The sequence below is a fragment of the Aeromonas sp. 604282 genome (genome assembly GCF_049170575.1).
Classification (GTDB): Bacteria; Pseudomonadota; Gammaproteobacteria; order Enterobacterales; family Aeromonadaceae; genus Aeromonas; species Aeromonas veronii_A.
Map to the genome: position 1 here is coordinate 57,672 of NZ_JAAKMV010000015.1, position 57,671 is coordinate 115,342.

The following is a 57,671-nucleotide window of genomic DNA, read 5'->3' on the forward strand; positions in this document are numbered from 1 at the left end:
GTCGCTGGAGCAGATTTACCAGCGTCTGATTGAGAAGTCAGTGCTGATCATGGTCAGCCAGACCATCAAGACCCTGGTGGTCTCATTTTGTATCCTGATCATCATTTACTATCTGGTGGTCAGACACATCAACCGCATCGCCAACTACGCCCAGAAGTTCAACCTCGATCGGCTCGACATGGAGCTGGTGCTGGAGGGGCGTCCGCAACCACGCAAGAAACCCGACGAACTGGATACCCTGGTCTCCACCCTCAACCAGATGCGCACACGGCTACGTGACGAGCTGGTCGCTCGTCATCAGGCGGTGGAACAACTGCAACAGGAGCGGGATTTCTCCGCCACCCTGATCAACTCGGCCAACATGGTCATCTGCTGTATGGAGCCGGATCTCACCATCGCCAGCATCAATCCGGCAGCCATCCTGCTGACCGGTTATCACCAACAGGAGCTGCTCCAGCACAACTGGCTGGATCTCTTCGTCAGCCCGACCCAGCGGGAAGAGCTGAACGATATTCTGGCGGCGGAAGGTTCACTGGCGGACAAAGAGGTCATCATGCATGACCAGCAGGCCCACGAGCTGGTGCTGCAGTGGACCTTCGTACCCTTCTATGAAGGGCCGAACCTCAAGTATCAGATCGGCTTCGGCTACGACATCACCCAGCTGAAAAAGGTCGAGCGGGAGATAATCCAGCTCAACGAGCAGCTGGAAGGCAAGGTGGTGGAGCGTACCCGCAGCCTGAGCGAAGCCAACAACCAGCTGGGCAAGGCGTACGACGACCTGAAACAGGCCCAGCAAACCCTGGTGGAGTCGGAGAAGATGGCCTCCCTCGGCTCGCTGGTGGCCGGGGTGGCACACGAGATCAATACCCCAATCGGCATCAGTGTGACCGCCTCCTCCTACCTGCAGGAACGGGTTGCCGATTTCAAATCTCATATAGAGTCAAAACAGCTGTCGCGTTCCTATCTCAACGAGTTCACCGTCAACCTCGACGAGTCGATGCAGCTGCTGCAGAGCAACCTGCGGCGCGCCTCCGAGCTGATTGCCAGCTTCAAGCAGGTGGCGGTCGACCAGTCATCGGAAGCACGCTACAACTTCAGCCTCGCCGACAACCTCCATCAGGTGGTGGTCTCGCTTGGCCACAAACTGAAGAAGAGCCAGTGCGAAGTGGATATCCAGTGCGATCCCAAGCTGTCTATATTCTCCTTCCCGGGCAGTTTTACCCAGATCTACTCGAACCTGATCCTCAACTCCATCAACCACGGGTTCGACAACTGGGACAAACCGAAGAAGATCACCATCAAGGTGGAACAGCAGGGAGAGGAGCTGTTTATCGACTATTCGGACAATGGCCGCGGCATCCCGCCCGAAATCTTGCCGCGCATCTTCGATCCCTTCGTCACCTCCAAGCGGGGTCAGGGTGGCAGCGGTCTGGGCACCCACATCATCTACAACCTGGTGGTGCAACTGCTGAAAGGCCGTATCAGCTGTGCCAGCGAACCGGGCCAGGGCGCCCAGTTCCATATTCGCCTGCCGATCCAACATAACTGAGTGCTGGCTCTTGTGAGCCAGCCGCTTTATCCCCATCATGCTGTGATTGCATTCTTAATGAGCGGAGAACCTCGCAATGGCACAGCATTTTGACTATATCGCCATCGGCGGCGGCAGCGGCGGTATTGCTTCTGCCAACCGGGCTGCCATGTACGGTAAGAAAGTTGCCCTGATTGAAGCCAAAGAGTTGGGTGGAACCTGCGTCAACGTAGGCTGCGTACCGAAGAAGGCTATGTGGTATGCAGGCCAGATCGCCGATGCCCTGAAATATGGCGCCGACTACGGCTTTGACACCACCCTCAACCACTTCAACTGGGCCAAGCTGGTCGAGTCCCGCCAGGCCTACATAGGCCGCATTCACCAGTCCTATCAGAACGTGCTGGGCAAGAACCAGATCACCGTCATCAAGGGCTTCGCCCGCTTCGTCAATAGCAACACGATCGAGGTCAATGGCGAGCAGTACAGCGCCGATCACATCCTGATCGCTACCGGTGGCCGCCCGGAAATTCCGGCCATCCCAGGTGCCGAACTGGGTATCGACTCCGACGGCTTCTTCGAGCTGCAGAGCCAACCCAAGCGGGTTGCCGTAGTGGGTGCCGGCTATATCGCCGTCGAGATCGCCGGGGTGATGCAGGCACTGGGCTCCGAGACCCATCTGGTGGTGCGCAAGCACGCCCCGCTGCGCAATTTCGATCCCATGATCCACGAGACACTGGTGGAGATCATGGCGCAGGAAGGACCCAAGCTGCATACCCACGCCATTCCCAAAGCCGTGCTCAAGAACGCTGACAACAGCCTGACCCTGCAACTGGAAGATGGTCGCCACCTCACCGTTGACTGCCTGATCTGGGCCATCGGCCGGGTACCGGCTACCGACAACCTCAACCTGGCTGCCGCTGGCATCACGCTGGACGAGAAGGGCTTTATCCCGACCGACAAGTTCCAGAACACCGCCGTCGCCAACATCTATGCAGTGGGTGACAACACGGGGCGCATCCAACTCACCCCGGTGGCTGTCGCCGCGGGCCGTCGCCTCTCCGAACGGCTGTTCAACAACAAGCCGAACGAGCACCTCAACTACGATCTGGTGCCGACCGTGGTGTTCAGCCACCCGCCCATAGGTACCATTGGCATGACCGAACCGGAAGCCATCGCCGAATACGGCGAAGATCAGGTGAAGGTCTACCGCAGCCAGTTCACCGCCATGTACTCGGCACTGACCCAGCATCGCCAGCCCACCCGGATGAAGCTGGTCTGTGTCGGCCCGGAAGAGAAGGTAGTCGGTCTGCACGGCATCGGCTTTGCGATGGACGAGATCCTGCAAGGCTTCGGCGTCGCCATGAAGATGGGTGCCACCAAGGCAGACTTCGACAACTGTGTCGCCATCCACCCGACTAGCGCGGAAGAGTTTGTAACAATGCGATAAGCACGTTGCAGACTGACCTGCCACTATCAGGTCATCTTCTCCACCAGCGTTCAAACCCGGCTCAGGCCGGGTCTTTTGATCCCGCCTCGCCACCAGAACCCTCGCAAAAACCTCGTTCTTTACGCCGATTTTACGTCAGCCAAATCGGGCTTTATGGCGCCTTTACGCCCGTTTTACATACCCTTTCAGCGTCAATGAGACCTATGGGATCGACACGGATATGCATCGATCCCTGACGCTAATTACCTCAACGGAGTCGTTATGAATTGGCTATATCTGCTGCTGGTCCTCGCCCTCGCGGGCTATCTGCTGCGCGCCCTCGCGCGCACTCATGAGTGAGGAACCGGATATGTGGCAAGAGATCATCTATCCCGTCGCGTTCGTGCTGCTGGTGCTGCTGCCGGCGCCTCTGCTTGGCAACTACCTGTATCGGGTGTTTGAAGGCAAGAGTCGCTGGCTGGCCCCGCTTGAGCGCGCCACCCTGGCCTGCTGCGGCACGGACGGGCGCGAGCAGGACTGGAAGTCCTACGCCCTCAGCCTGCTGGCCTTCAACGGCGCAGGCTTCGGCCTGCTGTTCCTGATCCTGATGGCGCAGGGGCTGCTGCCCCTCAACCCGCAGCAGCTGCCCGGGCTGAACTGGCAACTCGCCTTCAACACCGCGGTCAGCTTCATGACCAACACCAACTGGCAGGCCTACTCCGGCGAAGCCAGCCTCTCCTACTTCAGCCAGATGGTGGGGCTCACCACCCAGAACTTCGTCTCCGCCGCCACCGGCGCTGCCGTCGCCATCGCCCTGTTTCGCGGCATCGCCCGCCAGCAGACCACCCACCTCGGCAACTTCTGGCAGGATCTGGTGCGTTTCTGTCTCTACGTGCTGCTGCCGATGGCGCTGATCCTGGCGCTGCTGCTGGTATGGCAGGGGGTGCCCCAGAGCCTGTCGGCCTATATGCCGTTCCACGCGCTGGAAGGCCAGGAGCAGCTGCTGCCGCTCGGCCCGGCCGCCTCCCAGATCGCCATCAAGCAGCTCGGCTCCAACGGCGGTGGCTTCTTCGGCATCAACTCGGCCCATCCGTTCGAGAACCCGACCGCCCTCTCCAACTGGCTGGAGATGGTCGCCCTGCTGACCCTGGCCGCCGCCATGGTCTGCACCCTGGGTCGCTACGTGAAGGATCTGGCTCACAGTCGCGCCATCCTCATCGCCATGACCATCATGCTGGTGCTGGGGCTCTGCCTCGCCATCGGTCAGGAGCTGAAACCGGATCCGGCCCTCGCCCACCTCACCAGCGAAGCCGGCAACTGGGAAGGCAAGGAGAGCCGCTTCGGCCCCGTGCTGTCCAGCATCTGGGAAGTGGCCACCACCGCCGCCTCCAACGGCTCGGTCAACGCCATGCACGACAGCTTCACCCCCCTCGCCGGCATGGTCGCCATGATCAACATGCTGCTGGGTGAAGTGGTGTTCGGCGGCGTCGGTGCCGGCATCTACGGCATGATGCTGTTCGTGCTGCTGACCGTGTTCCTGTGCGGCCTGATGGTGGGTCGCACCCCCACCTATCTGGGCAAACGGCTCGGCATCACCGAGATGAAATGGGTGGTCGCCAGCATGCTGGTGATGCCGGTCGGGGTATTGGTGATCGGCGGCATTACCCTGCTGATGCCGGACTCCGCCACCGTCATCGGACACGACGGCCCCCACGGCCTGTCCCGGCTGATCTATGCCTACGCCTCGGCCGCCGGCAACAACGGCTCCGCCTTCGCCGGCTTTGCCGCCGCCGACAGCTGGCAGTGCATCGCCATCGGGCTGGCCATGCTGCTCGGCCGCTTCGGCTACATCATTCCGGTGCTGGCCATCGCCGGCCAGCTGGCCCGCGCACCACGCCAGGAGACGAGCGAAGGGGACTTCCCCGTTAGCGGCCCGCTCTTCATCACCCTGCTGATCGTCACCGTGCTGCTGATGGGGGGTCTCTCCTTCCTGCCGGTACTGGCGCTGGGCCCGGTGGCGGAACACCTGAGCCTGCTGGGAGGTGCCTTCTGATGCTGCACACCCGACTGATCTGCGTGACCAACTATTCGATGCAGGGAGCTTTCCAATGAGCAAGTCCGCTTCAATGAGCACCGACACCGTTCAGGTGAAGGGCAAGAAACAGAAATCACAGATCCTGCAGGCCATGGTGGAAGCCCTCTATCGCTTCAACCCCAGGGCGCTGTTCGGCAGCCCCATCCTGTTCACCCTCTGGTTGGCGGCCGTGATGGCGACCCTGGAGTCGCTGCTGGGGCAACCGCTCTCCGGCGTCGCCCCTTCGCTGGCCTGGCAGCTGACTGCCTGGCTCTGGCTCACCCTCTGGTTTGCCAACTTCGCCGAAACCCTGGCCGAGGGGCGTGGCAAGGCGCGGGCCGACAGCCTGAAGGCCGGCATGAGCCAGCTCAAGGCACGTCGGGTCACCAGCCCGCAGGATGACAAGGGCGAGTGGGTACCGGCCACCAGCCTGCTCAAGGGCGATCTGGTGCTGGTGCGCAGCGGCGAGATGATCCCGGCCGACGGCGAAGTGGTCGCCGGCATCGCCTCGGTCAACGAGGCGGCCATCACCGGCGAATCCGCCCCCGTCATCCGCGAGTCGGGCACCGACCGCAGCGGCGTGACCGGCAACACCACCGTCGTCTCCGACCAGATCTGGGTACACATCAGCAACAACCCGGGCGAAAGCACGCTGGATCGCATGATTGCGCTGGTGGAAGGAGCCAAGCGGCAGAAGACCCCCAACGAGATGGCGCTGGACGCCCTGCTGGTGGGGCTGACCCTGATCTTCCTGCTGGTGGTGGCCACCCTGCCCTGGTTCCTCGACTACAACGGCACCCAGGTGCCCCGGCTCTATCTGCTGGCGCTGTTCATCACCCTGATCCCGACCACCATCGGCGGTCTGCTCTCCGCCATCGGCATCGCCGGCATGGACCGGCTGGTGAAGCTCAACGTGATCGCCAAGTCGGGCCGGGCGGTGGAAGCCGCCGGCGACGTGCGCACCCTGCTGCTGGACAAGACCGGCACCATCACTTTCGGCAACCGGATGGCGGACGAGCTGATCCCGGCCCCCGGCGTGGACCCCTCCCTGCTGGCCCAGGCCGCCATGCTGGCCTCGCTCGGTGACAACACGCCGGAAGGCAAATCCATCCTGACCCTGGCGGGCAAGAGCCACACCAAGCCGAGCCAGCTGGAGAGCGACATCCTCATCCCCTTCAGCGCCGAGACCCGGCTGAGCGGGCTGGATCGCAACGGCCATCACTATCGCAAGGGGGCGGTGGACGCGGTGCTGCGCTACCTCTCCCTCGATCGCAAGGCGGTGCCCGAGCTCATCCTCAAATCGGTGGACAACATCGCCCGCCAGGGCGGTACCCCGCTGCTGGTCTGCACCCACGAGAAGCTGCTGGGGGTAGTGTTCCTCAAGGACATCATCAAGCCGGGCATCAAGGCACGCTTCCAGATCCTGCGCCACATGGGGATCCGCACCGTGATGATCACCGGTGACAACCCGCTGACCGCCGCCGCCATCGCCGCCGAGGCTGGGGTGGACGACTTCATCGCCGAGGCGACGCCGGAGAAGAAGCTGGCCTACATCCGTCAGGAGCAGGCCGACGGCCGGCTGGTCGCCATGTGCGGGGACGGCGCCAACGACGCACCGGCGCTGGCCCAGGCCGACGTGGGGCTGGCCATGAACGAGGGGACCCAGGCCGCCAAGGAGGCGGGCAACCTGGTGGATCTCGACTCCAACCCCACCAAGCTGCTGGACGTGGTGCTGGTGGGCAAGCAGCTGCTGGTGACCCGTGGCGCCCTGACCACCTTCTCCATCGCCAACGACGTGGCCAAGTACTTCGCCATCCTGCCGGCCCTGTTCATCGCCGCCTATCCGCAGTTGGGGGGGCTGAACCTGATGCAGCTGGGCAGCCCCGAGAGCGCCATCCTGTCGGCCATCATCTTCAACGCCCTGATCATCGTCGCGCTGGTGCCGCTGGCCCTGCGCGGGGTCAGCCTGCAGGGCTCGGCCGCCAGCCTGCTGCGCCGCAACCTGCTGATCTACGGCGTCGGCGGCCTGATAGTGCCTTTCATAGGTATCAAGCTGATCGACCTGGTCATCACCGGCCTGGGGCTGGTGTAACGGCATCACCGGATGCGGGGCAGGCCCGCATCCACCCAACACATTTGGAGCAAACACATCATGATAGCAATCAGAACCCTGCTGACCCTGACCCTGCTGCTGGGGGTAGCGTATCCGCTGGCAGTCACCGGGCTGGCCCAGTTGCTCTTCCCCTGGCAGGCCAACGGCAGCCTGCTCACCAACGCCAAACAGCAGGTGGTCGGCAGCGCCCTGCTGGCACAGAAGTTCGAGCGGGCCGACTACTTCCACTCCCGCCCCTCCGCCAGCGACTTCGCCACCATAGGCGGAGGTGCCAGCAACCTGGGGATGAGCTCGCCGCTGCGGGCCGAGTTTGCCGCCGCGGCGGCCAGGGCGCAGCCGGAATCAAGGGTCCCCGCCCTGCTGACCCGCTCCGCCTCCGGCCTCGATCCCCATCTGCCGCTCGCTGCAGCGCTGGCTCAGGTAAAGCGGGTCGCCGGGCAACGGGGGCTGGATCCCGTTCAGCTGACAGAGCAGGTCAAGTCGGCGGCACAAGCTGGTATCCTTGGCCCGCAGGTGGTCAACATTCTCCAGTTGAACCTGCAACTCGATCATCAAAAGGGCGCCTGAGGGCGCTCCTTGTAGTTCGGGACAGGCTCCCTTTCGACACGGGGACAAGCATGAGCAATGAGGTCACGGCCGCGGTTCGGCCGATGCAACGGGAGCACGGGGATGCGTGATGAGGTGAGGGCGGACGCCCTGCTGGCGAGCCTGGAACAGGAGCACAGGGGCAAGCTGAAGGTGTTTCTCGGTGCCGCCCCCGGCGTCGGCAAGACCTACGCCATGCTGCAGGCGGTACGGGAGCAGGCCAGGGAGGGAGTCGACATCCTGATCGGGGTGGTGGAGACCCACGGCCGCCAGGAGACCCTGGCCCTGCTCGACAAGCTCTCCATCCAGCCGCGCAAGCTGCACCTGCACCGCCAGCAGCGGCTGGAGGAGATGGATCTAGACGGCCTGCTGGCCCACAAGCCCGCCATCGCCGTGGTGGACGAGCTGGCCCACAGCAACGCCCCCGGCAGCCGCCATGAGAAGCGCTGGCAGGATGTGGAGGAGCTGCTGGGTGCCGGCATCGACGTCTACACCACCCTCAACGTGCAGCACCTGGAGAGCCTCAACGATCTGGTGTGGCAACTGACCGGGGTCAGGGTCAAGGAGACACTGCCGGATCAGGTGCTGCTGGAGGCCGACAGCCTGGTGCTGATAGACCTCCCCCCCAAGGAGCTGCTCGGCCGCCTCAAGGAGGGCAAGGTCTATGTGTCCCACCAGGCCAAGGCCGCCCTGCAGTCCTTTTTCTCTCTCAACAACCTGACCGCCCTGCGCGAGTTGGCGATGCAGACCGCCGCCAGCCACGTGGAGGGGGATCTGCAATTGCAGTGGCAGGCCGCCGGCAAGACCACACTGCCGCTGCGGGGCAAGCTGATGGTCTGCCTCGGCGATCAGCACGGCGCCGCCTTGGTGCGCTACGGCCACCGCTTCGCCCAGCGCCGCCAGCTGCCCTGGCTGGTGGTACACATCGACAGCAAGGGGCAGCGCTCGGTCGAGCTAGAGCAGGCGCTGGCGCTCGCTTCCCAGCTGGGGGCCAAGGTGCTGACTCTCTCCAGTCCGGCGGTGGCCGACACCCTGCTGGAGACCGCCGAGCAGCAGCAGGTGTCGCAACTGCTGTTGGGCAAACCTCACAAGGCCCCCTGGCGTCGCTCGCTGGTGCAACACCTGCTCAAGCAGGCGCAGGGGCTCGAGATCACACTGGTGGATACCGAGAAGCGCAAGCCCAACCTGGGCTTGCAGCCGCTCCACCCCAAGGACATTCGCCAGAGCCTGCTGGCAGTGGCCATCATGGGGACCACCTCGGCCGCCGTCTGGGGCCTCTCCCACTGGCTGCCGCCCGCCTCCCTGCCCATGCTGTTCGTGCTGGGGGTGCTGGCCACCGCGCTCACCACCAGCCTGATGCCCGCCATCCTGGCTGCGGTGCTGGGCTTCGTCGGCCACAATCTGCTGTTCACCGCCCCCTACTTCTCTTTGAGCGTGGCCAGCCACAGCGATCTGCTCACCCTGTTCGTGCTGTTGATCGTCGGCATCACGGCCGGGCGGCTCGCCTCCCGTCAGCGGCAACAGCTGATCGGCCTGCGCGAAACCCAGCAGCTGGGCAACGCCCTGCTGTCGCTGAGCCAGGGGCTGGCCACCGCCAGCAGCCCGGAAGAGGTGCTCAGACAGGGTTCCCAGGCCATCTCGCTGGCACTGGGCCAGCCGGTGTTCGCCCTCGATCAGCACTACCAGCACAGGGCCGGTTCGACCCAGCACAAGCCGGGGCAGACCGACAAGGCGGCCATCGACTGGTGTCTGGCCCAGAAGCAGAGCGCCGGCGCCCACACCGCCACCCTCAACGCTGCCGAGGCCCAGTACCACCACCTCAGCGATGAACTGGTGCTGGGGATAGTGCTGGCCAATCCGCTCGCCTCCTCGGCCGAGCATCAGCTGCAGGCCCTGCTCACCGATATCCGCGCCGCGCTGGCCCGGATCGATCTCAACGAACGGCTGGCCGACAGCCAGCTGCAGGCGGAGACCGACCGAATGCGCGCCGCCCTGCTCTCCTCGGTCTCCCACGATCTGAAAACGCCGCTGGCCACCATCATGGGGGCCGGCAGCACCCTGCTGGAATATGGTGACCGGATCAGCAGCGAAGATCGCAGCGAGCTATTGCACTCGGTGCAGGACGAGGCGCGCCGCCTGCACAGCTATGTGCAGAACCTGCTGGACATGACCCGCATCGGCTCGCCGGATTTCCAGCTGAAACGGGACTGGGTCGACCTGGCGGATCTGGTGGAGAACGCCCGCCGCCGGCTCGACTCCTCCTGGCGCCAGCACAAGCTGCTGGTGCACTTCGATCAGCAGATCCCCCGCCTCTATGTGCACGGCGCCCTGATCGAGCAGGTGCTGGTCAACATTCTCGACAACGCCTCCCGCTATTCGCCGGCCGGCACCCCCATCGAGTTCAAGGTGATGCTGGCGGACCCCGATCTCATCCTCGACATCATCGACATCGGGGTCGGCATTGCCGAGTCGGATCGGGACAAGATCTTCAATCTGTTCTACACCCAGCCAGTTGGCGACTGCGGCAGCCGCGGCACCGGGCTTGGCCTCGCCATTTCCCGCGCTATGATAGAGGCCCACGGCGGCCGCATCTGGGCATTTTCTGGCCCCAACGGCAACGGTACCTGCATGCGCATCTCCCTGCCGCTGGCGCTCAACGCAGCCGCGGCCTGAACATTTTTACTCTATCCAGCTGGAGGCTGAATGGCTCACATACTGGTCATCGACGACGAGGCGGCCATCCGCCGTTTTTTGCGGATCAGCCTGATCGCCGAGGGGCATCAGGTGAGCGAGGCGGTCGGCGTCAACGAGGGGTTGGCGCAGTATCGCCACCTCAATCCCGATCTGGTGATCCTGGATCTGGGCCTGCCGGATGGGGATGGCATTCAGGTGTTGCAGGCCATTCGCGAGCACCATCAGCACCCAGTACTGGTGCTGTCGGCACGGGACTCTGAACAGGAGAAGGTACGCTTGCTGGATGCCGGGGCCAACGACTACATGAGCAAGCCGTTCGGCATCGGCGAGATGATGGCCCGCATCCGGGTGCTGCTGCGCCAGCGGGCCGGGGTCAGCAGCGGCGAGCAGCGCCACTTCCCCCAATGCGGGCTGACCCTGGACAGCAGCAGCCACAGAGTCACCCTGGGAGAGGAAGAGGTGCCCCTCTCCCGCAAGGAGTTCGCCCTGCTGCAGGCGCTGGTGTGCCACCCCGGCAAGCTGGTGCTACAGACCCAGCTGCTCAACGACATCTGGGGGCCGAGCCACAAGGAGGATACCCACTACCTGCGCATCGTCATCGCCAGCCTGCGCAAGAAGCTGGGAGATAACCCCCAGCAACCCACGCTGATCGAAACTGAATCCGGCATTGGCTACCGCTTTATCGGCAGCTGATGTTTCACGTGGAACGACACCAACCGCAGCAGAGGGCCAGCAGACCACAACCGCCAAGCAACAGACCGAGATCCTGCAAGCTGGCGGCAACCGCCAACCCCAGGCTGAGCAACAGGTAGTAACCGAGCCCGAACAGGGCACCGGCACTGCCTGCCACCTCCCGATAGGCCAGCAGCGCCTGGCTCAGCACATTGGGGATCGCCAGCCCGAACGCCACCACCACCCCCATCATGGGCAGCAGGAACCAGAGCGAAGTCTGACTGGCCCACACCAGCCAGCCGGACCCCAGCGCCAATGCGGCAGCGAGCCGGATCAGCGAGGCTGGCGACCAGCCATGCCCCAGCAGGCGCTTGTTGAGCAGGCTGCCCCCCAGGGTCGCCAGCGCCAGCACGATGCCGGAGTAACCGAACTCGCCCGCACTCAACCCCAGCCCGGCAAACAGAAAGGGAGCCAGGCTGTAGTAGCCAAACAGCATGGTGTTGAACAGCGCTACCAGTGCGGCGCTGCGCCACAAGGCTGCATCACGCACCATCCGTTGTGCCAGCGGCCAGAGTGCCACCCGCAGGGTGATGGCCGGCCTGGTTTCCGGCAGTTGCCAGCAAGTGACCAGCAACAATCCGGCAGCCAACACCAGCAGGGCGCTGAATACCCCAAGATAGCCGAACCCGCTCGCCAGCTGGCCGCCGCTCACCAGCCCCAGCACCGGACTGAGTGAGAGCGCGATACCCATCACTGAAAAGACCCGCGCCAGATCGCTGCCCTGATAGCTGTCGCGCAGCATGGTCTGGGTCACCACGGAGCCCACGGCGGCGCCGAAGGCCGCGATGACCCTGGCCAGCAACAGGGTTTCAAACTCAGTGGCCAGCAAAGCCAGCAGAGTGCCAGCGCCATAGGTCATCAGCCCCGCCAGCATCGCGGGACGCCGCCCGACCAGATCGCAAAGTCGGCCCCAGCAGACCACGCCCGCAGCAAACGCCAGAAAATAGACCGACAGCGTCTGCGATGCCTGCCCTTCGCTCACCCGAAACTGACTGGCGATATGGGTCAGCACCGGGCTGTAGATGGTCTCCACTATCTGCGGAAACATCATCAATCCGATCACCAGCCAGAGCGGTGGCAACTTGTTGTTCATGACAAACCTCCTTCACAAGAGGCCGTCATTCTAGAGTGATGCCGATTGTCCGATTACAATAAGCAGGACTATAAACATCAATAATCGGACACATGGCCTTTATTCTTCCCGATCACCCTTTTGACCCGGATCAGCACGATGGCAGCGCCATCGGGATCGCCTCCACTCTCGGCTGGCATGACTCCGGCCGTCATCAGCACAGGCGCCATCAGCTGCTGTTCGCCCAGGCCGGCTGCATGACCATAGAGCTGGACGATCAGGTCTGCCTGCTGCCGCCGACGCGAGCGGCCTGGTTGCCGGCAGGCCTGCCCCATCGGGTGCTGATGCGTGGGGTGGTGGCATATCGCTCCCTCTACTTCCAGCCGGAGCCCGGCTTGCCGACCGAGATGGCGGTGCTGGCGGTCAACCCGCTGCTGCGGGAGATCATCGAACGAATGGCGATCTGGCCGTGGGACAAGCCGGCTGCGGAGCAGCATTGCACGCTGGCGCTGTTGCAGGAGGAGCTGGCGCAAGCGCCACGGGAATCCTGGCAGTTGCCGCTGCCGTCAGACCCACGTCTGGCCGGCTGGCTGCAGGAAGTGAAGCGGGGCGACACCCTGCCCGATCGGCTCAACCGGCTGGCCGAACGGGTGGGTGCCAGTGACAAGACCATAGGTCGTATCTTCATGCGAGAGACCGGCATGAGCTACCAGGCCTGGCGCCAGCAGTGGCGACTGTTGCGCGCCATGGAGCTGCTGGCAGAAAGCGAGCCCATCAGCCGGATTGCTGCTGCGCTGGAGTTCTCCAGCGACAGCGCCTTTATCAGCTTCTTCAAGCAACATACGGGACAGACCCCCCTGCGCTATCTCAGCTCTCGGGGTGAGTCGCCACAGCCTGGCTCGCCTCCACCACCAGGGTATCCAGCGCCAGCGGTTTGAGGTTGTGCAGCGCATCCTGCACCACTGCATGGGATGCCTGTTGCAACTCGCTCTGCACATCCTGTTCCAGCTGGGCACTCTCCAGCTCGGGCCGCGGGTTTTCGTTGGCCATCACGTTCAGGCTCAGGACACTCACAATCAGGGTAGCGATCAGGCTTTTCATCTGGTTTGCTCCGGTATGGTTGAGATGACCAGATAGCTATTCCAATAGTTGTGCCAATCCTCACACAATTCATAACATGATGATTTTGTTTAAATTAACTATATCTCGATACCAAATTGAGTCGCAAAATGCATCCCGCTAGGTCATTTTTAAACCAACAGTTGGTGCTTTTAACCACGCTTGATTTTTGCACCATGTTCCACGTGGAACGTCCCATCTTTTTGATCGACACCCGCTTTTAAACTGAGCTATGGTGCTACATCCCCGTAACTCAAATCTGGATCTGTCACTGAATGGAATTTTCCTTGTTCGGCGAGAAATTCACTCGCCACGCCGGTATTACCCAACTCATGGATGACCTCAATCAGGGGCTGACCAATCCGGACTCCATCATGCTGGGTGGCGGCAATCCGGCCCCCATCCCCGCCATGCTGGAACGCTTTCAGGCCGAGGCCAAAAGCCTGCTCGACAACGGCGAGCTGGTCAAAGCGATGGCCAACTACGACGGCCCACAGGGCAAAGACAGGTTCACCAAAGCGCTGGCAGCCCTGCTCAGCAAGGAGCTGGGCTGGGATATCTCGGCCCGCAATATCGCCCTGACCAACGGCAGTCAGAATGCCTTCTTCTACCTGTTCAACCTGCTGGCCGGCGAATTTGCCGATGGCCGCAAGAAGAAGGTGCTGTTCCCGCTCGCCCCTGAATACATCGGCTATGCCGACTCGGCGCTGGCCGACGACTACTTCGTGGCCTACAAGCCCACCATCGAGAAGCTGCCCGATGGCCAGTTCAAATACCACGTGGATTTCGAGAGCCTGCAGGTAGGTGACGATATCGGGGTGATCTGCGTCTCCCGCCCGACCAACCCGACCGGCAACGTGCTGACCGACGAAGAGATCGAACACCTCGATCAGATCGCCCGTGACAAGGGAATTCCGCTGCTGATCGACAACGCCTACGGCGTCCCCTTCCCGGGCATCATCTTCAGCGAAGCCAAGCCGTTCTGGAACACCAATACCATCCTCTGCATGAGCCTCTCCAAGCTGGGCCTGCCAGGCACCCGTTGCGGCATCGTCATCGCCGACGAGAAGATCATTCAGGCCATCACCAACCTGAGCGGCATCATCAATCTGGCGCCGGGCAGTCTGGGGCCTGCCATCACCATCCCGATGATTGAGAGCGGCGAGATCATCACCCTCAGCGAACAGGTGGTGAAACCCTTCTATCAGCAAAAGGCAGAGCTGGCGGTGCAGCTGCTGCGCGAAGCGATCCCCGACCCGCGCTTCCACATTCATAAACCGGAAGGCGCCCTCTTCCTCTGGCTCTGGTTTGAAGGCTTGCCGATCCACTGTCAGGAGCTCTATGAGCGACTGAAGGCGAAGAACCTGCTGATCGTGCCGGGTCACTACTTCTTCCCCGGCATTGATGACCCCGAGTGGCGCCACAGCCAGGAGTGCATTCGCCTCAACTACTCCCAGAGCGAGGAGCTGGTGCGTCGCGGCATCGCCATTCTGGCGGACGAGATCAACACCCTCTATGCTGGTTAATCCAATCCAGCGATACAAAACAGAAAGGCCTGCAGATGCAGGCCTTTGTCATTTATCGCGATCCGGTTTGCTTAGCCGGGCAGCGCCAGCTGCTCGGGTTTACCGATGGGGATTGCGCGGGGCTTGAGCGCCTCCGGCAGTTCGCGGGCCAGATCGATGGTCAGCAGACCATGCTCCAGCTTGGCGCCCTGCACTTCCACGTGCTGGCTCAGCTTGAAGGCGAGCTCGAAGTCACGCTCGGCAATCCCCTGATGGAGGAACTGACGTTCACCGGCCGCGGCCCCTTTACGACCCTTCACCTTGAGGGTGCCGTTTTCGGTCTCCAGCTCCAGCTCTTCGCGCTCGAAGCCAGCCACGGCGACCGTAATGCGATAGCCATCCTGATCGCGCTTTTCAATGTTGTACGGGGGGTAAGCAGCGGTCTTCTGATCGAACAGACCTTCCAACTCACGGGCCATCCGCTCGAAGCCGACGGCATTGGAATAGAGATGAGAAAAATCGAGGTTACGCATAATCCTATCCTTCTAATAAGCAACAGGTTCAACTCTCCACAGGCCCGTCATCGGCACCCGGAAAATTTTAAAATTTCAGTGAATTCAGGCTATCAGCCGTTGATCTCTATCTTGCGCGGCTTCATCGCCTCGGGCACTTCACGCACCAGCTCAATGTGCAGCAAGCCGTTTTTCAGGTCGGCCCCTTTCACCCGCACATAGTCGGCCAGCTGGAAGCGGCGCTCGAAACCACGTTCGGCGATCCCCTGATAGAGATAGTTGCGCCCGGTATCGGCCTGCTTGTTGCCCTTCACCGTCAACAGATTTTCCTGGAAGCTCAGCTCCAGCTCTTCCTGGGTAAAGCCCGCCACCGCCATGCTGATGCGGTAGTCGTTGTCACCCAGTTGCTCGATGTTGTAGGGGGGATAACCGGCATTGCCATTGCTGGCCGCAGATTCAATGAGATTGGCCAGACGATCGAAACCGATGGCAGAACGATAGAGCGGAGAAAAATCGATAGAACGCATAGTATTACCCTCTTGTGAGCGATAACGGATTGTTTGCCCTCCTGATGGACGGGCGTCTGGTCGAAACCTCTGTTGAGCGTTCCGGCCTTGTTACCTATATAGGGGCTCACTTTTTCCTTTCAAGGGGATTTTTTCAAATTTTTTAAATGGCCGTGCCGACCTTTGGCACATCAACCTGTTGGCCCGATAGTGATGATAATCGACCCATGGGCCCCTGATGGCAATGCGCTCCGCACCCCATAATTGGTTGCATATCCACCAGCCAACATGGAGCCATCCCATGAAGATTACCCAAGTTCGCAACGCCACCCTGCTGCTCGACTATGCCGGCACCCGCTTTCTGATCGACCCCATGCTCTCGGCCAAGGGTGCCTTCCCCGGCTTTGAGGGCACCGCCAACAGCCAGCTGCGCAATCCGCTGGTCGAGCTGCCGCTGCCGATCGATGAGCTGGTCGATGTGGACGCCGTTATCGTCACCCATGACCATCCCGACCACTGGGATGATGCCGCCAGAGCGCTAATCCCCAAACATCTGCCGCTCTTGGTACAACATCAGAAAGATGCCGATGCCATTCGTGCCAGTGGCTTTGAGGATGTGCGCCTGCTGAGCGATCAGCCCGAGTTTGCTGGCATTCGCCTGCAACAAACCGGTGGCCAGCACGGCAGCGACCAGTTGATGGCGGTGCTGGGCGAGCGCATGGGAGAAGTGTGCGGTGTGGTCTTCTCCCACCCCGATGAACAGAGCCTCTATCTGGCCGGTGATACCATCTGGCATCCCTCGGTCAAACAAGCCCTGCAACAGCATCAACCCGAGGTCATCATCCTCAACTGTGGCGATGCACAGGTGCCCGGACTCGGTTCCATCATCATGGGCAAGGAGGATGTCGCCGCCGTTTATCAGGCCGCACCGCAAGCCACGCTGATCGCCAGCCATATGGAGGCGGTCAACCACGCCGTGCTGTCACGTCAGGAACTTCATACCTATCTGACCGAGCGAGGCATGATGGATCGGGTGCGGATACCGGCGGATGGCGAGGCTCTCTCGCTGTAACTGACTGGGCCATGCCGAACAGCGCGCACGGCCCTTCGGCTTTCACTGCCAAATGCTTATGATGAGAGGTCTGCGCGTAGAGAGGAGCCAACACCATGACCACCCCGATCGTTGCCGTGGTGACCTTCGATCACTTCAGCCCTTTTCACTGCGCCGTCCCCTGCCTCATCTTCGGCGATATTCTGCCGGGCCAGCCGCTGTTCGAGCTCAAGATCTGCTGCGGCGATGGCAACCGCCACGCACACTCGGCACAAGGCTTCACCATTCAGGCTCCCCATGGGCTGGAGGTGCTGGCCGAGGCGGAGGTCATCGTCATCCCCTTCTGGCACGACCCGGCAGCACGGCCACCCGCAGCGCTGCTCGATGCCCTGATTGCCGCCAGAGCCAGAGGTGCCCGGCTGGTCGGGCTCTGTCTTGGCACCTATGTGCTCGCCTACGCCGGCCTACTTAATGGTCGCAAAGCATCGACCCACTGGGAGTACGAACAGGATTTCTGCCGCCGCTTTCCCTGCGTGCAGCTCGATACCAACGCCCTCTATGTGGATGACGATGGGCTGGTCACCTCGGCAGGCACTGCCGCCGGGTTGGACTGCTGCCTCTATCTGGTACGCCAGTACCACGGCTCGGCCATCGCCAACAAGGTGGCGCGGCGGCTGGTGATCCCGCCCCACCGGGAAGGGGGTCAGGCCCAGTTTATCGAGCAGCCGGTGCCCGCCTCCACCCGCGATGTCCGGATGAACCAGTTGCTCGACCACCTGCGTGCCCATCTGGCCGAGCCTCACACCCTGGATTCTCTGGCAGCCCATACCCTGATGAGTCGGCGCACCTTTACCCGCCGTTTTCATCAGGCAACCGGCCTCTCGGTGGGTGAATGGCTGCTGGCGGAGCGGCTCAGGCGCAGTCAGGAGCTGCTGGAGGTAAGCGGCCATTCCATCGAGCGCATCGCCGAGCTGGTCGGCTTCAAGAGTGCCACCTCTCTGCGCAACCACTTCCGCGGCCGCTTTGCCATCTCCCCCAGCGAGTGGCGACGATCTTTTCGCGGCAACAATGTCTGATGACATCCTCTATACCCGCTCACTCCGCTATGGCAGGCTAACCAGAGATCCCGAGGAGTCATTCCATGTCCCGTTCCGAACGCCTGCTGACCCTGCTCCAGCTGCTGCGCGGCCACCGTTACGCCATCACTGGCGCGGAGCTGGCCAGCCAGCTTGGCATCTGCCTGCGCACCCTCTATCGGGATATCGCCACCCTGCAGGCACAAGGTGCCCATATCGAAGGCGAACCGGGGATCGGCTATGTGCTGCGTCCCGGCTTCATACTGCCGCCACTGATGTTCAGTGAAGAGGAGCTGGATGCGCTGGTGCTGGGGTCGCGCTGGGTAGTCGCCCACGGTGACGGAGCCTTGAGTGCATCGGCCAGCAGTGCGCTGGCCAAGATAGAAGCCGTGCTGCCCGCCGGCTATCGCCAGCAGCTCCAGAGCAATGCCCTGCTGATCGGCACCTCCCGCGACGACAGCCTCACCGATGAAGCCCCGCTGCGCAGCGCCATCCGCCAGCAACGCAAGGTGACCCTGATCTATCGCGATCTCAAGGATGAGGCCTCTGAGCGCACCGTCTGGCCCTTTGCCCTCGGCTACTTCGAACAGGTACGGGTACTGGTGGCCTGGTGCGAACTGCGTCAGGGCTTTCGCCACTTTCGGGTGGATCGCATCACCCGGATGCAACCGCAAGATTGCCGCTATCCAAAAAGCAGAGAGAGCCTGCTGAAGGAGTGGCGCGCCACCCAGCAGATCCCGCAGCCGAAATTCATTGCTGACAGAAACTGACAGCAGGTAGCGCCATGCTGACGGGGTCGGCGCTGATGCGCCATCTCATCAGCAAGGAGCATCACCATGTTAGTCCCCCAGTTCACCATCCTCTACGTTGCCAACCCGACCCGCAGCGCGCTCTTCTACCGCGAGTTGTTCGGTCGCCAGCCGGTGGAGGAGTCACCTACCTTTGTCATGTTCGTGTTCGAATCGGGCGCCAGACTGGCACTCTGGTCCAGTGCAACGGTCGAACCTGCCGTGACCCAAACGGCCGGAGCAATGGAGCTGGCCTTTGCCCTTCCCGATAATGCCGCCGTCGATCGCCTGTCTGCCGAGTGGCTGGCGCGTGGGCTCACCCTGATCCAGGCGCCGACCAAAATGGAGTTTGGCTACACCTGCATGGCCCTCGATCCAGACGGCCATCGTCTGCGCCTCTACTGCCCGGCACCTGAGCTTGGTTAATCGGGTTCAATGTTCCACGTGGAACGAGCAACGTCCTCCACAGAAAAACAAAAAGCCGCTCACAGGGAGCGGCTATTTTTATATCGAGCTGACAGCGTCGATTAGACGTCGAGGTTGGCTACGCGCAGGGCGTTGGTCTCGATAAAGTCGCGACGGGGCTCAACGGCATCACCCATCAGGGTGGAGAAGAGCTGGTCAGCACCGACGGCGTCATCGATAGTGACGCGCAGCATGCGACGGGCTTCCGGATCCATGGTGGTTTCCCACAGCTGGTCCGGGTTCATCTCACCCAGCCCTTTATAGCGCTGGATGTAGATGCCACGTTTGCCTTCGCCCATCAGCCACTCGACGGCTTCCACGAAGTTGGCGACCGGCTTGACCTTCTCGCCACGCTTGATGAAACCACCTTCCTCGATCAGGTTGGCGATCTCCTTGCCCAGCGAAACCAGCTGACGGTACTCACCGGACTGCAGGAAGTCGTAGCTGAGCGGATATTCGCGGTCGACACCGTGCTGACGAACCACGGCGTGCGGCACGTACAGGCTGCGCTCTTCGTCACGACGAACCTGGATCTGGTACTGGATACCGTGGTTGCTCTCGTTGAGCACGGCTTCCATACCCTGACACCAGGCCAGCAGATCGCTCTCGCTGTTCAGCAGCGCTTCGTTCAGCTCCGGCTGATAGATCAGCTGGGTCAGCACGGCTTCGGGCGCACGACGAGACATGCGGGTGATCAGGTGAGTCACCGAGCGATGCTGGTTGACCAGACGCTCCAGCGCCTCGCCACCGATGGCCGGAGCAGACTCGTTGACGTGCAGGGTAGCACCGTCCAGCGCCATGGCGGTCTGGTACTGCAGCAGCGCGTCTTCGTCTTTCAGATACTGCTCCTGCTTGCCCTTCTTCACCTTGTAGAGCGGCGGCTGGGCAATGTAGACATAGCCACGTTCGATGATTTCCGGCATCTGACGATAGAAGAAGGTCAGCAGCAGGGTTCGGATGTGCGCACCATCAACGTCCGCATCGGTCATGATGATGATGTTGTGATAACGCAGCTTGTCCGGGTTGTACTCGTCGCGACCGATACCGCAACCCAGTGCAGTGATCAGGGTGCCCACCTCTTGCGAGGAGATCATCTTGTCGAAACGGGCCTTCTCAACGTTCAGGATTTTACCCTTGAGCGGCAGGATGGCCTGGTTCTTACGGTTGCGACCCTGCTTGGCGGAACCGCCAGCAGAGTCCCCTTCCACTATGTAGAGTTCGGAGAGAGCCGGGTCTTTTTCCTGACAGTCAGCCAGCTTGCCGGGCAGACCGGCGATATCCAGCGCGCCTTTGCGGCGGGTCAGTTCGCGGGCTTTGCGGGCCGCTTCACGGGCACGGGCCGCATCGATGATCTTGTTGACCACGATCTTGGCATCGCCCGGGTTTTCCAGCAGGAAGTCCGCCAGCTTCTCACCCATCGCCTGCTCAACTGCGGTCTTCACTTCGGAAGAGACCAGCTTGTCCTTGGTCTGGGAGGAGAACTTGGGATCCGGCACCTTGACGGAGATAACGGCAATCAGACCCTCACGCACGTCGTCGCCACTGGCGGCAGACTTGGCCTTCTTGCTGTAGTCCTCTTTGTCCATATAGGAGTTCAGAGTACGGGTCAGCGCGGTACGGAAGCCAACGAGGTGAGTACCACCATCCCGCTGCGGGATGTTGTTGGTGAAGCAGTAGACCCCTTCCTGATAGGCGTCGTTCCACTGCATCGCCACTTCAACGCCGATACCATCCTGCTCGGTGGTGAAATGGAACACCTTCGGGTGGATCGGGGTCTTGTTCTGGTTCAGGTATTCAACAAACGCCTTGATGCCACCCTCGTAGCAGAAATGCGCCTCTCGGCCATCACGCTCGTCTTGCAGACGAATGGAGACACCGGAGTTGAGGAAGGAGAGCTCGCGCAGGCGCTTGGCCAGGATCTCGTAGTGGAACAGGGTATCGCTGAAAATGGCCGGGCTCGGCCAGAAGCGAACTTCGGTACCGGTGCCGGTGCTGTCGCCAATCTGCTTGAGCGGCGCCTGCGGCTCACCCAGATGATAGGTCTGCTCGTAGACGTGGCCGTTACGACGAATGGTCAGCAACAGCTTGTCAGAGAGGGCGTTAACTACCGAGACACCCACGCCATGCAGGCCGCCGGATACCTTGTAGGAGTTGTCATCAAACTTACCGCCGGCGTGCAGCACAGTCATGATGACCTCTGCGGCGGAGCGGCCCTCCTCCTCGTGCATGTCTACCGGGATACCCCGGCCATTGTCACGCACAGAGACAGAACCGTCGGAATGGATCTTAACCAGAATATCGGAGCAGTAGCCAGCGAGCGCCTCGTCAATGGAGTTATCGACGACCTCGAACACCATGTGGTGCAGACCCGAGCCATCATCCGTATCGCCGATATACATCCCCGGGCGCTTGCGGACCGCATCCAGGCCCTTCAGCACCTTGATATTCGAGGAGTCGTAAGTATTTTCACTCATAGCTTACTCTCTGCCTTCTCTAACGTTTCGGAGATTTTACCCTGTTCCACGTGGAACAACTTGCAGTCATTCGCATCCATCATGTCTGCGAGCTGACCGGTGTCGATGGCGGTGATAAACACCTGGGACGCACACTGCTTCAGCCTTGCGGCCAGCAAGCGGCGCTTGTCGACATCCAGTTCAGAGGCAAAATCGTCAATTAAAAAAATACAGCCACGGCTGCTATGTTGATTCAAATAGAGCCCTTGGGCCAGTCGCATGGCGCAGACCAGCAACTTCAGCTGACCCCGGGACAAAATATCCTGAGCGGGTACCCCGTTCGCCTTGAGGCGCACATCGGCTTTCTGTGGACCGACACCGGTATAGCCCAGCGCCCGATCCCGCTCAAACCCCGCCTCCAGCAGATCGCCGAGAGGGGTATCTTTCTCCCAGCCCCGGTAAAAGCCGAGACTGATATCGAATTCCGGCAGAAAATCCGCCGTCATCTCCTTGATCAGGGGCGTAATGGCCTGACAATAACTGGCGCGAAACTCGGCCAGCTCACCACCCAGCCGTACCAACTCCTGATCCCAGAACGCCAGCTGGCGGTACTGGGTACTCTGGCGCAGCAGCGCATTGCGCTGTTTCAGCAGCCGCCGCACTCGTCCCCACAGGGCAAAGAAGGTCGGCTCCTGATGGAAGACTCCCCAATCGAGCCAGGCGCGGCGAGCCTGAGGCCCGCCCGTCAGCAGGTTGAAGCCATCGGGATGGATCAACTGCACCGGCAACAGCTCCGCCAAATCGGCCAGCCGCTGGGCCTGCGCCCCGGCAATCTTGAGCTGGGTCTCGCCACTCTTGTCTTTGGCAAGACCGATCGGTACCTGACGCCCCTCCAGCTCGCACTGGGCAAACAGGGTAAAGGCCCTCTCCCCCTGGCGGATGACCCGCCCGGTCAAATGAGTGCGAAAGGAGCGCCCCAGACCAAGGTAGTGAATGGCTTCCAGCACGCTGGTCTTGCCGCTGCCATTGCACCCGACCAGAATGTTGAGGCCGGGCGACAGCTTGAGACTGGCTTGCTGGATATTGCGAAAGTCGCTGAGCTGGAGTTTGACCAGGGACACGACTAGATCCGCATCGGCATCACCACGTACTGAGCATCCTGATGTTCAAAATCCTCAATAATGGCACTGCTGATGGAATCGCTCAGGCTAATCCGAATTTGGTCACATTTTAACGTATTCAGCACGTCGAGCACATAAGAGACGTTAAAGCCGATCTCCATCTCGCCAGCGGCATATTGTACGTCAAGCAGCTCTTCGGCTTCTTCCTGTTCCGGGTTGTTGGCGGTGATGCGCAGCAGGTTTTCCTGCAGATTGAGACGCACCCCACGGAATTTCTCGTTGGAAAGGATGGCGGCGCGGGCAAACGCCTGACGCAGATCCTCACGGCCGGCGATCAAGGCCTTGTCGCTGTTGCGCGGAATGACGCGGCGCCAGTCCGGGAAGCGGCCATCCACCAGCTTGGAGGTGAAGATGAAGCCGTCCAGCGCAGCACGCAGGTTGCTGCGACCGATCTGCAGACGTACCGGCTTATCTTCTGCTTCCAGCAGACGCACCAGCTCCAGTACCCCTTTGCGCGGCAGGATAACCTGATGATCGGGCAGCGATTCCCCGACCACCTCGCGGCGGCAGGTGGCCAGACGGTGACCATCGGTCGCCACGGTACGCAGACCGTGACCTTCACTCTCGAACAGCATGCCGTTCAGGTAGTAACGCACGTCCTGGCTGGCCATGGAGAACTGGGTCGCATCGATCAGCTTCTTCAGCTCCAGCTGGCTGATATCGAACTCGAGCACCGATTCCCAATCCTCGATGTTCGGATACTCAGTCGCCGGCAGGGTCGAGAGGTTGAAGCGGGAGCGACCGGACCGGATGATCAGGCGCTCGCCTTCGGTATTGAGACGGATCTCGGCGCCTTCCGGCAGACCACGGCAGATATCCAGCAGCTTGCGCGCCGGTACTGTGGTGCGGCCATCTTCGCTGACCCCATTCAGATAGACCTGACCGATCATCTCTACTTCGAGATCGGTACCGGTCAGTGACAGCAGACCGTTGCTGACATCAAGCAGCACGTTGCCGAGGATCGGCAGGGTCGGTCGGCCGCCGAGGGCGCCGGACACCAGTTGCAGAGGACGTAACAGGGCCTCACGGCTAATTTCGAGCTGCATCTGTGCTCTCCGTTGTGATTAGGAGGAAAAGATTCGGATCAGGTTGGAATATTCGCGCTGCATCTGTCCACTCGATTCCGTTATCAGGAAGAAAGGGTACGGATCAGGTTGGAATAGTCCTCCTTGATGTCGTGACTCTCCTCCTTCAGCTGCTCGATCTTGCGGCAGGCATGAAGAACGGTAGTGTGGTCACGGCCACCAAAGGCATCACCTATCTCCGGCAAACTGTGGTTGGTCAGCTCCTTGGCCAGTGCCATCGCCAGCTGGCGCGGGCGGGCCACGGAGCGGGAACGGCGCTTGGAGAGCAGATCCGCAAGCTTGATCTTGTAGTACTCCGCCACCGTCTTCTGGATATTGTCGATGGTGACCAGCTTCTCCTGCAACGCCAGCAGATCGCGCAGCGCTTCGCGTACAAAGTCGATGTTGATGGCGCGACCGGTAAAGTTGGCGTTGGCGATTACCCGGTTGAGAGCCCCTTCCAGTTCACGGACGTTGGAACGCAGCCGTTTGGCAATGAAGAAGGCCACTTCGTCCGGCAGGTGGATCTGGTTCTCGTCCGCCTTGCGCATCAGGATGGCGACGCGAGTCTCCAGCTCAGGCGGCTCGATCGCCACGGTCAGTCCCCAGCCGAAGCGGGACTTGAGGCGATCCTCGACACCGTTGATCTCTTTCGGATAGCGATCAGAGGTGAGGATGATCTGCTGGTTGCCTTCGAGCAAAGCGTTGAAGGTATGGAAGAACTCCTCCTGGGAGCGCTCCTTGTTGGCGAAGAACTGGATGTCATCGATGAGCAGGGCATCGACGCTGCGGTAGTAACGCTTGAACTCTTCAATGGCGTTGTTTTGCAGCGCTTTCACCATGTCCTGCACGAACCGCTCGGAGTGCATATAGATGACTTTCGCATCTTTTTTGCTCTCCTTGATGGCATTGCCAACGGCGTGCAGCAGGTGGGTTTTACCCAAACCGGTACCGCCATAGAGGAACAGCGGGTTGTAAGCGCCACCCGGATTGTCCGCCACCTGACGGGCCGCCGCACGAGCCAACTGGTTGGACTTACCCTCGACGAAATTCTCGAAGGTATAGTTCACGTTGGTGTTGCTCTTGTGATTCGGCTCGGGCTTGGTTTCAGGCTTGCTTTCCCAGCTCTTCTGCAAGTTATTCACAGGCGCAGCACCCTGCGCCGGCGCTCTGCTTGCAGCGACGGTAACGGGGTGAGGACGATTGCCAATATCAAAACGCAGGGCGGGGCCATCGACCCCGCAAAGTTCGTTAATGATGCCGTTCACCCGGATGAGGTACTTGTCTCGTACCCAGTCCAGAACGAAGCGATTCGGTGCATACAGGGTCAGAGTATTGTCACTCAACTCCGCTTGAAGCGGCCGGATCCACATGCTGAATTCTGCCGAGGGCAACTCATCTTGCAGCCGGTTAAGGCACTGCTGCCATAGCGAAGCAGTCACTCTAAACTCCTGTCGATTGATTAACTAAAGACCGGCTATTCTACGTTTTTAGCCGCCGGATCTCCAGCCGTGACCCCGCGGATCCAGCAAATAAGATCCTTGACTTTCAAGGATCCAGCGCCTCCGGATCATCTTTCATCCCCAAAGTTACCCACAGCTTGATCCACTGCTGCAACTGGCGGATCTCGTGCTGCACTCCTGTTATTTCATATAACCAAATGTCATTTATTTTTTAAATTTTATTCCAATAACATCAGGGCCAAAGCAGTTATTACAACTACAAATACAAGACATTTAGAGAGAGAAACCCCATGAAAACTTCCATCAAGCTTATTTCCGGCGCAGCCATCCTGTTGGCAACCCTGTCTGGTCAGGCCATCGCCCAGGAGACCATCAAGGTCGGCATGTCCGGCAAGTACTTCCCGTTCACTTTCGTCAAGCAGGACAAGCTGCAGGGCTTTGAAGTGGATATGTGGAACCAGATCGGCGAGCGCACCGGCTACAAGGTCGAGTTCGTTACCGCCAGCTTCTCCGGCCTGTTCGGCATGCTGGAAACCGGCCGTGTCGATACCATCTCCAACCAGATCACCATCACCGACGAGCGCAAGGCCAAGTACGACTTCTCCCAGCCTTACGTCTATGACGGCGCCCAGATCGTGGTACGCAAGGGCAACAGCACCATCCACGGTATCAAGGATCTGGAAGGCAAGAAGGTGGCCGTGAACCTGGGTTCCAACTTTGAAGAGCTGCTGCGCAAGAACGACCCGAACAAGAAGATCGACATCCGCACCTATGACTCCGCCTTCGAGCAGGATGTCGCCCTGGGTCGCATCGATGCCTTCGTGATGGACCGCGTCTCCACCGCCCAGCTGATCAAGGAGTCCAAGCTGCCGCTGCAACAGGCAGGCGCACCGTTCGAGACTATCGAGAACGCCCTGCCCTTCCTGAAGACCCCGGAGAAACAGGCGCTGCTGAAGAAGGTCGACGAGGCCCTGACTGCCATGCGCAAGGATGGCTCCCTGCGTCAGATCTCCGAGAAATGGTTCGCTTCCGACATCACCGACAAATAAATGATGGAATTTGACCTCGAATACACGCTGGGGCTGTTTCCCATCCTGCTCAAATACCTGGGCACCACGATGGAAATGGCCCTGTGGGGATTCGTGCTGGCACTCGTACTCTCACTGGCCCTGGCGATAGTACGGGTGTTTCGCGTCCCTGCGATTCACTGGCTGGCGATGCTCTATATCTCGTTCTTTCGGGGTACACCGCTACTCGTTCAGCTGTTCCTGCTCTACTACGGACTGCCGCAGCTGTTCCCAATCTTCGTGGGGATGGATGCCTTTACTGCCGCCATCGTCGGTCTGACCCTGCACTTCGCCGCCTATATGGCCGAGTCGATCCGCGCAGCCATCCTCGGCATTCACAAAAGCCAGATGGAAGCGGCGCTCAGTATCGGCATGAGCCGTTATCAGGCGATGCAGCGGATCATCCTGCCGCAGGCGGCCCGTATCGCCACTCCGTCGCTGATGAACTACTTCATCGACATGATCAAAAGCACCTCGCTGGCCTTCACCCTGGGAGTGGCCGAGATCATGGGCAAAGCGCAGATGGAAGCCTCCTCCTCCTTCAAGTTCTTCGAGAGCTTTATGGCGGTGGCGCTGATCTACTGGGTGGTGGTGATCTTCTTTACCCGCTTGCAGCATCTGCTGGAAGTCCGTCTCAACCGTGCCTATTAAAGGAGGGCGTTCATGATCAAGCTAACCGGCCTCTCCAAGGCATATCACGGCAATCAGGTGCTCAACGGCATCGATCTGGAGGTCAAAAAGGGGGAAATTGTCGTCATCATCGGCCCCTCCGGCACCGGCAAGTCGACCCTGTTGCGCTGCCTGAACCTGCTGGAGATCCCGGATGCGGGCACCCTTGCCATCGACGATCTCGAGCTGAATCTGGCCAAGGCCAGCGAACAGCAGGCGATCGAGCTGCGCAAACGGGCCTCCTTCGTGTTCCAGAACTACGCCCTGTTTGCCAACAAGACGGCGCTCGACAACATCGCCGAAGGGCTGATCACCGTCTGGAAGCAGCCAAAAGCGGAGGCCCGTGCCACAGCGCTCGGCATCCTCAAGGACATTGGCCTCGCCGACAAGCAGGATGCCTATCCGGCCTCCCTCTCCGGCGGCCAGCAGCAGCGGGTCGGCATTGGTCGCGCCATGGCGGCACACTCCAAGGTGATCCTGTTTGACGAGCCCACCTCGGCCCTCGATCCCGAGTGGGTCGACGAGGTTTTGGGACTGATGAAAGAGTTGGCCCGCCAGCACCAGACCATGGTGGTGGTGACTCATGAGATTGAATTTGCTCGTGATGTTGCCGATCGGGTGATCTTCATGGAAGGGGGGCGGATCGTCGAGCAGGGCCCGCCGGATCAGATATTGGTCGATCCCAAGGATCCCCGTACCCGGGAGTTCTTGCGGAAAGTCCTTAAATAGCTCTCTCTTTGGCGGCCTGGCCGCCTTTTTTATTGAGGGATCCCTTGTTTAACCCCGGGTTGCCAGTATAATCCGGAGCCCTTGATCCTCTGGATCCTCACGCTCGGCAGCGGCCTTTTCAAGACCACGGCAGGATGAGAGGGAACGGCGGATTGACTAAAAGCCGAACTCTGTTTAGAATTCGGCCTCTTTTGCTAGTCGTCACACGCTATAGCTGGCGCGTCGGCTAAGTGTGACAATCAAAACTGTACAGAATACGGAATCGAATCATGAAACGTACTTTTCAACCGTCCAACCTGAAGCGCAAGCGCTCTCACGGTTTCCGCGCCCGCATGGCAACTGCCAACGGTCGTAAAGTTCTGGCCGCTCGTCGTGCCAAGGGTCGTGCCCGCCTGGTAGTCTAATGCCTACCCAGCACACCTTCTCTCGGGAGTTACGTCTGTTAACTCCCGAACACTTCAAACGCGTTTTCGCCGAGCCTGTCCGGGCCGCCTCTCCGCAGATTACCCTTCTCGCTTCTCCCAATTCGCTCGAACACCCTCGTCTTGGTCTCGCTGTGCCCAAAAAAGCACTCAAGCGTGCCGTTTGGCGTAATCGTGTCAAACGGGTGGTTCGGGAAAGTTTCCGCCTCAAACAACATCAGCTGCCCGCTATCGACATAGTGGTGATCGCCAAGGCCGGTGTGAAAGAGATGGATAACGAGGAACTGTTCAAGTTACTGGAAAAGCTATGGCGCACCCTGTCACGCCGTTGCAATGGGTAGCTATCAAACTGATACGCCTGTATCAGCTAATCATTAGCCCTCTGCTCGGGCCGCGCTGCCGTTTTACCCCAACTTGTTCCCAATTTGCGATAGAAGCCATCCGACTTCACGGTTTCATAAAAGGCGTTTGGTTAGCCAGCAAACGTCTATTAAAATGCCATCCCTTATCCGAGGGTGGTTATGACCCGGTTCCGCAACCAAAGCGAAGAAACTGAAAACTATGGAATCACAACGCAATCTACTCCTGATCGGTTTGCTGTTCGTGAGCTTTCTGCTCTGGCAACAGTGGGAGTCCGACAAGGCTCCGAAGCCGGCCCCGACTACCGTGGCCCAAACCGAACATTTCGTACCTGAAGCCGGTCAGACCGGTGATATTCCTCAGGTTTCCGAGCAAGCCAACGCGACTGCAGCACGCAAGCTGATCACCGTCTCCTCTGACGTGCTCAAGCTGACCCTGGACACCCAGGGTGGCGACATCGTGTCTGCCGAACTGCTGTCTCACAAACTGGAAGAGGGCAAGGACCAACCGTTCGTGCTGCTGACCAGCAAGCCTGAGCACCTCTATATCGCCCAGAGCGGTCTGGTGGGTCGCAACGGTCCGGACAGTCAGGCCGAAGGTCGTCCTACCTATGAAGCCGCCCAGACCAGCTATCAGCTGGCCGATGGTCAGGATCAAGTCGTCGTTCCGATGACCTGGACCGACAGCAAGGGCGTTGTCTTCACCAAGGAGTTCATCCTCAAGCGTGGCGACTATGCCGTTGGCGTTGATTACAAGATCGACAACAAATCTGCCGAGCCGGTTCAGGTGCAGTTCTATGGTCAGCTGAAGCAGACCGTAGCCACACCGAAGGATCAGGAAGGTCATGCCATGGTAGCCAGCGCTTACCGTGGTGGTGCCTTCTCCACTGAAGATACCCGCTACAAGAAGTACACCTTCGACGAGATGAAGGATGCCGACCTGAACAAGACCACCAAAGGTGGTTGGGTCGCCATGCTGCAACACTACTTCGTCTCTGCCTGGGCACCAAATGCCGACGATACCAACAGCTTCTACAGCCGTATGATCCCGGGCAAAGGCCAGGCCATCATCGGTTACAAGGCGCCGCTGGTTGACGTGGCTGCCGGCCAACAGGCTGAAGTGACCAGCAAGCTGTGGGTTGGTCCCAAGCTGCAAGACCAGATGGCCAAGGTGGCTAACCACCTCGACCTGACCGTCGACTACGGCTGGCTGTGGTTCATCGCCCAACCGCTGCACTGGCTGCTGACCGTGTTCCACGGTTTCGTCCAGAACTGGGGCCTGGCCATCATCATGCTGACCCTGCTGGTGCGCGGCATCATGTTCCCGCTGACCAAGGCCCAGTACACCTCCATGGCCAAAATGCGCATGCTGCAACCCAAGATTGCGGCCCTGCGTGAGCGCTTCGGCGATGACCGCCAGAAGATGTCTCAGGGCATGATGGAGCTGTACAAGAAGGAGAAGGTCAACCCGCTGGGTGGCTGCCTGCCGATCCTGGTTCAGATGCCGATCTTCATCGCCCTCTACTGGGCACTGATGGAGTCCGTTGAACTGCGTCACGCGCCGTTTGCCCTGTGGATCACTGACTTGTCAGTGAAGGACCCCTTCTTCGTGCTGCCAATCCTCATGGGTGCCTCCATGTGGTATCTGCAGAAGATGAGCCCTACCACCGTAACCGACCCGATGCAGCAGAAAGTGATGCAGTTCATGCCGATCATCTTCACTTTCATGTTCCTCTGGTTCCCGGCTGGCCTGACTCTCTACTGGCTGGTGAGCAACGTCATCTCCATCATCCAGCAGACCATCATCTATCGTCAGCTGGAGAAGAAAGGACTGCATTCACGCAGCTAATCTTCCCGTGATGACAAAAGAGGCGGCCTTCGGGCCGCCTTTTTTATTACAATGTCCCCACTACGTTTTCCTATCAGCGAACAAACGAGCCAAGCAAGATGACAACAGATACGATCGTGGCCCAGGCCACCGCGCCAGGCCGTGGTGGCGTCGGCATAGTCCGGGTCTCCGGCCCCGCCGCCGAACAGGTCGCCGGGATAGTGCTCGGCAAGCTCCCGCGGGTGCGCTACGCCGAATATCTGCCGTTCAAGGATGAGCAAGGCCAGGTACTGGATCAGGGCATCGCCCTGCTGTTCAAAGCCCCCAACAGCTTCACCGGCGAGGATGTGCTGGAGCTGCAGGGCCACGGCGGCCCCGTCATCATGGACATGCTGATCCGCCGCATTCTGAAAATCGATGGCATCCGCCCTGCCCGCCCCGGCGAGTTCAGCGAGCGCGCCTTCATCAACGACAAGCTGGATCTGGCCCAGGCCGAAGCCATCGCTGACCTTATTGAAGCCTCCAGCGAACAGGCCGCCCGCAGCGCAATGCACTCCCTGCAGGGGCAGTTCTCCAGCAAAATCCAGCAGCTTGTGGAGAGCCTGATCCGGCTGCGCATCTATGTGGAAGCGGCCATCGACTTCCCGGACGAGGAGATCGACTTCCTCTCCGACGGCAAGGTGGCGGGCGACCTTTACACCATCATGTCCGAGCTGGACGACGTGCGCGCGGAAGCCAAACAGGGCGCCCTGCTGCGGGAAGGGATGAAGGTGGTGATCGCCGGTCGTCCCAACGCTGGCAAATCGAGCCTGCTCAACGCCCTGGCGGGGCGCGAGTCGGCCATCGTCACCGAGATCGCTGGCACCACCCGCGATGTGCTGCGCGAGCACATCCATCTCGATGGCATGCCGCTACACATCATCGATACCGCCGGTCTGCGCGACACTCAGGACAAGGTGGAGCAGATCGGTATCGAACGAGCCTGGGCCGAGATCGAACAGGCCGATCGGGTGCTGTTTATGGTGGATGGCACCACCACAGATGCGGTCGACCCGCGGGAGATCTGGCCGGAATTTGTTGATCGGTTGCCAAAAAACATCGGCCTCACCGTCATTCGCAACAAGGCCGATCTGACAGGCGAGGATCTGGCACCGAGCCAGGAGCAGGGCCACGCCGTCTACCGTATCTCCGCCAAGACCGAGCTGGGGCTGCCTGCCCTGCGCGAGCACCTGAAAGCCTGCATGGGCTTCCAGGGCAACACCGAAGGGGGCTTTATGGCCCGCCGCCGCCATCTGGATGCGCTGGAGCGTGCTGCCGAGCGCCTGCTGGTGGCCAAGGAGCAGCTGGAAGTGTTCGTGGCCGGCGAGCTGGTGGCCGAAGAGTTGCGCCTGGCGCAGGAGTCCCTCTCCGAGATCACCGGCGAATTCAGCTCCGACGATCTGCTGGGCCGTATCTTCTCCAGCTTCTGCATCGGAAAATAATTCCGGTTCCTGAATGGTCCTAATTATTCCGCAAACAACCCATAAGCCCGCGTAATTGCGGGCTTTTTGTTCTTTTTCTGTCTTGTACGTTCCGCAGAAATCCACCAATATGTGTTCCCATATTTGTTCCCATGATCAAAAAATGTGTTCCCATGAATGGTCGGATGTGTTCCCAAGTGGTCTATTTTTGAGATGGAGATATCACTTTTCATGGGAACACATGGAGGATGGAATATCGCCGCATGCCTTATGGATAAAGGCCTGCAGAGATGTGTTCCCATGATGATTGGTGTTCCCATGGTAATGCAATTCCCATGGGAACACGGGGCTCAAATGGAGGTGAATGATGGCTCTATCGGATACGAAGCTACGAAATCTCAAACCGGGCGAAAAGCCATACACCAAAACCGACGAAGGTGGACTTCATCTTGACGTCATGCCGGGTGGGTCAATGGTGTGGCGACTGCGTTACCGAGTCGGTGGGCGTGGTAGCAAGCAAGAAAAAATCACATTGGGCAACTATCCTGCCTATTCCCTCTCCGAAGCCCGTAGCTGGCGCGATGACTGTAAAGCATTAGCCGGTCGTGGCCTCTCCCCAATGGCCTTGAAGCGAGGCGATCCTATCCCTGGTGACGCCACCCTCGGAGCCAGAGATCTGGCCCAGTTGTTTATCCGCGAGTGGTGCTTGAAGGCTGTCGAGAAAGCTAGAGAGAAAGAGGAAGCGCTCAGAGCGGGCGATACGGTGGAAGCGTTTGCTTGGCACTGGTATGCCAAAATTGCCGAACCCGCGAACAGTAACCCTCGCAACATCAAGCGCATTCTGGAAAAGGACGTGATCCCGGCGATTGGCAGCAAGCAAATCACCGATGTGACGGTCACTGACATCCTCTCCATTACTGACAAGATCAAAAATCGCGGTGCCGATCAAATGGCGCTGCAAACCCGTAACGTGTTGAAGCGGCTGTTTTCCTATGCCATCGGGCGGCAAAAGATCACCTTCAATCCTGCCACGGCTATCGAGGCGAAATATATCGCCAGAGCGAGAAGCCGGGACATGGCCCTGAGGCCAGATGAAATCGGAATCCTGTTGCGGACTATCTATCACTCCAACATGAAGCGCGCCCATAAGCTGGCCCTACACCTGCTCATCCTGTGCATGGTTCGTAAATCGGAACTGATCGAAGCCCGCTGGGAAGAGTTCAACCTTGAGGGGGCGATATGGGAAATTCCTGGCGAACGCATGAAGATGAGCAAAGCCCACCTCGTTCCTCTATCTCGGCAAGCTGTCGCTATGTTCGAGGAGTTGAAGGGGTTATCAAGCGGCTCTGAATGGGTATTTCCTAGTCGCAGCGATCTGCACAAGCCCATCTCTAAATCCACCCTAAATGTCGCAGTTCGAACACTGGACATCGAGGTAAGGGACTTTGTCATTCACGACTTCCGCAGAACGGCGTCAACTCAGCTGAATGAATCTGGTCACTTCAATTCCAAGTGGATCGAGAAAGCCTTAGCCCATGAGGTTGGAGGTGTGGCAGGCATCTATAACAAAGCCGAATATCTGGATCCACGACGGAAAATGCTGCAATGGTGGGCTGACTTCGTGGATAGCCAGATTGAGGATGGTCGCGGCAAGGTCATCATCGGCCCCTTTGGAAAATCGTACCAATCGACAACATAAACCATTATCTCAACTCGCCAGACGCTAACCCCTGTATACAGACCGGAACAGCCGAGGACACCATAACAGAGCGCTAAGATGGACTTTCCAGCATACACCCCGGCAGCGGTCCGGGTATTAATAACAACGTTGATTGAAGGAGATTCACGGGAACAACAAGGGTGGGCTTCATCCCTCGCTAATGCGGAAGAAATCTTATCAGGCATCGAACGATTGAATCGTTCCTACAGCGAGGCCGAGAAGACTACCTACCAAGTTTGAGAATACAAAGGGCCGAAGCCTTGGCACATAGGGACAGTGTCGCTGTCGAGGTGGCCTGCCTTTGCCGGTTAGGACAAGATCCGCGCATGGCAGAGCCATTCGCCCTGCTGACGCGTATTTTTAGCGACGATCAGCAGTGGGAAAACTTCATCCGAGCGGCATGGGCTGCGCACCAAGACTTTGCAAAATCACGTGACAAATCGAAGCGGGCTGCGGATCAGGCTGGCGTGGTAGTCAACTCAATAAAGACTGTGATTAACGCAATTGACCACTTTTCGGATATTGGCATCAGCGGCCCGGATGAGCTCTATTCAATCCCAGCTTTACTACGGCAAACCGACAACCACGCAGATCGGGGACGTAATCTGTATATGTGGCGTGGCCAGCGGGGCTACCTGCTCGGCGACCAGCCGGAGCGAGAGATACCCAAGGCAAAACCAACATTAGTCAGCGACGAGCCCTTCCCCACCCTTAACGTGCAATTTATGCCTGCTGACAAAAGTATTGTTATCGACCCGGCAGAAGAGCTTAGGAATAGCTTGCGCTATGCATGGGATACAGCCCCCACACTCACAGCAATGCTTGGTACGCTGGCAAACGTGATGGGTGATTTCAGACCGAGCCAGTCTGATGTGATCGAAGCAGCGACTAGTTCAAGGCAGCATAGCCAGAAATCAGAATACTTGAGGGCCTTTGGATACCTACTGGCTAAGCAGTACCACTTCACTTTGACAAAGCCACTCATGCAAGCAATGGCCATTGTGGCTAACGTGGTTATCAACTCACCCGATACTATCGTGACCTATGACGATGTAAACAAAGCGCTAAAGGGGAAATTTAGATAAAAAAGCAAGAAAACTCGAGCGAAAAATAATAGGCGAGTTTTCCCAGTTGGCGGAAAACTCATGCCCAGAAAACTTGCTGAGTTTCTTCGATCTAGGCAATCCCGATGCATATTGTACGAAACCATGTCCCGGGCCGTTCCGGGACGCTTCACCTTCAACTGGAGAAAGCGAAACATGGCCGTACAGATCAAACCCGCACTGACTATTCTTCGTCGCAAACAGGTTGAAGCCCGCACAGGGCTTTCTCGCTCGACTATCTACGCCAAACTGCGCCCCAACCTGAAGCGCCCCAGGGATTACGATCCTTCCTTCCCCAAGCCGGTTTCTGTTGGTGCGAAGGCCGTCGGCTGGGTTGAAGAGGAAGTGGAAGCCTGGCTCATCGCCCAAATCCAAAAGAGCCGCAAGGCATAGGAGGCTGATGATGACCAAAATCGGCAACTACCGCGAGGCGCTGCAATACGTTGATGCCCAGAGCGAAAAGGATCAGGACACCACTTCACCCAAAATCACCTTCAACCTGTCAGGCATGAGTGGGGTGGAGCTGTATAACTTGATCATTTCGGCAGCCATAGCTGCTGCGCCGAAATGGCACGCGGCTGGCGTGAAACTGAACACTTACCCCCTGCCGCTTGTGGAGATCGTGGCGGGTGTTACCAGCGCCCCCTTTCTCAACCTTCCCGCTGGTGATCCCGTCGAGAGTGAGCGTGGCAAATCCCATCGCAGCGCCGCCCGCCTGGTTGCTTGTAGTGTCAATATCGAGCTCCCCGATTTGGTCCAGATCAACCAGACCTTGGAGGATTATGATCGCAAAGAGGTCTACAAGCGCGGGTTCGCCTTGATGCGGGCGTGGTTCAAAAAGGGGGGCGGCAATGAAGTGGTTTAAACACGACACTGACGCCAATCAAGACGCCAAGCTCCAAAATGTACTGCTGGACTATGGCCTTGAGGGCTATGGTCTCTATTGGTACTGCCTTGAGTTGATCGCGGGCAAGGTCGAGTTCGGTAGCCTGACATTCCAGCTTGAACACGACGTCAGGATTGTCGCTCGTAATACCGGCAGCACACCGGCCAGGGTGGAGGAAATTCTCCGTTACTTCATCAAGCTGGGTTTGCTTGAAGAACGTGAGGGGGCAATTACTTGCATGAAATTAGCCCGTCGCTTGGACCAATCCATGACCAGCAACCCGGCTATGAGAACAGTAATCGGGGAACTTCGCGCAAAGGGGCATGATGGGATCATGACCTCATCATGTTTGAGTCATGATGGAGTCATGCAATATAAGAAGAAAAAAGAAGAGAATACGTCTAGTGATTTGCCTCCTGCTAAGCAGGAGGGTGCCCTCTTCAGTAATGACAAAGCTAAGGTAAACCCCAAGGGCACTCGCCTTCCCGAAGGCTTCGCCGTTCCCGATGATTGGATCCATTGGGCGGTGCATGAGGCCAAACACCTGGCGAAAAGCGACATTGCCCGCGAAGCCCTGACGTTTGCTGACTTTTGGATCGCCAAGCCAGGAAAGGAGGCCTTTAAGCTCGACTGGCAAGCTACCTGGAGGAACTGGATCCGCCGGGCCGACAAAGAACCGGGTCGCAGCCCCCAGCACCGCCATCAAGCTGCAGATACCCCGATCAAGATGTTCGAGGGGTACAACTAATGACGCACACCAACGACAATAAGCTGAGCAGCTTTGACGCCGAGCAATACTTTATTGGAAGCGTGATTAGCCGCAACCAGCCGGAAATCTTCGACGCCCACGGTATGCGCCGCAACCACTTCGAGAGTAACGTTCACCGCATCATCTTTGATGCCTGCCAAGCCGTTTGCCGTGATGGCTATACACTTGATCTTGGCACCTTGACGGAGGCCCTTAAAGAACGGGGAGACCTTGATCGCGTCGGTGGATCTGCCTACTTGATCGAGCTGATCAAGGTGGGAGTAAGCACGGCAAACGCACACCTTTACGCAGAATCAATCAAGACCAAGGCTGCCCGCCGCAAGGTGCATAATCTGCTGCTGACAGCCACCGCAAAGGCTGCCCAAGGCGATCTGGATGTATCCGCATTGGTTTCCGACCTGGTTGCCGTCGATGATGACGGCAACGAGTACGAAAGCAACGGGCCCCAGCTGTCCGAGCTTGCCCAAGAAGCCGAGGACCGCGCCGCTCGTGGTGAACTGATGGGAATGCCGTTCGGGATCCCGTCTCTGGATGCCGTCACTTGCTGTCCCGCTGGCTACCTGACCGTGATTGTCGCCCGCCCTGGTGTGGGGAAAACAGCACTGCTGCTGAGCATGACCGCCGCCAACCTTAATAACGGACGCAGGATTGGACTTATCTCTGCTGAAATGCCGGGGGCAGACGTTGGTACTCGCCTTGCAGCGCTGACTAGCGGCGTGACCGTGGCATTGGTCAAGGCTGGTAAACTGAACGACATGGATGCGGCCAAGCACAGCGCCAAAGGGCATGGGTGGATGACCAAGATTGGGGATCGCCTGCAAGTACTCCATGCGCCGCGTATTTCGATCAGTGACATTGAAGCGATTGCCCGCAAGTGGAAGCGTCAAAACGGGATCGAGGCCCTTTACGTGGATTATCTCCAAGACATTGACCATCCTGACAGTCTGGGTGATGACCGCAAGCGAGTAGCCACTGTCTCCGGTCGCCTGCGTCAGCTTGCCAAGGAGCTTGGCTTGCCGATCGTGAGCCTCGCCCAGGCAACGAGGGCCGTTGATGAGCGCGAAAACAAGATCCCGAAAAAGGGAGACATTGCAGATTCGAGCCAAGCGGAGAAAGATGCCGCTGTTATCCTGGGCATTCACCGCGAGCCGGATGACACAGAGGTAAGAGCCGTATTCGACAAAGTGAGAGATGGTCGAACGGGCGGTGTGCCACTGATGTTCGAGGGGCGCAATATGCGTTTCTACTAACTGACCAAGACCCGCCCACCAGCGGGTTTTGTCTTTTATTCCTCATTTATCGAGGCATGTTCACCTTCTGGCTCACGCTTGATGCGTCAGACGATTTATCCATACAAAGAAACAAAATAAGCACCACACTCTAAATTTAGATACGAACACGCAATATAAAATCTATATAGAACCAGATTTTCGATTTAGCCCCATTCATAACATAAATGACTTATGCGACCAGTAACGCGCGCGGGCGCGCGAATGCCATTATTTAATCACATCGTCAATGCGGTGTTTGCTCGCTAGCAACCATGCGCCAATGGGCGCGTAGAGTAGAGCAGGTGATAATCATCGGCCACCAGCCCAATTCTGATCCATCCACTGGCCCCTAGTTGACTGCTGTGACAAGATAAGCTCCTGTTTTGTCTGGATCTGGTCGCCCGATGAAAGAAACCTTGCCCAGCTATGAAGCCATGATGCCGGTGGTGCTCAAAGTGTTGGCCGATGGAGTTACCCGCCCTTTACGAGACGTATTCGAGCTGATTTGCCAACACTATGCCTTCACCCCTGAGCAACTGGCAGATACCCTGCCAAGCGGTCGGCAAACCACGCTGCGCAGCCGCGTCGGCTGGGCCAAGACTTATCTGGTTAAAGCCGGGCTGATTGAGCAACCAAAACGGGGGATTTGCCTTATCACCGAACGGGGCAAAGCTGCACTGCAATCGGGCCATACGATCGATAATCACTATCTGGCACAGTTCAACGAGTTCATTGCCTTTACCAAAGCATCCAATGAACCCGCAGGGAATACACAGCAAGACTTGGCGACACTCACCGATATCCCGGCCAGCACCCCACAAGAACTGATTGAGCAGGCGCTAACTTCCCTCAACCTCTCCCTGGCAGATGAGCTGCTGGCTGAGGTGCTGGCCCTGTCCCCCCGCTTCTTTGAGCAACTGGTGGTCGATCTGATGGTGGCCATGGGCTATGGCGGCAGTGGGCAGGAGGCGGGGCAAACTACTCGCTCCAGCAGTGATGGCGGTATCGACGGCATCATCAAGGAAGATAAGCTGGGGCTCGACTCCATCTATTTGCAAGCCAAGCGCTACACAGATAAGACCGTCGGCCGTCCCGAGATACAAGCCTTTGCCGGTGCCCTCGATCTACACAGGGCGCGCAAAGGGGTCTTTATCACTACCTCCGGCTTTAGCCGTGAGGCTCAGGAATATGTGGGATTGATTGAGAAGCGCATAGTGCTGATCGACGGCTCTCGTCTCACCGCCCTGATGATTGAACACAACGTGGGTGTTTCCACCCGTCAGGTCTTCGCCATCAAGGCGCTGGACTCCGATTACTTTTCAGAAGATTAAACAACGCATTTTTTCGGGAATCTCTCATGCAAAATGATCAACACCAAAACCTGGTTGGTTTTATCTGGAATATCGCCAACAAACTACGTGGCCCCTATCGTCCGCCTCAGTATCGCCGGGTCATGCTACCGCTGATTGTCCTGCGCCGCTTCGATCTGGTGCTGGCCGAAAACAAGCAAAAGGTGCTGGACGAAAAGAAACGTCTGGAAGAAAAGGGCATCACCGGCCCTGCGCTGGACAAAGCACTGTCGCGCATTGCCGCAACCGATCGCAAACAAGAGCTGTTCAACACCAGCGGCTTCACATTTGAAAAGCTGCTGGGGGATGCTCCCAATATCGCGGGCAACTTGATCGCCTATATTCAGGGTTTCTCGCCACGCGCCCGCGACATCTTTGACAAGTTTGAGTTTGAAGCCGAGATCGCCAAGCTGGACGAGGCTAATCGGCTGTTTCTGATCATCCGGGAGTTCTGCTCTCAAGATATCGACTTGTCACCCAAGGTCATCAGCAACTTGCAGATGGGCTACCTGTTCGAAGAGCTGGTGCGCAAATTCAACGAGCAAGCCAACGAAGAGGCCGGAGATCACTTCACCCCACGCGAAGTCATTCGTCTGATGGTGCAGTTGCTATTCACTGGCGAGGACGATATTTATGAAAAAGGTATCTACCGCAGCGTGTACGACCCAACGGCGGGCACTGGCGGCATGTTGTCCGAGTCAGAAAAGTTCATCTGTGGCGATGGCGTGACTCACGGCCTTAACCCGGATGCCAACATTGAGTTGTTCGGTCAGGAATACAACCCAGAGTCCTATGCCATCTGCTGCTCGGACCTGTTGATCAAAGACGAGCCAATCAACAACCTGATCTATGGCGACACCCTAGGTATCAAGGACGCCAAGAACAAGACGAATGGCTTTGTGCCACACGACGGTCACTCGGATAAGAAATTCCACTACATGCTGGCCAACCCGCCTTTTGGCGTGGAATGGAAACCGGAAGAAGAGTTCGTGCGTGAAGAGTACCAACAGCAAGGCTTTGATGGCCGTTTTGGCGCAGGTCTGCCACGCATCAACGATGGCTCGCTGCTGTTTTTGCAGCACATGATCTCCAAGATGCATCAGCCGCCCCAACTGGTCGATGGCAATAATCTGGGTGGTGATGGCTCCAAGATCGCCGTGGTGTTCAATGGCTCACCCCTGTTTACCGGCGATGCTGGTTCCGGTGAATCGAATATCCGCCGCTGGATTATCGAACGCGACATGCTGGATAGCATAATCGCCCTGCCTGACCAGATGTTCTACAACACAGGCATCTACACCTACGTCTGGATCGTCACCAACAAGAAGCCCGTTCATCGCCAAGGCCAGGTGCAACTTATCGATGGCACCCGCCACTTCAAGAAGATGGACAAGAGCCTGGGCAACAAGCGTAACGAGCTCTCGGATGAACATATCAAGGAATTGGTGCGCCTGTATGCCGAGTATGAGCACGACGCAAAGAGTGAAGTGATCGAGACCATCGATGGCAAGCCGCAGACGGTGGAACGCACCTGCAGCAAGCTCTTCGAGAACCGCGAATTTGGCTTCCTGAAGATCACCGTCGAGCGCCCGCTACGCCTCAATTTCCAAGTCAGCACCGAACGTGTCGCCCGGCTTGCTGGCCAGAGCGCCTTTGCCAATCTGGCCACCAGCAAAAAGCGCAAGAGCGAAGCTGCGCATGCCGAAGAGGTGGCGGCAGGAAAAGCTACCCAAGCGGCTATCCTCGAAACCCTACAGGGCATGGATGCAGCAACGATATACACAAGTCGCCCCGCATTTGTTGCTGTTCTGGACGCCGCCTTAAAGGTAGCAGGAATCAAGATTGGAGCACCCGTGAAGAAGGCGATCTTGGCCGCTTTATCCGAGCGCGATCCCCAGGCGGACATCTGCCGCGATAACAAGGGTTTTAACGAGCCTGACCCTGAGCTGCGCGATACCGAGATTGTTCCGCTACCGAGCGACATCACCCTGCCGCTGCCGCTGGGTTTTGATAACGAAACCGGCCACGACCAGCTGTTAGCACTAGTCAAAGAGCACTGCGAAGACTACCTCAAGGCCGAAGTCCTGCCGCACGTGCCCGATGCCTGGATCGACCACAGCAAGACCAAAGTGGGCTATGAAATCCCGTTGACCCGCCACTTCTATGTCTACCAGCCGCCGCGCCCGCTGAAAGATATTGCAGCAGAAATCAGTCAACTGGAAAAAGATATTGTGGCCATGCTGGGTGAGGTGGTGTGATGAAAATCAATACCTATGAACACCTTAAAAGCTCTGGTTCGGCATGGCTTGGTGATATTCCGACGCATTGGGGTACTAAGAAGCTGAAGTTTCTGGCGACGATTCAACCCAGTAATGTCGACAAAAAAACCGTGGAGGGTGAAGAACCAGTAATTCTTTGCAACTACACGGATGTTTACAAGAACGAGTACATCGACAGTCGATTGGAATTTATGCAAGCCTCTGCAACTGAAGCAGAGATTAAAAAATTCAAAGTTGATGTCGGTGATGTGATCGTTACCAAGGATTCAGAAACGCCTGAAGATATAGCTGTTCCTGCCTGCATCGCTGAAGATGTCGAAGGCCTTGTTTGCGGATATCACCTTACGCAGATCAAACCCATTGACTTGCATGGCCGTTATCTATTTCGACTTTTTCAATCGAAGGGGTTCAATGCGCAATTTACAGTTGCAGCCAATGGAGTCACGCGTTTCGGATTACCTCAGCATGCAATCGCCAACGCATTTACCCCGCTTCCGCCGTTTGAAGAGCAGCAAACCATCGCCCGCTTCCTCGATTTTAAAACCGCACAGATCGATGCCCTGATCGCCAAGCAACAGTCCCTGCTGGATAAACTGGCGGAAAAGCGCATGGCGTTGATCAGCCATGCCGTCACCAAGGGGCTTGATCCGTCAGTGCCAATGAAAGATTCAGGATCTGCTTGGTTGGGTGACATACCAGCACATTGGCAACGGATGTCGATGGCTCGAGTCATTTATAAATTTGAACAGGGATGGAGCCCTTCTTGTGACGAGCGAGAGGCATCACTAGATGAATGGGGTGTCTTGAAATCAGGCTGTGTTAACTATGGAGTATTCCAAGAGCGCGCACATAAAACGTTGCCGCCAAGTATTGATCCCATCCCCTCACTTGAGGTACACGCAGGAGACATTTTGATGTGCAGAGCCAGTGGATCAAAGCATTTGATTGGCTCTGTTGCGATGGTAAGAAAATGCCGACCAAAACTGATTTTTTCAGATAAGACTTATCGAATTACGCTTGAACGGGACACTATTGATCCTGAGTTCTTCATTCTTTTAATGAAGTCCAAGTATCTACGTGACCAGATTGAATTATCGATCAGTGGAGCAGATGGGTTGGCGAACAACATTCCACAATCATCAGTGAAGGGGTATCAGCTCGTTTTGCCACCAACAATTGACGAGCAAAAGACAATATCTACCCTGCTGAATAAGAAGATTGAAGATGTAGACGCGCAAGAAGCAAAAATACTTGAGGTGATTGGACGGCTCCAAGAGTATCGTTCGGCTCTAATCACCAATACCGTAACCGGCAAAATCGACGTGCGTGGTTTTCAAATCCCTGACTCGTCCATCGCAACGGAGCCATCTCATGCCTAAATCCAGCATTTCGACCCAGCACCACGCCACCTTTGAAGGCATTCGCCAAGTCGACGAGGCAGGCAATGAATTTTGGTCAGCAAGGCAGTTGGCCAAGGTGCTGGAATACTCTGAATACCGCCATTTTTTGCCGGTGATCACCAAGGCCCGCGAGGCCTGCCACAACAGCCAGTATGCGGTAGCTGACCATTTCGAGGATATCCTCGATATGGTCGAAATCGGCTCTGGGGCCAAGCGGCAAGTGGAAGATGTGCGCCTGTCGCGCTACGCCTGCTATCTGATTGTGCAAAACGGTGACCCCTCCAAACCCGTGATTGCCAACGGTCAAACCTATTTTGCCTTGCAAACTAGGCGTCAAGAGCTGGAAGACAACGTCAAGTTTGCCCAGCTGGGTGAAAATGAAAAGCGACTGGCTATACGCAATGAGCTAGCAGAGCACAACAAGTACCTGGCAGCAGCGGCCAAAGATGCTGGTGTTGCAACGCCGTTGGACTACGCCATTTTTCAGGACCACGGTTACAAGGGCTTGTATGGCGGCTTGGGAGCCAAAGACATTCATGCACGCAAAGGTTTAAAGAAGAGCCAAAAAATTCTGGATCATATGGGCAGTACCGAGTTGGCGGCCAACTTGTTCCGCGCCACACAGGCAGAAGAAAAGTTGCGCCGCGATCAGGTCCAAGGCAAGCGGCAGGCCAATCAAACTCACTTTGAAGTCGGGCAAAAAGTTCGCCAGACCATACAAGAGCTGGGGGGGACTATGCCCGAAGCATTGCCGACCCCAGAGCAAAGTATCCAACAGCTTGGCAAGAAAAAGCTGGAGGGGAAATAGCCCATGCACAAAGAAATCGACTTTGAAAATGACATCGAACATGCACTGGTCAGCCAAGGCGGCTTTGATAAAGGTGATCCCAGCACTTACGACTCGGATGTTGCCCTGTTTCCTGCAGATGTCGTCGCTTTTGTGCAGAAAACCCAACCGAAGATCTGGACACGCCTGACCCAGCTTGATGCCAACAAGGCGCCCGCAATGCTGCTGGATAGCTTGGTTAAAGAGCTTGCCGCCAAGGGCGCCTTGAGTGTCTTACGTGAGGGCTTTAAGTGCGTGGGTAAGACAGTACGGCTGGCCTACTTCGCGCCCAATACAGGGCTGGACCCCGCCAGTACAGAACGCTTTGACGACAACCGTCTGACCATTGTTCGGCAAGTGAAAACCAAAAGTGGCGCTATCCTCGATGTCGTGTTGGCGGTAAATGGCTTGCCAGTAGCCACGCTAGAGCTGAAGAACACCATGTCAGCCACACGCTGGAATGTGGAAAACGCCAAGAACCAATATCGTTTTGAGCGCGACCCCAAAGAGTTGCTGTTCGCCTTCAAGCAGCGCTGCTTGGTGCATTTTGCAGTGGATACTGAGCAGGTGTTCATGACCACCAAGCTGGAAGGCAAAGATACCTTCTTCCTGCCGTTCAACCTGGGCCATGACCACGGTGCAGGCAACCCTCCAACCGCAGGTGATGTACGAACCTCATACCTTTGGCACAAAGTGTTGACCCGCAACAGCTTGATGGACATTTTGGCCCGTTTCATCCATTTGGATGTTCAGGAAAAGAGTGTCGTTACCGAAAAGGGCATCAAGCGTCATAGCAAGGAAACGATGATCTTCCCGCGCTATCATCAGTTAGATGCGGTACGGACACTGACCGATCATGCGCAGGCACATGGTTCGGGACATAACTATCTCATTCAGCACTCAGCAGGTTCAGGCAAATCGAACTCGATTGCCTGGCTTGCACACCGCCTCTCCAGTCTTCATGACGCTAACAACGAAAAGATTTTTCATTCGGTCGTCGTCATCACCGACCGGCGCGTACTAGACCAACAGTTACAAAACACTATCTTCCAGTTTGAGCACAAGCTGGGCGTAGTACAGAAGATTGACGAGAACACCCAACAGTTGGCCAAATCGTTGGCTGATGGTGTGCCGATCATTATTTCCACCATCCAGAAGTTTCCCTTCATCACCCAAGCCATCCGTACGATGGAGGCTAATGGTAAGGGCGTCGCTATCTCGACAGCAGGCAAGCGTTTTGCCGTGATCGTGGATGAGGCGCACAGCTCACAGAGCGGCGAAACGGCGATGGAACTGCGTAAGATCCTGAACAGGGACGGCATTGAAGCAGCAATAGCCGAGCAGTTGCTGGATATGGACGACGATGCCTTGAGCGAAGAGGCGAAGAAGGCGTTACTTCGTGAACAGCTCAAACGCGCCAAACAGCCCAATTTGAGTTTCTTTGCCTTCACCGCCACCCCTAAGTTCAAGACCTTGGCTGTGTTCAACGAGCCAGGCCCCAATGGCAAGGCACCATTTCACCACTACAGCATGCGGCAAGCTATCGAGGAGGGCTTTATTCTCGATGTGCTGGCGCACTACACCTGTTACAAGCGCTACTGCAAACTGATCCAGAAGGTGGAAGCAGATCCCGAGGTGCCCCGCCGCAAGGCAGCCCGGGCACTGGCACGCTTCATCGAGTTTCACGACTACGAGATAGCGCAAAAAGTGGAAGTGATCGTGGAACATTTCCGCACCCATACTCGGCACAAAATTGGCGGTCGAGCCAAAGCGATGGTGGTAACGGGTTCACGCGAGCACGCCGTACGCTACAAACTGGGCTTCGACAAGTACATCAAGGACAAGGGATACACCGATGTGCGATCACTGGTGGCATTCTCTGGCGAAATTGCGCTTAAAGAGTTTGAGGACAAGAAGTTCACCGAAGTAGGTATGAATAACGGCATCAAGGAAAACGAGCTGCCGGAAAAATTCAATACCGAGGAATACCAAGTCTTGCTGGTGGCCGAAAAATACCAAACGGGATTTGACCAGCCACTGTTGCACAGCATGTATGTCGACAAGCGCTTATCTGGTATTCAAGCGGTACAAACATTGTCGCGCCTCAATCGTACAACACGAGGCAAAACAGATACTTTCGTTCTCGATTTTGTTAATGCACCGGAAGACATTTATACGGCGTTCAAACCCTATTATGAGAAAACTGACAAGGGCGAGGACACCGATCCTCAGCAGCTCAACACACTGGCTCATACACTCTTCAACTGGAAGATATTCACTAAGAGCGATGTAGATGCCTGGTGCGAAATCTGGTTCAGAAACCGGTTAAACCCCACTGGTGGCGAACATAAGAAATTAAATGGTTTGCTCGATTTGGTGATTGAACGATTCAAGGCCATCGAAGAAGAGGACCAGAATCTATTCAAAGGGCAACTGATTAGCTTCCGCAATCTTTACAGCTTTGTTTCTCAGATCGTGCCGTACCAGGACTCCGATCACGAGAAACTCTACACCTATGCCCGCTTCTTGCTGACCAAACTGCCATACGAAACTGACAATCGTACGGTGCAGGTAGACGACGAAGTTGAACTCAAGTACTACCGTCTACAAAAAATCAGTGAGGGCGCGATAGATTTGAAGATCGGTGAACCAGATTCACTGTATGGACCCACCGAGGTAGGCACTGGGCAAGCTGAAGAAGACGTACAGCTATCAACTTTAGTTGGCAAGCTGAATGAGCGCTTTGGTACAGAATTTACTCCTGCTGATCAGCTTTTCTTCGACCAAGTTCGTGAAACGGCGGTGGCCAACGAGCAGCTACGGCAGGCAGTTATGGCCAACAGCATTGAAAACTTCGAACCCGTATTTAACAAGCAGCTTGAAAAACTGTTCATTGAACGCATGGACGGAAATGAAGATATCTTTGTACGCCTGATGAATGACGAAGCGTTCAGGGGTATTGCTGCTAGCCATTTGATGCAAGCGGTCTACCAGCAAGTGAGGGGAAGCAAGAACGATAACTGATCCCCTCCCAAACGAGTCAGCAAGGTGCTAGTGCTAAGATCTGGCTCCTTGCAGGCCCAAGCCGATAGCTTGTGTGGGGAGTAATGTTGAGTGGGGGCGCTTTCAACAAGTGTTCCCATATTTGTTCCCATGGGGATCAATAGCAAAACATAAAACCCATTATTTACAGATAGTTATGTTTATTTTCTAGCTTCTGCATCGGCAAGTAACTCTCCGCACAGCAGACAACAAAAAGCCCGGGTTCATCCCGGGCTTTTTGTTGTGCGTTTTTTGTCCACAAGCCTAGAGGCGACGCAGGCACCACATGAAGTAAGCGCCCCCTAACAAAGTGGAGACCAGCCCGACCGGCACCTCCTGCGGGAAGAGGATCTGCTGGCCGACCCAGTCCGCCGACACCATCAACAGGGCGCCGGAAGCGGCGGCCCCAAGCAGGTGCCAGCGTGCCCGCACCAACCCCATCAGCTTGGCCATATGTGGCGCCAACAGGCCGACGAATGAGAGCGGCCCGACCACCAGGGTGGCGCTGGCAGTGAGCACGGCCACCAGCAGCAAGATGGCGAGCTGGGCACGGTTGAGGCGAATGCCAAGCGCAGTCGCTACAGCACTCCCCATCGGCATCAGATCGAGCCAGCGGCTCACCAACAGGCAGGCGACCAGCATCAACAGCGCCAGCCCCGCCAACCCATAAGCCACCGGCAGGGTGACGTAGTAGGTGGAACCGGACATCCAGGAGAGCAGTTGCTGCACCCGCAGGTCACCGTTGGCCAGCGCAATGGCCTGCAGCGGCTCAAACAGTGCCGTGATGGCGATCCCTGAGAGCAGGATCCGCTCCGGCTGGAAGCCATGTTTGCGATTGACCACCACCAGCAGCAACAGGCAGCCGAAGGCACCGAGCAGGCCACCGGCCAGCATCAGCGGCAAGGGCAATGCAGGCAGCAACAGCGCCGTGGCTATCACCCCCATAAAGGTGCCGCCGCTCACCCCCAGCAACTCTGGGCTCGCCATCGGGTTGTTGCTGACCCGCTGCAACAGAGTGCCCGCCAGCGCCAGCAGTACGCCAGCCGCCCCCGCAGCCAGAGTGCGCGGCAGTCGCCACTCCAGCTGGGCCTGCCAGCGGAGCCAACTTGGCCAACTCCAGCCCGTCATTCCCTGCCCAACCAGCAGGGAGGCGACCACGGCCAGCAGCAGCCCGACCAGCAACAGGCCGATAAGGCGAGCCGGTGCCGAATGGCGAGCCACCAGCAGGCCGGCGTTTGCCTTCGGCGCACCCGACTTGATGCCAAGGCGCGGGATCAGCCAGAGCAGCAGCGGCGCCCCCAGCAGAGCGGTCATAGCGCCGGTGGGGATCAAGACTGGCCAGAAGCGACTCAGACTCTGCAGCAGCAGATCGGTCGCCGCCAGCAGCAGGGCGCCGAGGATCGGAGCCCACAGCAGCCGCTGGCCGAGCTGGCGGATCCCGAGCAGCCGCACCATGGCGGGCGCTGCCAACCCGATAAAGCCGATCAGCCCCACCACGCTCACCACGCAAGCGGTGACAAACACCGCCAGCCCCAGTCCGGCAAAACGCAGATGCTGCAGGGAGACCCCCAGACTGCGGGCGCTGGCATCATCCAGCTCCAGCACCGCCAGCGGGCGCACCAGTACTGCGGCCAGCAAAGCGGCTGCCAGCAGGCGGGGCAACAGGTAACTCACCCCGCTCCAGCTGTTCTGCACCAGCGAGCCACTGCCCCACACCAGCAAGCCTTTCAGCTCCTCCTGAAAGAACAGCAAAAGCCCCATGCTGATGGCCGCCAGATAGAGGTTGATCACCAGCCCGGCAAAGACGATGACGACCGGATTGAGCTGGCGACGCCAGGCCAGGGCAAACACCAGTGCCATCGCAAGGCTGCCGCCGGCCATGGCGATCCACTCCCGCCCCAGCAGCAACCAAGAGGGGGCAAACAGGGTCACCATCATCAACGCCAGTTGGGCACCGGAGGCCACCCCCAGGGTGGTGGGCGAAGCGAGCGGGTTGCGCAGCACCTGCTGCATCAGGATGCCCGCCAGCCCGAGCGCCGCCCCGGCCAACAGGGTGACAGCCAAGCGGGGTAGCCAGCTGAAATGCACCACCGCTTGGCTGACATCATCCAGATTGGGGGCGAAGAGGCTCTGCCACCAGAGCGCACCGGGCAGCTGGCGAGCCAGCTCCCAATACGCGAGCAAGAGGGTCAACCCCAGCAGGATCGAAACCGGCCGCAGCAGTGGCGATGTGAGCAGTCGCTTCATCGGCTCGCCTCCATACGCTCGGCATCTTGCAGCAATGCATCGCTGAGCAGACCGGCGAAACGGCGGGCTGAAAGTACGCCGCCAAAACTCCAGACCGCAGGCAGATGCAGCACGGGCGCCTGCCTTACCAGCGGCAGATGCCGCCACAACCCAGGCTCATGCAGCCGTTCGCTCACCCCTATCGGGATGGGATCGACCACCACCAGCCGCGCGGTTGGCAAGGTCATAAACTGCTCGATGCTGACCACCGAGAAACCCCAGTCATTGGTCTGCTCCTGCCAGCCATTACGCAGCCCAAGCCGCGTCATCACCGCATCGAACAGGCTGTGGCGACCAAACACCCGCACATGGCGCTCATCGATAAACTGCACCACCAGCAGGGGCGGCAGATCCGCAGGCAATCCGGCCTGCATGCTGGCGAGATCCCGATCCAGCCCGGCCAGCAGCCGTTCGCCCTCGGCGGTTTTGCCCACCATACGGGCGAGAGTCAGGGTCACCTCGTGCAACCGCTGCCACAGATCGGTTTGCCCATCATAAAGGGCAATGGTGCTCACCGGTGCAATGCGGGAAAGAGTTGGCGCCAGCGGGGCCGCCAGCGGCGAGATGAGGATGCGATCGGGTCTGAGTTCCGCCAGCAGCTCGCGGTTGGGCTGGGTGCGCAGGCCGATATCCACCACTCCGGCGGGTAGCCGTGGCTCGCCAACCCATGCCTGATAGGGGCCAACATCCCCCACCGCCAGCGGCGTCACCCCGAGCGCCAGCAAGGTTTCGGCAATGGTCCAGTCGACAGTGGCGATACGGGGTAGCGATGCAGAGGCGATCGGGGATGTGTCGGCCTGCGCCGCTAGTGGCAGCAGCAGGCTGATAAGGCAGAGTGCCATCTTCTTCAATAAACGGTTCAAGAGAGCCCCCCAGTCAGACGATGGCGATGGGATGAGCATGAGCCGGGTGGCGAATGACCTCCATCGGAATGCCATAGATGGCGTGCAGGGTCTCGCTGGTCATGATCCCCTCAGGTTCGCCGTGGGTAAGCAGGCGGCCGGAGTGAAGCGCCACCAGCCGATCGCAGAAGCGGGAGGCCATATTGATGTCGTGAATGACGATGATGACCCCAAGGTTGAGCTGACGGCTCAACTGCTTGACCAGCGTCAGCACCTCCACCTGATGGGCCACATCCAGCGCGGCCAGCGGCTCGTCCAGCAGGATGAAGCGGCTCTCCTGGGCCAGCAGCATCGCCAGCCAGACCCGCCCCCGCTCACCGCCGGAGAGGGTATCCACCAGCCGATCGGCAAAGCGTTCGGTATGGGTAAGGGCGATGGCACGCTCGACCTGACGGTGATCCTCAGCCCCCATCCGGCCCAGCAGGCCGCGCCAGGGGTAGCGGCCCATCTCCACCAGCTCCCGCCCGAGCAGATTCTCGGCGCTCGGCAGATGCTGGGGCAGATAGGCCACCTGACGGGCAAACTCCCGATTGCCCCAGTCGGGTAGCCGCTTGCCATCGAACAGGATCTCGCCGTCGCTGAGGGGTTGCTGGCGTGCCAGCAGCTTGAGCAGGGTCGATTTGCCCGACCCATTGTGGCCGATGAGGCCATAGACCTGTCCCTGCTCGAAACGCAGGTCGGTGGGGTGCAGCAGCGTGCGGTCATTGACCGTGAAGCTGGCTGATTTCATCTCAAACATAGGCAATTCCTGTGCTGGCTTGCCGCCAGTCTCATCGGTGCCGGCATCAAGCTGGCACCTCGCAATCCAGATGGGCAATCGCATCGCGGCTCACTGCGGCGCGGTGCGCCCCAGTCAGTTCGGTGAGCTGGCCCTGACGCATCTCCAGCAGGCGATCGGCCAGCGGGAAGTAGTGATCGTCGTGACTGATGGCAATCACCGTCTTGCCCATCTCCTTGAGGCGCGGCAGCAGCACCTGATAGAAGATGCGGCGGAACTGGGGATCCTGATCCGCGGCCCACTCGTCAAACAGCATCACCTCGCGCTGCTCGGCCAGCGCCAGCAGCAGGGCGACCCGCTTGCGCTGCCCCTGAGAGAGTTCGATATCGGCGATAAAGCCATCCTCGATGGTGAGCTTGCTGCCCATCTGCAACCGCTCCAGCCACTCGGCCACCAGCTCATCCTTGGGTTCCGGCCCCAGCAGGTGCTGGAACAGGTGATAGTCGGTGAAGATGGCGGAGAAGAGCGCCAGATAGCCGTTGCGATCGGTGACGGGTTCACCATCCAACAGGATGCGGCCCGATACCGGCTGGTAAAGGCCGGTCAACAGCATGGCCAGCGTCGACTTGCCGGATCCATTGCCACCGATGATGAAGATCTGCTCCCCCTTTTCGATGACCAGATCGATGGGGCCGACGGCAAAGCCGCCCTCCCCCTGATAGTGAAAGCTCACCTGCTCCAACTCGATACGCTGCCAGGGGCGGATGGCGGGCGGCAGCGGGAAGTCCGCATCCGGCTCGGCCAGATTGAGGGCGGCGATCTTGTCGAACGCCACCTGAGCGGCAAGCAGGGTCGGCAGGGCGCCAATCCCCTGCAACAGCGGGGTGCGCAGGAACAGCAGGGTCAGCGCAAAGGTGGCGGCCACATTGGTGTTGGCCCAGCCAAGGCCGTTGGCCAGAAAGAAGACCAGACCGATGGCCCCCAGCATCATGATATTCGACCAGTTCACCGCGCTCAGGTGATAAGTGTCGGCGCGGATGATCTGCTGGCGGTAGTCACGGGCATTCTGCTCATAGAGCTGGTGGTAAACGAAGTGAGCCCGCTCGCGGTTGAGCGCCAGCTCCTTGCTGCCAGCGATGATGGCCTGATAGTTCTGATAGAGCCGATCTTCGGCCTGACGCATGTGGGAGAGATGGCGATAAACACGGTTCACCAGCAACCAGCCCACCACCATGGTGACGGTGACCCAGAGTGCGGTCACCCCGAGTAATGCAGGAGAGAGCCAGCCGAGGTAAAGGGCAGAACCCAGCGTGAGCACCAGCCCCTGCACCAGCTCCGGCAGGCGCACGAAGGCGATGGTGATCTGGCCGATATCGCTGGAGAGGGAGGCCAGCAGCGGCCCCTGACCAATCTGGCGAATGCGGGCGACATCGGTATCCAGCAGTTGCTTGAGCAGACGGCCGCGCAGCCGGTAGACAAAATGGTGACCGAGAGTGGTCAGGGCCAGCTGAGATCCGAGTGTGATCACCAGCAGCAACACAATCAGGCCGACCAGCTGACCGAGGATCGGCAGCGGATCACCTATAGATTCGATAAGAGACTGATTGATAAAGGCAATGACGCCAATCCCGCTGACTGCACTGAGCAGACTGAGCAGGGTAATGGCGATAAAGGGCCAACGATATTGGCGATAAACCAGAGACAAGAGTTCCATAACGGACCGGTATTCCAGAGAGATCAGAACAACTGCGGGTGAAAAGAAGGGCGGGAATCCGGTTCCCGCCCGACTTCGATTACCAGCGGTAGTTGATGCTGCCCACTACGCTGCGCGGCTCGCCGTAGTAGCAGTAGTAGTCACAACTGGCCACGTAGGTTTCACCCAGCAGGTTGTTGACGTTGAGCTGGGCACGCCAGTTCTTGGCAAAGTCATACCCGATCATCGCATCCCACACGGTATGGGCTGGCACCTCGGCAGAGCCGTAGATGGGGGTGTAGTCCGCATTCACGGCGCCAATACCCACGCTGGAACCGATATAACGCACACCGGTACCCAGCTCCAGACCCGAAGCCACCCCTTGCTGCACCTTGTAGTTACCCCAGAAGGAGGCCTGGTGGCGAGGGATCAGGCTGGCACGGCGATCGCCACTGCCGGTATCGTTGGTTTTGGCATCTGTGTAGGTATAAGCAGCGGTCAGACGCAGCGCATCTGTCACCTGCACGCTCCCTTCCAGCTCAATCCCCTGAGAGGTCACTTCACCCGCCTGGGTCTGCTGGCCGGAACCGGTAGAGACCAGCGAGTTGGTCTGGGCCAGATCGAACAACGCCAGATTGATGTAACCGTCGAGGAAGGCTGGCGCATACTTCACGCCGGTCTCGTAGAGCTTGCCCTTGAGCGGCTTGTAGGAACTCTTGGTGTTGGGATCGATCCCTGGCAACACTTCGAACGACTCGGCATAGGCAAAGTAGGGAGAGAGGCCGTTGTCAGCCAGATACATCAGGCTGCCCGAGAGGGATAGCTCGTGATCGTACTGGCGCTCGTCCTTGCTGGTATTGGTGTTGTGGGTCTCCACATAGTCAAAACGGCCACCGGCAGTCAGCAACCAGCGATCGTCCCAGCGGATCTGGTGCTGGGCATAGAGGCCGCTCTGGCCCTTGCTGCTCTTCTGGTGAGTGGCGGTCGACTCGTCAAAACCGGGGAAGCCGCTGTAATCCGGGTTCATGGTATTGATGGTGCCCATACCGTAGTTGTCGGCCTCGACCCCTTCATTGACGTGACGCTGCAGATCTACCCCCAGCAGCAAGGTCTGCTCGGTGCTGTCGGTGTTCCAGTAGCCCACCATCTGGTTATCCATGGTGGCACTCTTGGTATTGCCATCACGGTAAACCAGGCCACGACTGGCAGTTGTGCCTTCATAGGTCGGGAAGATATAGGTCTGGCGCAGCAGCAGATCGTTATAGTTGAAACGGACGTTCTGCTTGAACTCCCAGGTCTGGTTGAGCTGGTGGGCCAGCTCGTAACCGGTGGAGATCTGGGTATTGCGGTTGCGATCGTAATCCGGTTGGCTCAGGTTGGTGGAGGGATCAATCTGGCCACCTGACGTATTCAGGGTGCCATAGACCGGGAAGAAGCCGTTGGTCGGGACCCCTTCGTCGTGCAGGAAACTGGCCAGCAGGGTCAGGCTGGTACGATCCGAAAGATCGAAGGTGACGCTGGGCGCCAGATAAACCCGATCGTTATAGGTGCCAGTGAGCACGCCATCACGCTCTTTATAAAGAGCAACCATGCGGTAGCGGCTGTTGTCGGAGAGCGCATCAGAGACATCCACCCCGACCTGACGGTGATCCCGGCTGCCAAGCTGCAGATCTACCTGCCCTTGCGGCGTGGCGGTCGGTCGCTTGCTGATGGCATTGATCACCCCGCCCGGAGGCGCCTCACCGTAAAGGATCGAGGCTGGCCCCTTCAGCACTTCCACACTCTCCAGACCGAACGGTTCCGGCGTCCAGACGTAGTAGCCGGTGCCAAACAAGCGGTTGCCATCCAGATAAGAGGCGGCATCGAAGCCACGCACCTTGAACCAGTCGGTGTTGTTGTCTGAGCCATAGAGGCCGGTCAATACGCCGGAACGGTAGCGAATCGCTTCATCCAGCTGCAACACGGCGTGCTGATCCAGCTCCTCGCGATTAACCACTGAGACGGCGCGAGGGGTCTCGGCCATCGGCACTTCCACCTTCATGGCCGTACCGGTCACCACCATGGTTTCGCTGGCTTTGGGCAGCTCAGCGGTGGTTTGTTCGGCCATCAGTGGCAGGGAGACGAGCAAACCGGAGAGCGAAAGCACGCCGAAGGCGCCCTTCTTGCCGGGTCCTGTAGTGTATTTTTGCGCAATCATATTAAAGTCTCGTTTATCAATGAGTTATGTTGTTTTGATTGTTATTTGTGGTCGTTTGTCACGACATCACCCTGTTCCATGGGCGAATAAAGCAGCGCAATCCTACTACAGGAGCCGTGATCGAATCGATTCAATAATTGCTAATCATTTGCATCTACATTGTTATCTGGCTGCATCGTTGGCAGGATTTCGCGGGAGATGGGAACCATCAGGAGAGCTATGAGCGGAGAAGAAAATGGAGAGGAATATAAAGAAGCAGAAAAAAGATCGGCAGGATGGATCCGGCGGCATTATCTGACTGGATCCATTATCCCCAAGCTTTATCCATATTTATCCACACCCTTTGGCGGTAGAATCCGGCTTTCCGTTTCTTTGTCTGAAATCAGGATCCATTCCATGGCCAAACTCAATCTCGTCGTCGGCTCCATGCTGGGCGCCGCCGAATATGTAGCAGACCACGTAGCCAACCTGCTGGAACAGGCTGGCCACCAGACCCGGATCCACAACCCGGCCAAGCTGGCAGAGGTGCAGGATGATGCGGGCTCCATCCTGCTGGTGGTCACCTCGACCCATGGTGCCGGCGATGTACCCGACAACCTGCAACCCTTCGCCAAGGATCTTGCCGAGCAGCATCCGGATCTTAATTCATTGAAATATGGCGTGATCGCCCTTGGCGACAGCAGTTATGACACCTTTTGCCAGGGCGGCAAGACGCTGGATCGGCTGCTGGCCGAGTGCGGAGCCAGCCGGATCGGCGAGCGGCTCGACATCGATGTGACCCAACACGAGATCCCCGAAGATGCCGCAGAAGTGTGGATCCGCGACTGGATGACGATGATCGCCTGATCAGCGCGCGGGAGATCCTGAAAAAAGCTTGATCTCCCCACTTATCCCCAGATCGACTATCCACCATGTTATTAACAGATTGATCCGGGGGAGTTGTTCTACAAGGTTACCCACAACGCCCAGGGGTAATGTGCATAACTACGGTGTAAAGCTCTGCAAAACCTATAGTTATCCATGTATTAGATCCAGACCGACAGACCTCTGTGTATAAAAGTCCTGGTTATCCCCTCGTTCACCGGGCCAGGATCCAAGCTTTTCCACAAGCTAGGATCGTCCTTAAATTAATGATCTTTATGATCAAAAAGAGCTTATCAACAGAAAGGGCGGATCCTAATAAGAGATCCAGTAAAAGATCGATCTAAAGATCCTTAAGATCTAATTAGTGGATCCTCCCTTGATACTGAACGTTAAGTAGACGTTCCCCTCAGGACGCGAAACAGATAGAATGTTCCGCCCTTTAGCCCAGGCAAATAAAGATCTTCAGGCGTGCAGATCAAGGTGATCCCAATGCAATACCATGAACAATTTGATGTGATCGTCGTCGGTGGCGGTCATGCCGGAACCGAAGCAGCAACAGCGGCAGCCCGTATGGGCATGAACACCCTGTTGCTGACCCACAATATCGATACGCTGGGACACATGTCCTGTAATCCGGCGATCGGCGGGATCGGCAAGGGACACCTGGTCAGGGAAGTTGACGCACTTGGCGGGATCATGGCGCGTGCCATTGATCTTGGCGGGATCCAGTTCCGCACCCTCAACTCCTCCAAGGGCCCGGCAGTGCGAGCCACTCGTGCCCAGGCGGATCGCCTGCTCTACAAGGCCGTCGTTCGCCAGATGCTGGAGAACTACCCGAACCTGAAGATCTTCCAGCAGGCTTGTGACGATCTGATCATGGACGGGGATCGTGTTGCCGGTGTGGTCACCCAGAGCGGGATCCGCATCAGCGGCAAGACTGTGGTGCTGACGGTCGGTACCTTCCTGAACGGTTTGATCCACATCGGGATGGAAAACTACAAGGGCGGCCGTGCCGGGGATCCTCCCTCGATCGCATTGGCCCAGCGCCTGCGTGAACTGCCGCTGCGCATCGATCGTCTCAAGACGGGCACCCCGCCGCGCATCGATGCCCGCAGCGTCGATTTCTCCGTCATGCAGGAGCAGCACGGTGACGATCCGCGCCCCGTCTTCTCGTTTATCGGCAATGCCAGCCAGCATCCCCGTCAGGTGCCCTGCTACGTCACCCACACCAACGAGCGTACCCACGAGGTGATCCGCAATAACCTGGATCGCAGCCCCATGTACGCCGGGGTGATCGAGGGGATCGGTCCGCGCTACTGCCCGTCGATCGAAGACAAGATCACCCGTTTCGCCGACAAGACGGCGCACCAGATCTTCGTCGAACCGGAAGGCCTGACCACCCACGAGCTTTACCCGAACGGGATCTCCACCAGCCTGCCGTTTGACGTGCAGGTGCAGATCGTCCGTTCCGTGCGTGGCTTCGAGAATGCCCACATCACCCGCCCGGGTTATGCCATCGAGTACGATTTCTTCGATCCGCGGGATCTCAAGGCCAACATGGAGAGCAAGTGCATTCCAAACCTGTTCTTCGCCGGCCAGATCAACGGCACGACCGGTTACGAAGAGGCGGCGGCACAAGGCCTGATGGCCGGTCTGAACGCGGCCTTGCGTGCCCAGGACAAGGATCCCTGGAACCCGCGTCGGGATCAGGCCTACATGGGCGTGATGATGGACGATCTCTCCACCCTGGGGACCCGCGAGCCTTACCGCATGTTCACCAGCCGCGCCGAATACCGCCTGCTGCTGCGGGAAGACAACGCCGATATCCGCCTGACCGCCATCGGTCGCGAGCTGGGTCTGGTGGATGACGAGCGCTGGAGCAAATTCAACGCCAAGATGGAACAGGTCGAGCTGGAGCGTCAGCGCATGCGTTCAACCTGGATCCACCCGCAACATCCGTCACTGGAAGCGGTCAACGCCCTGGTCAACACCCCGCTGACCCGCGAACAGAGTCTGGAAGAGCTGCTGCGTCGCCCCGAGGTGACCTATGATGCGCTGATGGCCATCGAAGGGGTCGGTCCTTCCGTGACTGATCCTGCCGCGGCCGAACAGGTTGAGATCCAGATCAAGTACGCCGGTTACATCGAGCGTCAGCACGATGAAGTGGAAAAGCAGCTGCGCAACGAGAATACCCTGCTGCCGCTGGATCTGGACTATCGCGAGGTGAACGGCCTCTCCAACGAGGTGAAAGCCAAGCTGAACGATGCCAAACCGCAGACCATTGGTCAGGCTTCCCGCATCTCCGGCATCACCCCGGCGGCTATCTCCATCCTGCTGGTTCACCTGAAAAAACACGGCCTGCTGCGTAAAACCGCCTGAGGAATCCCATGTTGGAAAGATTGAACGGCCTGCTCAAGCAGGCCGA

The 57,671-nt window shown here is 58.4% G+C and carries 48 protein-coding genes (2 of these 48 cut by a window edge); 35 read left to right on the forward strand and 13 right to left on the reverse strand.

The window, feature by feature from the left end:
• From G5367_RS16630 to G5367_RS16660, 7 genes are all read left to right on the forward strand, one after another.
• Positions 1-1,549: the 3' portion of an ATP-binding protein gene (locus tag G5367_RS16630; protein WP_421244767.1), read on the forward strand. 419 nt of this gene lie to the left of the window's left edge; only the last 1,549 of its 1,968 coding nucleotides appear in the window; its start codon lies off the left edge, out of view; the stop codon is at positions 1,547-1,549.
• Between the two features lie 76 nt (positions 1,550-1,625).
• Positions 1,626-2,975, forward strand: a complete 1,350-nt coding sequence (gene gorA / locus G5367_RS16635) for a glutathione-disulfide reductase (protein ID WP_421244766.1) — start codon at positions 1,626-1,628, stop codon at positions 2,973-2,975.
• Positions 2,976-3,324: 349 nt separating this feature from the next.
• Complete coding sequence (gene kdpA / locus G5367_RS16640; RefSeq protein ID WP_279987811.1) at positions 3,325-5,007, forward strand: potassium-transporting ATPase subunit KdpA; 1,683 nt, start codon at positions 3,325-3,327, stop codon at positions 5,005-5,007.
• Positions 5,008-5,062: 55 nt separating this feature from the next.
• A complete protein-coding gene (kdpB, locus tag G5367_RS16645) occupies positions 5,063-7,120 on the forward strand; it encodes a potassium-transporting ATPase subunit KdpB (protein WP_421294703.1) in 2,058 nt (685 codons plus the stop codon).
• Between the two features lie 60 nt (positions 7,121-7,180).
• A complete protein-coding gene (locus G5367_RS16650; protein ID WP_421294705.1) occupies positions 7,181-7,708 on the forward strand; it encodes a potassium-transporting ATPase subunit C in 528 nt (175 codons plus the stop codon).
• 102 nt (positions 7,709-7,810) lie between these two features.
• Positions 7,811-10,399 (forward strand): DUF4118 domain-containing protein, encoded by a 2,589-nt coding sequence (locus G5367_RS16655; protein ID WP_421244762.1) that lies wholly within the window; start codon positions 7,811-7,813, stop codon positions 10,397-10,399.
• A 30-nt stretch (positions 10,400-10,429) separates the two neighbouring features.
• Complete coding sequence (locus G5367_RS16660) at positions 10,430-11,113, forward strand: response regulator (RefSeq protein ID WP_011704058.1); 684 nt, start codon at positions 10,430-10,432, stop codon at positions 11,111-11,113.
• A gap of 4 nt (positions 11,114-11,117) precedes the next feature.
• Here G5367_RS16660 and G5367_RS16665 read toward each other — a convergent pair whose 3' ends face one another.
• A complete protein-coding gene (locus G5367_RS16665) occupies positions 11,118-12,245 on the reverse strand; it encodes an MFS transporter (protein ID WP_421244761.1) in 1,128 nt (375 codons plus the stop codon).
• A 92-nt stretch (positions 12,246-12,337) separates the two neighbouring features.
• Here G5367_RS16665 and G5367_RS16670 point away from each other — a divergent pair, with 92 nt between their 5' ends.
• A complete protein-coding gene (locus G5367_RS16670; protein WP_421244760.1) occupies positions 12,338-13,162 on the forward strand; it encodes an AraC family transcriptional regulator in 825 nt (274 codons plus the stop codon).
• Here the strand turns inward: G5367_RS16670 and G5367_RS16675 are convergent.
• Positions 13,092-13,325: a hypothetical protein gene (locus tag G5367_RS16675; protein WP_021230450.1), complete on the reverse strand. Its 234-nt coding sequence runs from the start codon at positions 13,323-13,325 to the stop codon at positions 13,092-13,094. The two genes, G5367_RS16670 and G5367_RS16675, sit on opposite strands and share 71 nt — an antisense overlap.
• Before the next feature lie 293 nt (positions 13,326-13,618).
• On the opposite strand from G5367_RS16675, the gene G5367_RS16680 reads away from it, so the two are divergent.
• Positions 13,619-14,869 (forward strand): valine--pyruvate transaminase, encoded by a 1,251-nt coding sequence (locus G5367_RS16680; RefSeq protein ID WP_421244759.1) that lies wholly within the window; start codon positions 13,619-13,621, stop codon positions 14,867-14,869.
• A 71-nt stretch (positions 14,870-14,940) separates the two neighbouring features.
• On the opposite strand, the gene G5367_RS16685 is transcribed toward G5367_RS16680, so the two are convergent.
• Both G5367_RS16685 and G5367_RS16690 read right to left on the reverse strand, forming a co-directional pair.
• Complete coding sequence (locus G5367_RS16685) at positions 14,941-15,381, reverse strand: Hsp20 family protein (protein WP_005357182.1); 441 nt, start codon at positions 15,379-15,381, stop codon at positions 14,941-14,943.
• A gap of 92 nt (positions 15,382-15,473) precedes the next feature.
• A complete protein-coding gene (locus G5367_RS16690) occupies positions 15,474-15,887 on the reverse strand; it encodes an Hsp20 family protein (RefSeq protein ID WP_005339298.1) in 414 nt (137 codons plus the stop codon).
• Positions 15,888-16,167: 280 nt separating this feature from the next.
• Here G5367_RS16690 and G5367_RS16695 point away from each other — a divergent pair, with 280 nt between their 5' ends.
• From G5367_RS16695 to G5367_RS16710, 4 genes are all read left to right on the forward strand, one after another.
• The gene (locus G5367_RS16695) at positions 16,168-16,938 is read left to right on the forward strand and encodes an MBL fold metallo-hydrolase (RefSeq protein WP_421244758.1); all 771 of its coding nucleotides are present in this window, start codon (positions 16,168-16,170) and stop codon (positions 16,936-16,938) included.
• A 95-nt stretch (positions 16,939-17,033) separates the two neighbouring features.
• A complete protein-coding gene (locus G5367_RS16700) occupies positions 17,034-17,993 on the forward strand; it encodes a helix-turn-helix domain-containing protein (protein ID WP_421244757.1) in 960 nt (319 codons plus the stop codon).
• Positions 17,994-18,058: 65 nt separating this feature from the next.
• Complete coding sequence (locus G5367_RS16705) at positions 18,059-18,763, forward strand: helix-turn-helix transcriptional regulator (RefSeq protein ID WP_421244756.1); 705 nt, start codon at positions 18,059-18,061, stop codon at positions 18,761-18,763.
• A 66-nt stretch (positions 18,764-18,829) separates the two neighbouring features.
• Complete coding sequence (locus tag G5367_RS16710; RefSeq protein ID WP_374996077.1) at positions 18,830-19,207, forward strand: VOC family protein; 378 nt, start codon at positions 18,830-18,832, stop codon at positions 19,205-19,207.
• Positions 19,208-19,308: 101 nt separating this feature from the next.
• Here G5367_RS16710 and gyrB read toward each other — a convergent pair whose 3' ends face one another.
• The 4 genes from gyrB to dnaA all read right to left on the reverse strand — a co-directional run bounded on the left by gyrB (position 19,309) and on the right by dnaA (position 25,386).
• Positions 19,309-21,720, reverse strand: a complete 2,412-nt coding sequence (gyrB, locus tag G5367_RS16715; protein WP_005357188.1) for a DNA topoisomerase (ATP-hydrolyzing) subunit B — start codon at positions 21,718-21,720, stop codon at positions 19,309-19,311.
• Positions 21,717-22,820: a DNA replication/repair protein RecF gene (recF, locus tag G5367_RS16720; RefSeq protein WP_005339305.1), complete on the reverse strand. Its 1,104-nt coding sequence runs from the start codon at positions 22,818-22,820 to the stop codon at positions 21,717-21,719. Before recF ends, gyrB begins: the two co-directional genes overlap by 4 nt.
• 2 nt (positions 22,821-22,822) lie before the next feature.
• The gene (gene dnaN / locus G5367_RS16725; RefSeq protein WP_421244755.1) at positions 22,823-23,926 is read right to left on the reverse strand and encodes a DNA polymerase III subunit beta; all 1,104 of its coding nucleotides are present in this window, start codon (positions 23,924-23,926) and stop codon (positions 22,823-22,825) included.
• 83 nt (positions 23,927-24,009) lie between these two features.
• Entirely contained in the window at positions 24,010-25,386 is a 1,377-nt protein-coding gene (gene dnaA, locus G5367_RS16730) for a chromosomal replication initiator protein DnaA (protein ID WP_033115253.1), read from the reverse strand.
• Positions 25,387-25,697: 311 nt separating this feature from the next.
• Between dnaA and G5367_RS16735 the strand changes: the two genes are divergently transcribed.
• The 19 genes from G5367_RS16735 (at position 25,698) to G5367_RS16825 (ending at position 46,568) form a co-directional block, all read left to right on the forward strand.
• Positions 25,698-26,456, forward strand: coding sequence for an amino acid ABC transporter substrate-binding protein (locus G5367_RS16735; RefSeq protein ID WP_421244754.1), 759 nt, complete (start codon positions 25,698-25,700; stop codon positions 26,454-26,456).
• Positions 26,457-27,125: an amino acid ABC transporter permease gene (locus G5367_RS16740; protein ID WP_019445518.1), complete on the forward strand. Its 669-nt coding sequence runs from the start codon at positions 26,457-26,459 to the stop codon at positions 27,123-27,125.
• 12 nt (positions 27,126-27,137) lie between these two features.
• A complete protein-coding gene (locus G5367_RS16745; protein ID WP_421244753.1) occupies positions 27,138-27,872 on the forward strand; it encodes an amino acid ABC transporter ATP-binding protein in 735 nt (244 codons plus the stop codon).
• A 269-nt stretch (positions 27,873-28,141) separates the two neighbouring features.
• Positions 28,142-28,276 (forward strand): 50S ribosomal protein L34, encoded by a 135-nt coding sequence (gene rpmH / locus G5367_RS16750; protein ID WP_005307156.1) that lies wholly within the window; start codon positions 28,142-28,144, stop codon positions 28,274-28,276.
• Positions 28,276-28,635: a ribonuclease P protein component gene (gene rnpA / locus G5367_RS16755; protein WP_005342318.1), complete on the forward strand. Its 360-nt coding sequence runs from the start codon at positions 28,276-28,278 to the stop codon at positions 28,633-28,635. Before rpmH ends, rnpA begins: the two co-directional genes overlap by 1 nt.
• Positions 28,602-28,850, forward strand: a complete 249-nt coding sequence (yidD, locus tag G5367_RS16760; RefSeq protein WP_075116235.1) for a membrane protein insertion efficiency factor YidD — start codon at positions 28,602-28,604, stop codon at positions 28,848-28,850. Before rnpA ends, yidD begins: the two co-directional genes overlap by 34 nt.
• Positions 28,851-28,855: 5 nt before the next feature.
• A complete protein-coding gene (yidC, locus tag G5367_RS16765) occupies positions 28,856-30,502 on the forward strand; it encodes a membrane protein insertase YidC (RefSeq protein WP_421244752.1) in 1,647 nt (548 codons plus the stop codon).
• A 98-nt stretch (positions 30,503-30,600) separates the two neighbouring features.
• On the forward strand, positions 30,601-31,962 hold the full coding sequence (gene mnmE, locus G5367_RS16770; protein ID WP_421244751.1) for a tRNA uridine-5-carboxymethylaminomethyl(34) synthesis GTPase MnmE: 1,362 nt from the start codon (positions 30,601-30,603) through the stop codon (positions 31,960-31,962).
• A 343-nt stretch (positions 31,963-32,305) separates the two neighbouring features.
• Positions 32,306-33,640: a tyrosine-type recombinase/integrase gene (locus G5367_RS16775; RefSeq protein ID WP_421294714.1), complete on the forward strand. Its 1,335-nt coding sequence runs from the start codon at positions 32,306-32,308 to the stop codon at positions 33,638-33,640.
• Positions 33,641-33,987: 347 nt separating this feature from the next.
• A complete protein-coding gene (locus tag G5367_RS16780; RefSeq protein WP_421294716.1) occupies positions 33,988-34,746 on the forward strand; it encodes a hypothetical protein in 759 nt (252 codons plus the stop codon).
• Between the two features lie 174 nt (positions 34,747-34,920).
• Positions 34,921-35,157, forward strand: coding sequence for a helix-turn-helix transcriptional regulator (locus tag G5367_RS16785; protein ID WP_136502234.1), 237 nt, complete (start codon positions 34,921-34,923; stop codon positions 35,155-35,157).
• A 7-nt stretch (positions 35,158-35,164) separates the two neighbouring features.
• Entirely contained in the window at positions 35,165-35,629 is a 465-nt protein-coding gene (locus tag G5367_RS16790) for a hypothetical protein (RefSeq protein ID WP_268009963.1), read from the forward strand.
• Complete coding sequence (locus G5367_RS16795) at positions 35,616-36,398, forward strand: Lin1244/Lin1753 domain-containing protein (RefSeq protein ID WP_268009962.1); 783 nt, start codon at positions 35,616-35,618, stop codon at positions 36,396-36,398. The genes G5367_RS16790 and G5367_RS16795 overlap by 14 nt, the downstream gene beginning before the upstream one ends.
• The gene (locus G5367_RS16800; protein ID WP_268009961.1) at positions 36,398-37,669 is read left to right on the forward strand and encodes a replicative DNA helicase; all 1,272 of its coding nucleotides are present in this window, start codon (positions 36,398-36,400) and stop codon (positions 37,667-37,669) included. The genes G5367_RS16795 and G5367_RS16800 overlap by 1 nt, the downstream gene beginning before the upstream one ends.
• A 425-nt stretch (positions 37,670-38,094) precedes the next feature.
• On the forward strand, positions 38,095-39,021 hold the full coding sequence (locus tag G5367_RS16805) for a restriction endonuclease (protein ID WP_268009960.1): 927 nt from the start codon (positions 38,095-38,097) through the stop codon (positions 39,019-39,021).
• Between the two features lie 26 nt (positions 39,022-39,047).
• On the forward strand, positions 39,048-41,297 hold the full coding sequence (locus G5367_RS16810) for a type I restriction-modification system subunit M (protein WP_268009959.1): 2,250 nt from the start codon (positions 39,048-39,050) through the stop codon (positions 41,295-41,297).
• On the forward strand, positions 41,297-42,697 hold the full coding sequence (locus tag G5367_RS16815; protein ID WP_268009958.1) for a restriction endonuclease subunit S: 1,401 nt from the start codon (positions 41,297-41,299) through the stop codon (positions 42,695-42,697). Before G5367_RS16810 ends, G5367_RS16815 begins: the two co-directional genes overlap by 1 nt.
• On the forward strand, positions 42,690-43,526 hold the full coding sequence (gene dinD / locus G5367_RS16820) for a DNA damage-inducible protein D (RefSeq protein ID WP_362840693.1): 837 nt from the start codon (positions 42,690-42,692) through the stop codon (positions 43,524-43,526). The genes G5367_RS16815 and dinD overlap by 8 nt, the downstream gene beginning before the upstream one ends.
• A 3-nt stretch (positions 43,527-43,529) precedes the next feature.
• Entirely contained in the window at positions 43,530-46,568 is a 3,039-nt protein-coding gene (locus G5367_RS16825) for a type I restriction endonuclease subunit R (RefSeq protein WP_421294721.1), read from the forward strand.
• 282 nt (positions 46,569-46,850) lie between these two features.
• Here G5367_RS16825 and fhuB read toward each other — a convergent pair whose 3' ends face one another.
• From fhuB to G5367_RS16850, 5 genes are all read right to left on the reverse strand, one after another.
• Positions 46,851-48,833: a Fe(3+)-hydroxamate ABC transporter permease FhuB gene (gene fhuB / locus G5367_RS16830; protein WP_421244750.1), complete on the reverse strand. Its 1,983-nt coding sequence runs from the start codon at positions 48,831-48,833 to the stop codon at positions 46,851-46,853.
• Positions 48,830-49,714, reverse strand: coding sequence for an ABC transporter substrate-binding protein (locus G5367_RS16835; RefSeq protein ID WP_421244792.1), 885 nt, complete (start codon positions 49,712-49,714; stop codon positions 48,830-48,832). The genes fhuB and G5367_RS16835 overlap by 4 nt, the downstream gene beginning before the upstream one ends.
• A gap of 34 nt (positions 49,715-49,748) precedes the next feature.
• The gene (locus tag G5367_RS16840; protein WP_421244749.1) at positions 49,749-50,513 is read right to left on the reverse strand and encodes an ATP-binding cassette domain-containing protein; all 765 of its coding nucleotides are present in this window, start codon (positions 50,511-50,513) and stop codon (positions 49,749-49,751) included.
• A 46-nt stretch (positions 50,514-50,559) separates the two neighbouring features.
• Positions 50,560-52,206: a multidrug ABC transporter permease/ATP-binding protein gene (locus G5367_RS16845; protein WP_421244748.1), complete on the reverse strand. Its 1,647-nt coding sequence runs from the start codon at positions 52,204-52,206 to the stop codon at positions 50,560-50,562.
• A gap of 79 nt (positions 52,207-52,285) precedes the next feature.
• Positions 52,286-54,382 (reverse strand): TonB-dependent siderophore receptor, encoded by a 2,097-nt coding sequence (locus tag G5367_RS16850; RefSeq protein WP_421244747.1) that lies wholly within the window; start codon positions 54,380-54,382, stop codon positions 52,286-52,288.
• A gap of 396 nt (positions 54,383-54,778) precedes the next feature.
• On the opposite strand from G5367_RS16850, the gene mioC reads away from it, so the two are divergent.
• The 3 genes from mioC to rsmG all read left to right on the forward strand — a co-directional run.
• Complete coding sequence (mioC, locus tag G5367_RS16855) at positions 54,779-55,228, forward strand: FMN-binding protein MioC (RefSeq protein ID WP_180343045.1); 450 nt, start codon at positions 54,779-54,781, stop codon at positions 55,226-55,228.
• A gap of 507 nt (positions 55,229-55,735) precedes the next feature.
• The gene (gene mnmG, locus G5367_RS16860) at positions 55,736-57,625 is read left to right on the forward strand and encodes a tRNA uridine-5-carboxymethylaminomethyl(34) synthesis enzyme MnmG (protein ID WP_005357220.1); all 1,890 of its coding nucleotides are present in this window, start codon (positions 55,736-55,738) and stop codon (positions 57,623-57,625) included.
• 8 nt (positions 57,626-57,633) lie between these two features.
• Positions 57,634-57,671: the 5' portion of a 16S rRNA (guanine(527)-N(7))-methyltransferase RsmG gene (rsmG, locus tag G5367_RS16865; RefSeq protein ID WP_005339331.1), read on the forward strand. It continues 589 nt past the right edge of the window; the window shows 38 of its 627 coding nt (coding positions 1-38); it begins with the start codon at positions 57,634-57,636; the stop codon falls past the right edge of the window.

Bases quoted from the DNA above. Each gene is read 5' to 3' on its own strand.
- mioC (WP_180343045.1), top strand. From the start codon at position 54,779: ATGGCCAAACTCAATCTCGTCGTCGGCTCCATGCTGGGCGCCGCCGAA.
- yidC (WP_421244752.1), top strand. From the start codon at position 28,856: ATGGAATCACAACGCAATCTACTCCTGATCGGTTTGCTGTTCGTGAGC.
- G5367_RS16695 (WP_421244758.1), top strand. From the start codon at position 16,168: ATGAAGATTACCCAAGTTCGCAACGCCACCCTGCTGCTCGACTATGCC.
- G5367_RS16670 (WP_421244760.1), top strand. From the start codon at position 12,338: ATGGCCTTTATTCTTCCCGATCACCCTTTTGACCCGGATCAGCACGAT.
- G5367_RS16650 (WP_421294705.1), top strand. From the start codon at position 7,181: ATGATAGCAATCAGAACCCTGCTGACCCTGACCCTGCTGCTGGGGGTA.
- mnmE (WP_421244751.1), top strand. From the start codon at position 30,601: ATGACAACAGATACGATCGTGGCCCAGGCCACCGCGCCAGGCCGTGGT.
- G5367_RS16825 (WP_421294721.1), top strand. From the start codon at position 43,530: ATGCACAAAGAAATCGACTTTGAAAATGACATCGAACATGCACTGGTC.
- G5367_RS16685 (WP_005357182.1), bottom strand. From the start codon at position 15,381: ATGCGTAACCTCGATTTTTCTCATCTCTATTCCAATGCCGTCGGCTTC.
- G5367_RS16675 (WP_021230450.1), bottom strand. From the start codon at position 13,325: ATGAAAAGCCTGATCGCTACCCTGATTGTGAGTGTCCTGAGCCTGAAC.
- G5367_RS16800 (WP_268009961.1), top strand. From the start codon at position 36,398: ATGACGCACACCAACGACAATAAGCTGAGCAGCTTTGACGCCGAGCAA.
- G5367_RS16710 (WP_374996077.1), top strand. From the start codon at position 18,830: ATGTTAGTCCCCCAGTTCACCATCCTCTACGTTGCCAACCCGACCCGC.
- G5367_RS16840 (WP_421244749.1), bottom strand. From the start codon at position 50,513: ATGTTTGAGATGAAATCAGCCAGCTTCACGGTCAATGACCGCACGCTG.
- G5367_RS16815 (WP_268009958.1), top strand. From the start codon at position 41,297: ATGAAAATCAATACCTATGAACACCTTAAAAGCTCTGGTTCGGCATGG.
- G5367_RS16735 (WP_421244754.1), top strand. From the start codon at position 25,698: ATGAAAACTTCCATCAAGCTTATTTCCGGCGCAGCCATCCTGTTGGCA.
- G5367_RS16740 (WP_019445518.1), top strand. From the start codon at position 26,457: ATGATGGAATTTGACCTCGAATACACGCTGGGGCTGTTTCCCATCCTG.
- G5367_RS16790 (WP_268009963.1), top strand. From the start codon at position 35,165: ATGATGACCAAAATCGGCAACTACCGCGAGGCGCTGCAATACGTTGAT.
- kdpA (WP_279987811.1), top strand. From the start codon at position 3,325: ATGTGGCAAGAGATCATCTATCCCGTCGCGTTCGTGCTGCTGGTGCTG.
- fhuB (WP_421244750.1), bottom strand. From the start codon at position 48,833: ATGAAGCGACTGCTCACATCGCCACTGCTGCGGCCGGTTTCGATCCTG.
- G5367_RS16805 (WP_268009960.1), top strand. From the start codon at position 38,095: ATGAAAGAAACCTTGCCCAGCTATGAAGCCATGATGCCGGTGGTGCTC.
- G5367_RS16775 (WP_421294714.1), top strand. From the start codon at position 32,306: ATGATGGCTCTATCGGATACGAAGCTACGAAATCTCAAACCGGGCGAA.
- rnpA (WP_005342318.1), top strand. From the start codon at position 28,276: ATGCCTACCCAGCACACCTTCTCTCGGGAGTTACGTCTGTTAACTCCC.
- G5367_RS16780 (WP_421294716.1), top strand. From the start codon at position 33,988: ATGGCAGAGCCATTCGCCCTGCTGACGCGTATTTTTAGCGACGATCAG.
- G5367_RS16660 (WP_011704058.1), top strand. From the start codon at position 10,430: ATGGCTCACATACTGGTCATCGACGACGAGGCGGCCATCCGCCGTTTT.
- mnmG (WP_005357220.1), top strand. From the start codon at position 55,736: ATGCAATACCATGAACAATTTGATGTGATCGTCGTCGGTGGCGGTCAT.
- G5367_RS16835 (WP_421244792.1), bottom strand. From the start codon at position 49,714: ATGGCACTCTGCCTTATCAGCCTGCTGCTGCCACTAGCGGCGCAGGCC.
- dinD (WP_362840693.1), top strand. From the start codon at position 42,690: ATGCCTAAATCCAGCATTTCGACCCAGCACCACGCCACCTTTGAAGGC.
- G5367_RS16690 (WP_005339298.1), bottom strand. From the start codon at position 15,887: ATGCGTTCTATCGATTTTTCTCCGCTCTATCGTTCTGCCATCGGTTTC.
- G5367_RS16665 (WP_421244761.1), bottom strand. From the start codon at position 12,245: ATGAACAACAAGTTGCCACCGCTCTGGCTGGTGATCGGATTGATGATG.
- G5367_RS16745 (WP_421244753.1), top strand. From the start codon at position 27,138: ATGATCAAGCTAACCGGCCTCTCCAAGGCATATCACGGCAATCAGGTG.
- G5367_RS16785 (WP_136502234.1), top strand. From the start codon at position 34,921: ATGGCCGTACAGATCAAACCCGCACTGACTATTCTTCGTCGCAAACAG.
- G5367_RS16680 (WP_421244759.1), top strand. From the start codon at position 13,619: ATGGAATTTTCCTTGTTCGGCGAGAAATTCACTCGCCACGCCGGTATT.
- G5367_RS16655 (WP_421244762.1), top strand. From the start codon at position 7,811: ATGCGTGATGAGGTGAGGGCGGACGCCCTGCTGGCGAGCCTGGAACAG.
- dnaN (WP_421244755.1), bottom strand. From the start codon at position 23,926: ATGCAGCTCGAAATTAGCCGTGAGGCCCTGTTACGTCCTCTGCAACTG.
- G5367_RS16810 (WP_268009959.1), top strand. From the start codon at position 39,048: ATGCAAAATGATCAACACCAAAACCTGGTTGGTTTTATCTGGAATATC.
- G5367_RS16705 (WP_421244756.1), top strand. From the start codon at position 18,059: ATGTCCCGTTCCGAACGCCTGCTGACCCTGCTCCAGCTGCTGCGCGGC.
- kdpB (WP_421294703.1), top strand. From the start codon at position 5,063: ATGAGCAAGTCCGCTTCAATGAGCACCGACACCGTTCAGGTGAAGGGC.
- G5367_RS16845 (WP_421244748.1), bottom strand. From the start codon at position 52,206: ATGGAACTCTTGTCTCTGGTTTATCGCCAATATCGTTGGCCCTTTATC.
- rpmH (WP_005307156.1), top strand. From the start codon at position 28,142: ATGAAACGTACTTTTCAACCGTCCAACCTGAAGCGCAAGCGCTCTCAC.
- gorA (WP_421244766.1), top strand. From the start codon at position 1,626: ATGGCACAGCATTTTGACTATATCGCCATCGGCGGCGGCAGCGGCGGT.
- G5367_RS16795 (WP_268009962.1), top strand. From the start codon at position 35,616: ATGAAGTGGTTTAAACACGACACTGACGCCAATCAAGACGCCAAGCTC.
- yidD (WP_075116235.1), top strand. From the start codon at position 28,602: ATGGCGCACCCTGTCACGCCGTTGCAATGGGTAGCTATCAAACTGATA.
- gyrB (WP_005357188.1), bottom strand. From the start codon at position 21,720: ATGAGTGAAAATACTTACGACTCCTCGAATATCAAGGTGCTGAAGGGC.
- G5367_RS16850 (WP_421244747.1), bottom strand. From the start codon at position 54,382: ATGATTGCGCAAAAATACACTACAGGACCCGGCAAGAAGGGCGCCTTC.
- G5367_RS16700 (WP_421244757.1), top strand. From the start codon at position 17,034: ATGACCACCCCGATCGTTGCCGTGGTGACCTTCGATCACTTCAGCCCT.